Source organism: Rhodococcus sp. NPDC019050 (assembly GCF_055664235.1).
In genome coordinates this window covers 57,436-115,106 of record NZ_JBVOON010000012.1, presented here as the reverse complement: position 1 = coordinate 115,106, position 57,671 = coordinate 57,436, and the positions used below count along the sequence as shown (strand labels likewise).

General features: G+C 66.1%; 51 protein-coding genes, 1 tRNA gene and 1 pseudogene (1 of these 53 running past the window's edge). 17 read left to right on the top strand and 36 right to left on the bottom strand.

From position 1 onward, the window contains the following. Nucleotides 1-1,947 carry the 3' portion of a transglycosylase domain-containing protein gene (locus AC0B44_RS14125; protein ID WP_471903513.1) on the top strand. Its footprint begins 477 nt before the window's first position, so the window shows 1,947 of its 2,424 coding nt (coding positions 478-2,424); its start codon lies off the left edge, out of view; it ends in the stop codon at nt 1,945-1,947. Between the two features lie 71 nt (nt 1,948-2,018). Here AC0B44_RS14125 and AC0B44_RS14120 read toward each other — a convergent pair whose 3' ends face one another. After that, entirely contained in the window at nt 2,019-2,495 is a 477-nt protein-coding gene (locus tag AC0B44_RS14120; RefSeq protein ID WP_471903472.1) for a GatB/YqeY domain-containing protein, read from the bottom strand. Nucleotides 2,496-2,561: 66 nt separating this feature from the next. Here AC0B44_RS14120 and AC0B44_RS14115 point away from each other — a divergent pair, with 66 nt between their 5' ends. The 3 genes from AC0B44_RS14115 to AC0B44_RS14105 all read left to right on the top strand — a co-directional run bounded on the left by AC0B44_RS14115 (nt 2,562) and on the right by AC0B44_RS14105 (nt 4,425). Further along, nucleotides 2,562-3,515, top strand: a complete 954-nt coding sequence (locus tag AC0B44_RS14115; protein WP_471903471.1) for a metallophosphoesterase — start codon at nt 2,562-2,564, stop codon at nt 3,513-3,515. Nucleotides 3,516-3,569: 54 nt separating this feature from the next. Next, nucleotides 3,570-3,643 (top strand) — tRNA-Pro (locus AC0B44_RS14110). 143 nt (nt 3,644-3,786) lie between these two features. Further along, a complete protein-coding gene (locus tag AC0B44_RS14105) occupies nt 3,787-4,425 on the top strand; it encodes a YdcF family protein (protein ID WP_471903470.1) in 639 nt (212 codons plus the stop codon). Nucleotides 4,426-4,450: 25 nt separating this feature from the next. On the opposite strand, the gene AC0B44_RS14100 is transcribed toward AC0B44_RS14105, so the two are convergent. From AC0B44_RS14100 to AC0B44_RS14050, 11 genes are all read right to left on the bottom strand, one after another. After that, nucleotides 4,451-6,124 (bottom strand): cholesterol oxidase substrate-binding domain-containing protein, encoded by a 1,674-nt coding sequence (locus AC0B44_RS14100; protein ID WP_471903512.1) that lies wholly within the window; start codon nt 6,122-6,124, stop codon nt 4,451-4,453. Between the two features lie 236 nt (nt 6,125-6,360). Next, nucleotides 6,361-7,176, bottom strand: coding sequence for a metal-dependent hydrolase (locus AC0B44_RS14095; protein WP_471903469.1), 816 nt, complete (start codon nt 7,174-7,176; stop codon nt 6,361-6,363). Nucleotides 7,177-7,318: 142 nt separating this feature from the next. Next, entirely contained in the window at nt 7,319-8,776 is a 1,458-nt protein-coding gene (locus AC0B44_RS14090; protein WP_471903468.1) for a catalase, read from the bottom strand. Nucleotides 8,777-8,882: 106 nt separating this feature from the next. Further along, complete coding sequence (locus AC0B44_RS14085) at nt 8,883-9,320, bottom strand: Fur family transcriptional regulator (RefSeq protein WP_471903467.1); 438 nt, start codon at nt 9,318-9,320, stop codon at nt 8,883-8,885. A 53-nt stretch (nt 9,321-9,373) separates the two neighbouring features. Further along, a complete protein-coding gene (locus tag AC0B44_RS14080; RefSeq protein WP_471903466.1) occupies nt 9,374-10,003 on the bottom strand; it encodes an acetoacetate decarboxylase family protein in 630 nt (209 codons plus the stop codon). 16 nt (nt 10,004-10,019) lie between these two features. Then, nucleotides 10,020-11,699 (bottom strand): GMC family oxidoreductase N-terminal domain-containing protein, encoded by a 1,680-nt coding sequence (locus AC0B44_RS14075; RefSeq protein WP_471903465.1) that lies wholly within the window; start codon nt 11,697-11,699, stop codon nt 10,020-10,022. Next, nucleotides 11,696-13,201: a flavin-containing monooxygenase gene (locus AC0B44_RS14070; protein ID WP_471903464.1), complete on the bottom strand. Its 1,506-nt coding sequence runs from the start codon at nt 13,199-13,201 to the stop codon at nt 11,696-11,698. The genes AC0B44_RS14075 and AC0B44_RS14070 overlap by 4 nt, the downstream gene beginning before the upstream one ends. Continuing rightward, complete coding sequence (locus AC0B44_RS14065; RefSeq protein ID WP_471903463.1) at nt 13,198-13,776, bottom strand: TetR/AcrR family transcriptional regulator; 579 nt, start codon at nt 13,774-13,776, stop codon at nt 13,198-13,200. Before AC0B44_RS14065 ends, AC0B44_RS14070 begins: the two co-directional genes overlap by 4 nt. A 68-nt stretch (nt 13,777-13,844) precedes the next feature. Further along, a complete protein-coding gene (locus tag AC0B44_RS14060) occupies nt 13,845-14,282 on the bottom strand; it encodes a GNAT family N-acetyltransferase (protein ID WP_471903462.1) in 438 nt (145 codons plus the stop codon). Nucleotides 14,283-14,389: 107 nt separating this feature from the next. Continuing rightward, nucleotides 14,390-15,451: an aspartate-semialdehyde dehydrogenase gene (locus AC0B44_RS14055; protein WP_471903461.1), complete on the bottom strand. Its 1,062-nt coding sequence runs from the start codon at nt 15,449-15,451 to the stop codon at nt 14,390-14,392. Nucleotides 15,452-15,453: 2 nt separating this feature from the next. Then, on the bottom strand, nt 15,454-16,719 hold the full coding sequence (locus AC0B44_RS14050) for an aspartate kinase (RefSeq protein WP_471903460.1): 1,266 nt from the start codon (nt 16,717-16,719) through the stop codon (nt 15,454-15,456). A gap of 335 nt (nt 16,720-17,054) precedes the next feature. On the opposite strand from AC0B44_RS14050, the gene leuA reads away from it, so the two are divergent. The 4 genes from leuA (at nt 17,055) to AC0B44_RS14030 (ending at nt 21,409) form a co-directional block, all read left to right on the top strand. Then, nucleotides 17,055-18,863 (top strand): 2-isopropylmalate synthase, encoded by a 1,809-nt coding sequence (leuA, locus tag AC0B44_RS14045; protein WP_471903459.1) that lies wholly within the window; start codon nt 17,055-17,057, stop codon nt 18,861-18,863. A 152-nt stretch (nt 18,864-19,015) separates the two neighbouring features. Next, a complete protein-coding gene (locus AC0B44_RS14040; protein ID WP_471903511.1) occupies nt 19,016-19,396 on the top strand; it encodes an SHOCT domain-containing protein in 381 nt (126 codons plus the stop codon). 56 nt (nt 19,397-19,452) lie between these two features. Further along, entirely contained in the window at nt 19,453-20,706 is a 1,254-nt protein-coding gene (locus AC0B44_RS14035) for a MurT ligase domain-containing protein (RefSeq protein WP_471903458.1), read from the top strand. After that, the gene (locus AC0B44_RS14030) at nt 20,699-21,409 is read left to right on the top strand and encodes a type 1 glutamine amidotransferase (RefSeq protein WP_471903457.1); all 711 of its coding nucleotides are present in this window, start codon (nt 20,699-20,701) and stop codon (nt 21,407-21,409) included. The genes AC0B44_RS14035 and AC0B44_RS14030 overlap by 8 nt, the downstream gene beginning before the upstream one ends. A 3-nt stretch (nt 21,410-21,412) precedes the next feature. Here the strand turns inward: AC0B44_RS14030 and AC0B44_RS14025 are convergent, their stop codons facing one another. Both AC0B44_RS14025 and AC0B44_RS14020 read right to left on the bottom strand, forming a co-directional pair. Next, nucleotides 21,413-22,270: an alpha/beta fold hydrolase gene (locus tag AC0B44_RS14025; RefSeq protein WP_471903456.1), complete on the bottom strand. Its 858-nt coding sequence runs from the start codon at nt 22,268-22,270 to the stop codon at nt 21,413-21,415. Nucleotides 22,271-22,422: 152 nt separating this feature from the next. Beyond that, complete coding sequence (locus AC0B44_RS14020) at nt 22,423-23,055, bottom strand: TetR/AcrR family transcriptional regulator (RefSeq protein WP_471903455.1); 633 nt, start codon at nt 23,053-23,055, stop codon at nt 22,423-22,425. 231 nt (nt 23,056-23,286) lie between these two features. Here AC0B44_RS14020 and AC0B44_RS14015 point away from each other — a divergent pair, with 231 nt between their 5' ends. Next, nucleotides 23,287-24,225, top strand: coding sequence for a metal-dependent hydrolase (locus tag AC0B44_RS14015; RefSeq protein WP_471903454.1), 939 nt, complete (start codon nt 23,287-23,289; stop codon nt 24,223-24,225). Next, nucleotides 24,225-25,388, top strand: a complete 1,164-nt coding sequence (locus AC0B44_RS14010; RefSeq protein ID WP_471903453.1) for a hypothetical protein — start codon at nt 24,225-24,227, stop codon at nt 25,386-25,388. Before AC0B44_RS14015 ends, AC0B44_RS14010 begins: the two co-directional genes overlap by 1 nt. 88 nt (nt 25,389-25,476) lie before the next feature. On the opposite strand, the gene AC0B44_RS14005 is transcribed toward AC0B44_RS14010, so the two are convergent. From AC0B44_RS14005 to AC0B44_RS13950, 12 genes are all read right to left on the bottom strand, one after another. Further along, nucleotides 25,477-26,052: a hypothetical protein gene (locus AC0B44_RS14005; protein ID WP_471903452.1), complete on the bottom strand. Its 576-nt coding sequence runs from the start codon at nt 26,050-26,052 to the stop codon at nt 25,477-25,479. Between the two features lies 1 nt (nt 26,053). After that, nucleotides 26,054-27,265 carry an MlaD family protein gene (locus tag AC0B44_RS14000; RefSeq protein ID WP_471903451.1) on the bottom strand — a complete coding sequence of 404 codons (1,212 nt, stop codon included), beginning with the start codon at nt 27,263-27,265 and terminating at the stop codon, nt 26,054-26,056. Beyond that, complete coding sequence (locus tag AC0B44_RS13995; protein WP_471903450.1) at nt 27,262-28,320, bottom strand: MCE family protein; 1,059 nt, start codon at nt 28,318-28,320, stop codon at nt 27,262-27,264. Before AC0B44_RS13995 ends, AC0B44_RS14000 begins: the two co-directional genes overlap by 4 nt. Further along, nucleotides 28,317-29,432: an MCE family protein gene (locus AC0B44_RS13990; RefSeq protein WP_471903449.1), complete on the bottom strand. Its 1,116-nt coding sequence runs from the start codon at nt 29,430-29,432 to the stop codon at nt 28,317-28,319. The genes AC0B44_RS13995 and AC0B44_RS13990 overlap by 4 nt, the downstream gene beginning before the upstream one ends. Beyond that, nucleotides 29,429-30,466, bottom strand: coding sequence for an MCE family protein (locus AC0B44_RS13985; RefSeq protein ID WP_471903448.1), 1,038 nt, complete (start codon nt 30,464-30,466; stop codon nt 29,429-29,431). The genes AC0B44_RS13990 and AC0B44_RS13985 overlap by 4 nt, the downstream gene beginning before the upstream one ends. Further along, on the bottom strand, nt 30,463-31,485 hold the full coding sequence (locus tag AC0B44_RS13980) for an MCE family protein (protein WP_471903447.1): 1,023 nt from the start codon (nt 31,483-31,485) through the stop codon (nt 30,463-30,465). Before AC0B44_RS13980 ends, AC0B44_RS13985 begins: the two co-directional genes overlap by 4 nt. Continuing rightward, complete coding sequence (locus AC0B44_RS13975; RefSeq protein WP_471903446.1) at nt 31,482-32,768, bottom strand: MCE family protein; 1,287 nt, start codon at nt 32,766-32,768, stop codon at nt 31,482-31,484. Before AC0B44_RS13975 ends, AC0B44_RS13980 begins: the two co-directional genes overlap by 4 nt. Then, a complete protein-coding gene (locus tag AC0B44_RS13970) occupies nt 32,765-33,628 on the bottom strand; it encodes an MlaE family ABC transporter permease (protein ID WP_471903445.1) in 864 nt (287 codons plus the stop codon). Before AC0B44_RS13970 ends, AC0B44_RS13975 begins: the two co-directional genes overlap by 4 nt. Further along, nucleotides 33,628-34,437, bottom strand: coding sequence for an MlaE family ABC transporter permease (locus AC0B44_RS13965; protein ID WP_471903444.1), 810 nt, complete (start codon nt 34,435-34,437; stop codon nt 33,628-33,630). The genes AC0B44_RS13970 and AC0B44_RS13965 overlap by 1 nt, the downstream gene beginning before the upstream one ends. 68 nt (nt 34,438-34,505) lie before the next feature. Further along, entirely contained in the window at nt 34,506-36,119 is a 1,614-nt protein-coding gene (gene fadD5, locus AC0B44_RS13960) for a fatty-acid--CoA ligase FadD5 (RefSeq protein WP_471903443.1), read from the bottom strand. Between the two features lie 288 nt (nt 36,120-36,407). Continuing rightward, nucleotides 36,408-37,190 carry an enoyl-CoA hydratase gene (locus AC0B44_RS13955; RefSeq protein ID WP_471903442.1) on the bottom strand — a complete coding sequence of 261 codons (783 nt, stop codon included), beginning with the start codon at nt 37,188-37,190 and terminating at the stop codon, nt 36,408-36,410. Then, a complete protein-coding gene (locus AC0B44_RS13950; protein WP_471903441.1) occupies nt 37,187-38,176 on the bottom strand; it encodes an NAD(P)H-dependent flavin oxidoreductase in 990 nt (329 codons plus the stop codon). The genes AC0B44_RS13955 and AC0B44_RS13950 overlap by 4 nt, the downstream gene beginning before the upstream one ends. 252 nt (nt 38,177-38,428) lie before the next feature. On the opposite strand from AC0B44_RS13950, the gene AC0B44_RS13945 reads away from it, so the two are divergent. The 3 genes from AC0B44_RS13945 to AC0B44_RS13935 are packed head-to-tail and all read left to right on the top strand — an operon-like array spanning nt 38,429 to nt 41,287. Continuing rightward, complete coding sequence (locus AC0B44_RS13945; protein ID WP_471903440.1) at nt 38,429-39,691, top strand: TetR/AcrR family transcriptional regulator; 1,263 nt, start codon at nt 38,429-38,431, stop codon at nt 39,689-39,691. After that, a complete protein-coding gene (locus tag AC0B44_RS13940; protein WP_471903439.1) occupies nt 39,688-40,800 on the top strand; it encodes an NAD(P)-dependent alcohol dehydrogenase in 1,113 nt (370 codons plus the stop codon). The genes AC0B44_RS13945 and AC0B44_RS13940 overlap by 4 nt, the downstream gene beginning before the upstream one ends. 10 nt (nt 40,801-40,810) lie before the next feature. Beyond that, the gene (locus AC0B44_RS13935) at nt 40,811-41,287 is read left to right on the top strand and encodes a DUF4334 domain-containing protein (RefSeq protein WP_471903438.1); all 477 of its coding nucleotides are present in this window, start codon (nt 40,811-40,813) and stop codon (nt 41,285-41,287) included. 62 nt (nt 41,288-41,349) lie between these two features. Here the strand turns inward: AC0B44_RS13935 and AC0B44_RS13930 are convergent, their stop codons facing one another. Both AC0B44_RS13930 and AC0B44_RS13925 read right to left on the bottom strand, forming a co-directional pair. Next, a complete protein-coding gene (locus AC0B44_RS13930; RefSeq protein WP_471903437.1) occupies nt 41,350-42,192 on the bottom strand; it encodes an oxygenase MpaB family protein in 843 nt (280 codons plus the stop codon). A gap of 62 nt (nt 42,193-42,254) precedes the next feature. Continuing rightward, a complete protein-coding gene (locus tag AC0B44_RS13925; RefSeq protein ID WP_471903510.1) occupies nt 42,255-42,953 on the bottom strand; it encodes a GntR family transcriptional regulator in 699 nt (232 codons plus the stop codon). Nucleotides 42,954-43,154: 201 nt separating this feature from the next. Here AC0B44_RS13925 and AC0B44_RS13920 point away from each other — a divergent pair. Both AC0B44_RS13920 and AC0B44_RS13915 read left to right on the top strand, forming a co-directional pair. Then, nucleotides 43,155-44,695 (top strand): annotated as a pseudogene (locus AC0B44_RS13920) (aldehyde dehydrogenase family protein). 5 nt (nt 44,696-44,700) lie between these two features. Further along, entirely contained in the window at nt 44,701-45,666 is a 966-nt protein-coding gene (locus AC0B44_RS13915) for an oxygenase MpaB family protein (protein WP_471903436.1), read from the top strand. 34 nt (nt 45,667-45,700) lie between these two features. On the opposite strand, the gene AC0B44_RS13910 is transcribed toward AC0B44_RS13915, so the two are convergent. From AC0B44_RS13910 to AC0B44_RS13890, 5 genes are all read right to left on the bottom strand, one after another. Further along, complete coding sequence (locus AC0B44_RS13910) at nt 45,701-47,158, bottom strand: MFS transporter (protein ID WP_471903509.1); 1,458 nt, start codon at nt 47,156-47,158, stop codon at nt 45,701-45,703. Between the two features lie 111 nt (nt 47,159-47,269). Beyond that, complete coding sequence (locus AC0B44_RS13905) at nt 47,270-47,791, bottom strand: TetR/AcrR family transcriptional regulator (RefSeq protein WP_471903508.1); 522 nt, start codon at nt 47,789-47,791, stop codon at nt 47,270-47,272. 74 nt (nt 47,792-47,865) lie between these two features. Next, on the bottom strand, nt 47,866-48,474 hold the full coding sequence (gene recR / locus AC0B44_RS13900) for a recombination mediator RecR (RefSeq protein ID WP_471903435.1): 609 nt from the start codon (nt 48,472-48,474) through the stop codon (nt 47,866-47,868). Nucleotides 48,475-48,483: 9 nt separating this feature from the next. Beyond that, nucleotides 48,484-48,807 (bottom strand): YbaB/EbfC family nucleoid-associated protein, encoded by a 324-nt coding sequence (locus AC0B44_RS13895; RefSeq protein ID WP_471903507.1) that lies wholly within the window; start codon nt 48,805-48,807, stop codon nt 48,484-48,486. Nucleotides 48,808-48,893: 86 nt separating this feature from the next. Beyond that, nucleotides 48,894-49,328, bottom strand: coding sequence for an SRPBCC family protein (locus tag AC0B44_RS13890; protein WP_471903434.1), 435 nt, complete (start codon nt 49,326-49,328; stop codon nt 48,894-48,896). Nucleotides 49,329-49,462: 134 nt separating this feature from the next. Between AC0B44_RS13890 and AC0B44_RS13885 the strand changes: the two genes are divergently transcribed. Together AC0B44_RS13885 and AC0B44_RS13880 are read left to right on the top strand one after the other, a co-directional pair. Continuing rightward, nucleotides 49,463-50,911 carry an FAD-binding protein gene (locus tag AC0B44_RS13885; RefSeq protein ID WP_471903506.1) on the top strand — a complete coding sequence of 483 codons (1,449 nt, stop codon included), beginning with the start codon at nt 49,463-49,465 and terminating at the stop codon, nt 50,909-50,911. Beyond that, nucleotides 50,908-52,224, top strand: a complete 1,317-nt coding sequence (locus AC0B44_RS13880) for a class I SAM-dependent methyltransferase (protein WP_471903433.1) — start codon at nt 50,908-50,910, stop codon at nt 52,222-52,224. Before AC0B44_RS13885 ends, AC0B44_RS13880 begins: the two co-directional genes overlap by 4 nt. Nucleotides 52,225-52,323: 99 nt before the next feature. On the opposite strand, the gene AC0B44_RS13875 is transcribed toward AC0B44_RS13880, so the two are convergent. The 3 genes from AC0B44_RS13875 to AC0B44_RS13865 form a co-directional block, all read right to left on the bottom strand. Then, entirely contained in the window at nt 52,324-54,459 is a 2,136-nt protein-coding gene (locus AC0B44_RS13875; protein ID WP_471903505.1) for a 3-hydroxyacyl-CoA dehydrogenase NAD-binding domain-containing protein, read from the bottom strand. Between the two features lie 35 nt (nt 54,460-54,494). Continuing rightward, complete coding sequence (locus AC0B44_RS13870) at nt 54,495-55,709, bottom strand: acetyl-CoA C-acetyltransferase (RefSeq protein WP_471903432.1); 1,215 nt, start codon at nt 55,707-55,709, stop codon at nt 54,495-54,497. Between the two features lie 154 nt (nt 55,710-55,863). After that, the gene (locus AC0B44_RS13865; protein WP_471903431.1) at nt 55,864-57,495 is read right to left on the bottom strand and encodes a hypothetical protein; all 1,632 of its coding nucleotides are present in this window, start codon (nt 57,493-57,495) and stop codon (nt 55,864-55,866) included. Between the last annotated feature and the right edge of the window lie 176 nt (nt 57,496-57,671).

The following is a 57,671-nucleotide window of genomic DNA, read 5'->3' as shown; positions in this document are numbered from 1 at the left end:
GAGATCCGGATGGCGCTCACCCTCGACGAGAAGCTCACCAAGGACGAGATCCTCACCCGGTACCTCAACCTGGTGCCGTTCGGAAACGGTTCGTTCGGCATCCAGGACGCTGCGCAGACGTACTTCGGCATCGATGCGAAGGACCTGAACATCCCGCAGTCCGCGATGCTCGCCGGGATGGTGCAGTCCAGTTCCGCGCTGAACCCGTACACCAACGCCGAGGGCGTGCTCGAACGGCGCAACATCGTTCTGGACACCATGATCGACAACATCCCGGAACGCGCCGCGGAGATCCGCGAGGCCAAACAACTCCCGCTGGGCGTCCTCCCGGAACCGAACACGCTGCCTCGTGGCTGCATCTCCGCAGGTGACCGCGGCTTCTTCTGCGAATACGCGCTGCAGTACCTCGAAAAGGCCGGCATCTCCCGCGAGCAGATCGACAAGGGCGGTTACGTCATCCGCACGACACTCGATCCCGAGGTGCAGGAGTCGGTCAAGTCGTCGCTCGACAAGTTCACCAGCCCCACCGTCGACGACGTGGCCTCCGTGATGAATGTGATCGAACCCGGCCAGGACAGTCACAAGGTTCTGGCAATGGGTTCGAGCCGCACCTACGGCCTCAACGGTGACAACAAGGAAACCGTCCAGCCGCAGCCGTACTCCCTGACCGGCCACGGTGCCGGATCGGTGTTCAAGGTCTTCACCGTCGCCGCAGCAATGGAGCGGGGACTCGGCACGTCCGCTGTGCTCGACGTCCCCAGCCGCTACAACGCGCGCGGTCTCGGTGACGGTGGCGCGCGCGGTTGCCCCCCGGACTACTACTGCGTCGAGAACGTGGCGCCCTACCCTCAGAGCCTGTCGGTGAGCGATGCGCTCGCGCAGTCACCGAACACCGCGTTCGTGAAGCTGATCGAGGCCACCGGCGTCGATTCGGTCGTCGACATGTCCGTGCGACTGGGTCTGCGGTCGTACCTCGAGCCGCGCACGTCCGGGTTCAACGAACAGTCGATGGCGGAACTGCAGAAGGCTCAGCACCTCGGCTCGTACACGCTCGGCCCGACCTGGGTGAATCCGCTCGAGTTGTCGAACGTCGCCGCCACGCTCGCGTCGCACGGCAAATGGTGTCCGCCGTCGCCGATCGAAGGAGTCTTCGACCGCGAGGGTAAGCCCGTGCCGATCACGCAGGAGGCGTGCGAGCAGGTCGTCGAGCCGGGGCTGGCCGACACGCTGGCCAACGCACTGAGCAAGGACACCGCGGGCGGCGGCACCGCATCGGGTGCCGCGGGCTCCGTGGGCTGGAACCTCCCCGTCGCGGCCAAGACCGGTACCACCGAGTCGCACATGTCGTCGGCCTTCCTCGGTTTCACCAACCGGTATGCCGGCGTCGTCTACACCTACGGCGACTCCCCCACGCCGGGCGAGATCTGCTCGAATCCGATCCGGCCGTGTTGGGACGGCGACCTGTACGGCGGTACCGAACCGGCGCGGACATGGTTCTCCGCGATGCTGCCGGTGGCCACCCGCTTCGGTTCCGTCGAACTGCCCCCGGCAGATCCGCGGTACGTCCGCGGCGCCGGCAACGCCCAGGTTCCCGATGTTGCAGGGCTTCCTCGTGAACGCGCGATCCAGCAGCTTCAGGATGCGGGATTCTCGGTGTCCGAAGCCACGGTGAAGGCCGAACAACGCGCGGGCACGGTGACGAACATTTCGCCGTCGGGCTCTGCCGTCCCGGGCAGCACGGTGACACTCTTCGTCAGCGACGGGTCGGTGCGTGTCCCGCCGTCGAGCAGTGCAACGCCCGCCCGACCGGACGGACGCGAGGTCCCCGACACGACGAGTCGCTCCACCCCGGCTCCCATTCCGGGCCGGGAACCGGAACAGTCCGAGTCGTCGAACCCGGACGAGGACTCGTCGGTGACCACCACCCCGAGCAGACCCGACAACTGACCCCGAACAGATGAGTCAGGGCGCGACCTCCTGGAGGTCGCGCCCTGAGTCGTTTACGGTCCCGCGAAAACCTAGAGCCGGGAGCGGACCGCCGACGAGATCCGCTTGCCGTCTGCTTTGCCCGCGGCTATCGCCGTCGCAACCTTCATGACCTGGCCCATGTTCTTCGGGCCGGGTCGCTCACCGATCTCCTCCGCAACCTGGCCGATAGCGGTGTCGACGACGTCGACGAGTTCGGCATCGGTCAGCGGGGTCGGGAGGTACTCGTCGATGATCCGTCCCTCGGCGTGCTCCTTCGCGGCGAGTTCACCGCGACCGTTCTCCGTGTAGACCTCGGCCGCTTCGCCGCGCTTCTTCGACTCGCGCGCCAGCACCTTGAGGATGTCGTCGTCGGAGAGTTCGCGGGCTTGCTTACCCGCCACCTCTTCGGTCTGGATTGCGGACAACATCATCCGGATTGTCGCCGTGCGCAGCTTGTCCTTGTCCTTCATCGCCGCGGTGAGGTCTGCGCGCAGCGTGGATTTGAGCGAGGGAGTGGTGTCGGTCATGGAGGAAACGCTACGCGGAGACCACGAACACCGTGCACGGACGAGCGGCGGCGGTAGGCTGGATGTGTGCCTGACGTTTCTGCTCTTCGCCGCATCGCGGTCGGTGCCGCCGGAGCTTCGGCTCTCGGCCTCGGCTACGCAACTCTGATCGAACGCAACGCCTTCACGTTGCGGGAAGTGACGGTCCCGGTGCTCGCGCCCGGCGCGTCCACGCTCCGGGTTCTCCAGATCAGCGACCTGCACATGATGCCCAACCAACGGCTCAAGCAGAACTGGCTGCGCGAACTCGATTCGCTCGATCCCGACCTCGTAGTCGACACCGGCGACAACCTCGCGCACCCCAGGTCGGTTCCGGCCGTCGTGCAGGCGCTCGGTGGCCTCCTCGCCCGGCCCGGTCTGTTCGTGTTCGGGAGCAACGACTACTTCGGCCCCGTTCCGAAGAACCCGTTCGCGTACTTCGACAAGGATCACGACCGCGTGTACGGACCGCCGCTGCCCTGGGGCGATCTGCGGGCCGCCTTCACCGAACGCGGCTGGCACGACATGACGCATGTGCGGCGCGACATCGAGGTGGGCGGCGTCCGTATCGCCGTGGCCGGTGTCGACGATCCGCATCTCGAACGCGACCGGTACGAGACGATCGCCGGCCCGGCTGATCCGACCGCCGATCTGCGTCTCGGGTTGACGCACTCCCCCGAACCGCGCGTCCTCGATCGCTTCGCCGCCGACAACTACGATCTGGTGCTCGCCGGCCATACCCACGGCGGACAGCTGTGCCTGCCGTTCGTCGGCGCACTGGTCACCAACTGCGGCATCGACCGGTCGCGGGTGAAGGGCCCGTCGCGGTGGGGTTCGCACATGCAGCTCCACGTATCCGCCGGACTCGGCACATCGCCGTTCGTTCCCGCGCGGTTCTTCTGCCGTCCGGAAGCGACGTTGCTGACGCTCGTACCGGCGCCTCGGGAGACGACACGACGGACGTTCGACGCCACTGCTGAAAGCGCCCGATCTCCCCGCTGACCAGCGGATTTAACCTTCCACCGAGTCGTGCTGTAAGCTAACCGAGGTTCATCACGGGGTGTGGCGCAGCTTGGTAGCGCGCTTCGTTCGGGACGAAGAGGTCGTGGGTTCGAATCCCGCCACCCCGACTCGTAGAAGGACTCATCAGGGCGCTTTCTCCTCACGGAGAAAGCGCCCTGCTTCGTTTTCACTCGGTGTCGCCGCAGCTCGAATTCGTACTCCGGGATTGTTTGCTTCCCTTTTTCGAACCTGATCCCGGTATCCTCCGATCATGGGGCGGAGACACATCTCGGTGCGCGGGAAGTCGGCAAGCACCCCGCAGGACACCGAACCCGCGACGCCCGGCACTCAAAAACCCGGAACCCGCCGACGCCGGCTCGCGATTCTCGCGCTCGTGTTCGTCGCCCTGATCGGCGCGGGGGTGCCCGTCTACGTGGCCCCGCAGGTCGAGATCATGGATCTGCACCCGGAGCGACGCGCCGACGTCATCTTCGTCCTCGGCGGCGGCGCGTACGAGCGCTATCCCTATGCTCTCGAACTCGCGCTGCTCGACTTCGCACCCCGTGTCGTCATGTCGAACCCCCGGGGCTCGCGCGACATCTGGATGTCCGACCTGTGCGATTCCCAGCGTTACGACTTCCCCGTCACGTGCTTCGAACCCGACCCGTCGACCACACGCGGAGAGGCGCAGGAACTACGCCGGCTCGCAGATCTCTACGACTGGAAGCGGGTCATCGTGGTCACGTCCGTACCGCACATCTCGCGGGCGCGCTTCATTCTCGACCGCTGCTTCGACGGCGAACTCATCATGGCCGCCAGCCCCGAGAACATCTCCCTCTCGTACTGGGCGTGGACCTACGCGTACCAGACCGCCGGTTACGCGCGCGCGTTCTCGCACACCTGGTGCTGAACGCGCGCACGGAAGGACGCTAGCGTCAGGGCAGCAGACGATCGAGGAAGTCGTTGCTGAACACGCGGTGGGGATCGTGGCGATCGAACGCCGACAGCGCCGCGTCCCAACCCTCGTCGGACGACAATCCGTCGCGGTACATCGCGGGAATGGTGCCGCCGAGGAATTTGGCGTCGCGGTATCCGCCCTCGTCGTCGAACGCCCACCCCTTCGACCATTCGGATCGGAAGGTCGCGTAGTCACCCGAATAGCGGTCGGCCATCCACTGTTCCATCTCGCGGAAGAACGACGACAGCCCCGCGGTGCCCGGAATGGACACGACGTTCATCCAGATCGCGGTGTCCCAGTCCGGGCGGTCGGGCCGAGGGCGTACGGGTGAGAGGTTGGGCGCCCCGGCCGATTCGGTGAGCACCTCGGATTGATCGTCGATACGGCACAGCCGGACCTCGAACGGCATGTTGACCGGATACTGCCCCAGCGACGCGTAGTAGGTCATCCGCTCGTGCAGCCACGTCGTGAAGTCGTGGATGACCTGGGCGATGTTCTCGCGCCGGGTCACCACCACGCCTCCACCGGCGACGACACGCAAGGTCGTTGCCCGAAGGTAGAACATCAGGTCCTTCGACCATCCCCACAGATCGTCGGTGTCGGTGGCCACGAGCCCTGCTGCGACCGCGCCGAACTGCGAGGCGCCGAACGCGGGTGTGACGGCCTGGTTGCCGCTCGCCACTGCAGCGAGCGCATCGGTCACCGGTTCGGGGATGCTGTCGGAGAACACGTAGGGGTAGGGCCCGAACACCTCACGAGACTCTGCCGGCTTCTCCGGACTGACCGACCAGACCTTGAGCCACGGGGTCTCCGTGAAAGGAAACCAGATGGCTTCGACGCGTCCGTGTTGCTCGACGTAGCGCTCGAACGTGCGGCCCGGGGCACCCGGCGGGGCGAAGAGTTCGCGCCACGGCACGTCGGTGGAACTCTGGCAGCGCACCCGGTAGTTCGCGCCGGCCTGCAACGTGACCGAGGTGACGAAGCTCCGTCCGAGGTGCGCGAGCAGAGGCGTGATCTCGGCGTCGGAGCGACGGAACTCGCGCAGTTCGTAGGACCCCGCGGCGTCGTTCCATACGACAGCGGTGAGGGCGAGCACGAGGTTCGACAGCGACCCGAACGACTGACCGGGAACGACCGTCTCACCGGCGGCGGGGTACGTCGAGCCGTGCGCTCCGATCGACAGCGCACCGGCGATCGAGATGTCCCCGATGGCCGGGGAATTCGCCCAGCCGAGCCCCTCCTGCTGGAGGGCGCTCAGGATGGCTTCGATGCTCGCGCCGGCGTCGGCGGTGACCGTCGCCGGATAGCCGGTGGGATCGACCGATACAGAATTCAGTTGCGACATGGTGTCCACCAGGACGACCTTCTCGACGTTCTGTCCGGCTTCGAGGGTGAGGGGGCTCCAGCTGTGCATCGAGCCGCGGGGCCGGATGCGGTAACCGTGGAGTCGCGCCCAGTTGGCCAGACGCACGACGTCCTGAGCGTCGCGTGCGGTGGCGGTCCACACGGCGTCGAATCGGATCGTCTTCGCCCAGTTGACGAACTGCTGCTGGGCGAGCGGGATGTCGGCCGGGAATTCCGGAGGCGCCGCAATGGTCGCGGCGGGATCTCCGAGCGGTACGGCCCCGGCGAGGTTCCAGCCCGTCCCCATCACGAGCGCGGCGCCGGCCGCGGCACCGAGAAGACCACGGCGACTGAGGATGGGACCAGAGGCGCGAATGCTCACGGTGGCGAGCTCCGTTCTGTCGGGACGAGCCGGGACCAGGCCCTAAAAATAGAACAAGTTCTCTTTTTACGCCATAGCCCGAACCATCGACACCGACCGGCGGAACCGGCTGTGCTCGAACCGCACCGACGCGCTCACCTCGGAGCACGCGGCGGCGTTTTCTATGTCAGGAAGGCGAGACCGGATGCCTCCAGAGTCTCGATGATGTACTCGGGAGCGCCGTCGATGGACCAGACGGCGAACGCCACCGTCGCGAGGGTGAGCGCCGGCCCGAGGACCACAAGTTCGAACGGCCCTCCGGCCCTGATCGCAATCATCTTCGGGAGTTTGATCTCCCACCAGCGGGAACCGCGCCATGGAACGAACGGCGCGAAGAACGGGATCCCTTCCTTCGTGATGGCGTCACCGATGCAGTGCGTGACGCACCCGAGCGCAACCGCGACACCGAGCCCCGTCGACCCCACCTCCCCCGGGAACCACCGCCACGTGAGAATCGACAGCACCGCGGCGACGGCCGTGACGGTGAACCACCCGTTCTTCTTCGCCCAGCTACCGAACAATCCCCGCAGTGCCAGGCCCAGGGTCACGAACAGGACCGCGATGACGGCCGCCCGGTCGAACCGCGCGACCAGCAAGGACACCCCTGCTCCGAGCAGAGCGGCGAACAACGCGGTGTGGGTCATCGTGCGATGGCCACCGCGGCGCTTTCCGTCACGTCGGCCCTTGGTGATCGAGTAGTACCCCAGCGACACCTTGTCGATCCCGCGCGCCGCGACCTGACTGATCGGGCCGAACGAACGCGACACGGTGGATTGCGCCGTGTCTAGGTCGGGCAGTAGTGCTGCGCCCGAGCAGACGGCCGCGAACGCGAAGGCCTCGGCCGTCGAGGTCGGCCCGCCCCACTCCCGCGGTAGTACGTCGGCGACGATGAGGCCGACGAGCGCCCCTGACACTGCATGGGTAGGGCCCATCACCATCTCGGACAACACCTTTCGACGCACGGAATCCAGTTCGGCCCCGGTGGACGAGCCACCGGGGCCGAGCTATCAACCTAGCAATCACATCAGACCCACCCGTCACACGGATGTTCGAATGCGTCGAAGGGCAGACGACGAGTGCTTACGCTCCCGCGAGCACACCTTCCTCGACCTTCTTGCCGAGTTCGGCGTCGACGTTGCGCCAGTATTCGAAGATGCGCTCGTAGAGTGCCTCCGAGGTCCCGCCCAGCACGTGGCCGATGATGTTGCTCGCGAGTCGCTCGCGCGCCGCGTCGTCGAGAACCTCACGGACGAGGATGCCGGCCTGCACGAAGTCCCCGTCTTCCGGGTGTTCAATGTATCCGGCACGCACCGCTTCGGTTCCGAACGTCCACAGTCCGTCGTCTCCGGCACGTTCGGGATCGGCATGCGGACCACCGAAACTGTTCGGCGCATAGACCGGCGTGCTCGGGTCGTTGAACCGGTACGCCATGTTGCCGTCCTGGGAGTAGGAGTCGACCGTGTTCTTCGGTGCGTTCACCGGCAACTGCGCGTGGTTGGCACCGATGCGGTAGCGATGGGCGTCGGCGTAGGAGAACACGCGGCCGAGCAGCATCTTGTCGGGCGACAACCCGATTCCGGGAACGACGTTCGACGGCGCGAACGCCGCCTGCTCGATCTCGGCAAAGAAGTTGCGCGGGTTGCGATTCAGGGTCCAGGTACCGACCTTGACGAGCGGGTAATCCTTCTGCGACCACACCTTGGTGACGTCGAACGGATTGAACCGATAGGTCTCCGCCTCGGCGACCGGCATGATCTGCACGTGCAGCGTCCAACTGGGGAACTCGCCCCGCTCGATCGCGTTGTACAGGTCGGCGCGGTGGTAGTCCGGATCGGTTCCGGCGAGGGTGTCCGCTTCGGCCTGCGTCAGGAACTCGATGCCCTGGTCGGTCTTGAAGTGGTACTTCACCCAGAAACGCTCACCGGCGGCGTTGATCCACTGGTACGTGTGCGAACCGAAACCGTCCATGTTCCGCCACGAGCGCGGGATGCCGCGGTCGCCCATGAGCCAGGTCACCTGATGTGCCGACTCCGGTCGCAGCGTCCAGAAGTCCCACTGCATCGTGTGGTCGCGAAGGCCCGAGCCCCGCAACCGCTTCTGGGAGTGGATGAAGTCCGGGAACTTGATCGGATCCTTGATGAAGAAGACCGGGGTGTTGTTACCGACGATGTCGTAGTTGCCGTCTTCGGTGTAGAACTTCACGGCGAAACCGCGCGGATCCCGCCAGGTGTCGGGGCTGCCCTGCTCGCCCGCAACCGTTGAAAAGCGCACGAGCGACTCGGTTTTCGCACCCGGCTGGAAGAGTGCGGCCTTGGTGTACGCGGAAACGTCTTCCGTGACCACCAGTTCGCCGAATGCTCCGCCGCCCTTGGCGTGCACGACGCGCTCCGGCACCCGCTCACGGTTGAAGTGCGCGAGCTTTTCGATCAGGTAGTGATCGTGCAGGAGAATCGGCCCTTGAGGTCCCGCGGTGAGCGATTCGTTGTCGCTCGCGACGGGAATACCGACGTCGTTGGTGGTGAACCGGGTGTTCGACATTTCGATGACCTCCGAAGTAGCATCCCCGGATCTCGGGTATGCGTGATCGGCACGGGTCGCGTGAGCGAGTCCGTGCTAGTGCAAACGGTTTACGGGTGGGGGGAACTCAGGTGAGCCGGCGGCAGTCCGGGCACAGTCCCCAGAAAGTGACCTCTGCTTCGTCGATGACGAAACCGTGGTCGTCGGACGGGGCCAGGCACGGCGCCGCGCCGACGACGCAGTCGATATCGACCACGGATCCACAGTTTCTGCAGACGAGGTGGTGGTGATTGTCCCCGATGCGTGTCTCGTATCGTGCCGCAGATCCGGCAGGTTCGATCCGCCGGAGCAATCCGGCGCCCACGCATGCCTTGAGTACGTCGTACACAGCCTGGGTCGAGACGGATCCGAGCGTGTCGCGCACCTGGGCCGCGATGTGATCGGCATCCGAATGGGGATGCTCGGCAACCGTTCCCAGCACGGCAACTCGGGGAGCCGTCACTCGCAGGCCCACGGAACGCAGTTGTTCCGCGGGATCGAAGTGGTGCCCGTCCGTTCGTTGCATGAGACCTAGTATGCCCCTTTTTTGGAATTAGTCAAGAAAAGGGGCATACCGGCTTACTTCGCAGGTCCCGTGGTCATCCGTCCGGAGGTGATGACGATTCCGTGGTGCGTACCCGGGCGGAGCCAGCGGCTCAACGTCGGACCTTCGGCCTCGACTCCGACGCGGGCATATCGGAACTTGCCGCGCAGCCGGGCCGTCGCACGGGAGAGCGTGCCGTCGTCACCGGGCTGAGCGAAGGGAAGGCCACCCATGATCGGCAATTCCGGGCCACGTGGGCGGGCCGAGGTGGCAACCTTCCATCCCCCACCGGTGGCCGAGAAATCGCCGGTGACGTCCCCGGAGAACGTGGCCAGGACCTTGGGCAGGAACCAGTGCTCGCGACCCCCGTGCACCGAGGGTTCCGAGTCCACCGCGATGAACGGCACCGCCATCGCGGGGATCAGCCCACGTCGCAGCACCGGGCTCGCGAGGATCTCGCGATACGGCCCCACCGGGGAGTCGAGGTACTCGACCATCATCGCGAGCGTGATCGGAAGGGTCGGCCCGTCCGGTCCGTATTCGGCCGCGGCCGGAGTGCTGCGGTGCCACCACAGCGTGGCGCGCACCTGCGCCGGCCACGGCGGCGGGGGCGACACCGGCCAGTCGGTACGTTCGTCGGCGCTTTCAGGCACTCTCCACAACATGGGCTGCATCCTCTCGTCAGACCGGGTGAATCGGAAGGCGGAGCGCAGCGGGAGCTTCTGCGGGGACCGTCGGTTTCACGGGCGGCACCGGCGAGACCGGACGGTACTCCGCCCCCAGCGGCGGGCGGGCATCGGCCTCGCCCTTGTTGGGCCACAACGCCATCGCACGTTCCGCCTGCGCGGTGATCGTCAACGACGGGTTCACACCGAGGTTCGCACTGACGACAGAGCCGTCGACGACGTGCAGGCCTTCGTGCCCGTACACACGAAGATAGGGATCGACCACACCGCGTTCGGCGGAATCGCCGATGGCACACCCACCGAGGAAGTGCGCGGTCATCGGGATGTTGACGAGATCCACGATCGAACCGCCCGGGTCGCCGCCGATCTTCTTCGCGATCCGGCGGATCGCCTCGTGCCCCACCGGAATCCACTCGGGAGGCGGTGTGCCCGGTCCTTGCTTGCTGGTCACCCCGCGCCCGAACGGCGTGCGCCTGGTCTTCAGCTCGAGCGAGTTGTCGTCGGTCTGCATCACCAGGGCGATCACGGTGCGCTCGGACCAGTTCCGCACGGAGAGGCTCCGCAGGAGCGCCCCCGGATTCCGGGCCGCGACACCGAAGAACTTCACCAGGCGAGGGAGGCGGCCGCCACCGTCGACCAGTAGCGCCTGGATCATCCCGATGAGATTGCTGCCCTTGCCGTATCGCACCGGCTCGATATGCGTGTGGTCGTCGGGATGGAAGGACGACGTGATCGCCACACCTCCGGTGTAGTCCACGTCGAGGTTGCGGGCGGTCGCCGCGAGCACGGCTTCCGAGTTGGTGCGCACGACCGATCCGAGCGTGTCCGACAGGTTGGGCAGATCCCCGGTCTCACGGCTCGCGAGCAGCAGGCGAGCGGTTCCGTAGGTACCGGCGGCGACGACCACATGATCGGCCGTGAACACGGTGCGGCGCTTACGGATGCCGTTGGTGCTGCGGGTGTGGACCTCGTATCCGCCCCCGCTCCGGGGAACCACACGCGTCACCGTGGTGAGCGCGTGGATCGCCGCTCCGGCCTTCTCGGCGAGGTACAGATAGTTCTTGACGAGGGTGTTCTTGGCTCCCACCCGGCAACCGGTCATGCAGCTACCGCATTCGGTGCAACCGGTGCGGTCGGGCCCGGCACCACCGAAGTAGGGATCCGGCACGGTCTTGCCGGGCTCGTCGAAGAACACGCCCACGGGTGTGGTCACGAAGGTCTCGCCGGCGCCCATCTCCTCGGCGACCTCGCGCATCACCTTGTCCGCGGGAGAGGTCGTGGGGTTCGGGCGCACGCCCAGCATCCGCGCAGCCTGGTCGTAGTAGGGCGACAGTTCGGTTTCCCAGTCGTCGATGTGTCCCCACTGCGGGTCCCGGAAGAACGGTGTGGGCGGCTTGTAGAGCGTGTTCGCGTAGTTGAGCGATCCACCGCCGACACCGGCACCGGCCATGACGAGTACGTCGGGCAGCAGGTGCATGCGCTGCACTCCGTAGAGTCCCAGAGCGGGAGCCCACACGTACTTGCGCAGGCGCCAACTGGTCTTCGGCAGCTCGTCGTCCGAGAACCGGCGTCCGGCTTCGAGAACGCCGACCTTGTAGCCTTTTTCGGTCAGCCGCAACGCTGCGACGCTGCCGCCGAAGCCCGAGCCGATCACGAGGACGTCATAGTGGGTCATGCAGAGACTCCTGCCGCTGCGGTGCGCTGCGTGTAGTTTTCGGGATCGAATTGCTTCGTGCGAGCCCGGTACTGCCATGTGAAGGTCGGCCACATCACGGAGTTGCGGCCCTTCTCGTCGATGTACCAGCTGCTGCAACCGCCGGCGTTCCATACGGTGCCCTCGAGAATCGGATCGAGTTCGTCGGTGTAGCGACGCTGCGCTTCGCCGGTGACCTCGACGGCGGTGATTCCCCGGTTCCGCATGGTGCGGAGCGCGTCGACGATGTAGTTGGCCTGGGATTCGAGCATGTACACGATCGAGCTGTGCCCGAGGTTGGTGTTCGGCCCGTACATGAGGAACAGGTTGGGGAAACCGTTGACGGAGATGCCCAGGTGGGCTGCGGGGCTGCCGTCCCACGTCTCCGCCAGGGTGCGACCGTCCGTCCCGCGTATGTGGTGCGCGACAGGAGGTTCGGTGGGGGTGAATCCGGTGCCGAAGATGATGGTGTCCACCGGGTACTCGTTGCCGTCCTTGTCCACGACCCCGTTTTCCGTCACCGCGGTCAGTCCGGACGACACCACGCTCACGTCGGACCGGGTGATGGCGGGGAACCAGTCGTTGGACAGCAGGATCCGCTTGCACGTGATGGCGAAATCGGGAGTGAGCCGCTCGCGCAGTTTCGGATCTCGCACCTGCTTGCGCAGCACCTGGCGGGCCCGGCGCTCGAACAACGGCAGCAGGTATTTGCGGGCGAACGGCTTCGTCATGCCCACGACGTAGATTTCCTTCTGCCCGTACACGGCGCCCCGCATGAGCTTCTGCGCAAAGGGGAAGCGCCGGTACAGCGAACGAACCGAGCGGGCGATGGCGGGGTCGTGCTTGGGCATCACCCACGACGCAGTGCGCTGGAACAGCGTCAGATGGGCGACGCGGTCGACGATGGCGGGGACGAACTGGATGGCGGACGCCCCGGTGCCGATCACCGCGACGCGCTCACCGGAGAGGTCGTGCTCGTGGTCCCACTCCGCGGAATGGAAAGTCTTGCCCCGGAACAACTCGAGTCCGGGCACCTTCGGGTAGGTGGGCGTCGAGAGAGTGCCGGTTGCGGCGACGAGCACGTCGGCAGTGAGTTCGCCGCGGGAGGTCGACACCGACCAGACCCCGCGTCCCTCGTCCCATTGCGCTTCCCGCAGTTCGCATCCGAACATCGTGCGGTCGGTGACGCCCTCGTCGCGGGCGACGCGGCGCAGGTAGGCGTAGATCTCTTCCTGGGCGCCGTGGGCACGCGACCAATCGGGTTCGGGTGCGAAGGAGAACGAGTACAGGGCACTCGGGACGTCACACGCCGCACCGGGATAGGTGTTCACCCGCCAGGTACCCCCGACGTCGTCTCCCCGTTCGAGGACGATCACATCCGCGGACGGGTCCTCGCGCAGCAGGGAAGCGGCCATTCCGATTCCACCGAAACCGGCGCCCACGATGAGCGTGTGCACGTGGTCGGGGAGCATCGCAAGACTCATTTCGACACCAGGGCCTTCCAGACCGGGAGCAGGCGCTCCCGGAACTCTCGATCGGATTCGGGGGTACGCATCAGGGCGGAAACGGCGAAACCTCGCGCGAGTTCTATGCCCAGATCGATGATGTCGGGACTCACCCGGTCGCCCATGATTTCGAGGCAACCCGTGCGCAGGGCGTCGGATACCTTGCGTTCGAGCGGGATCATCGCCGCGTGGAGCGCCGGATCGGTTCGCGCCGCTACCCACAATTCGAGTGCAGCGTCGAACAACGGCCCGGTGAATGCGTCGAACAGTGCCTCGAAGCCGTATTCCGGGTCGGGATCGGACTCGAGGATCTCCGTGAGTCGCTTGTCCACCAGGTGCTCGACCGCCGCGACGACCAGCGTCTCCTTGGTGGGAAAGTGGTGCAACTGAGCCCCGCGCGAGACGCCGGCGCGCTTCGCGATGCCCTGCGTGCTGATTCCCGAGTAGCCCTGTTCGACGAGGGACTCCACCGCTGCGTCGAGAAGCTTCGCTCGGGTTGCCGCAGTGCGCTGCGCCTGTGTTCGTGTGGCGCCGGGCACAGTGTTCTGGATCACGCTACGGATCGTAACGTCAACTCAACAAACAGTCCAGACTGTTTGTAAGTTTTTTCAGGACGAGCGGGTCAGCGCCCGGGACGACGCATAGGCACGTGGTCGATACCGGCGTCCACACAGTTCGGGCCGGTGCGCACGAAACCGAACCGTCCGTACCACTGCTCGAGATACGCCTGCGCCAGAATCTCGATCGGCTGCGAATGGCGGTCGATCACCGACTCGATGAGCCGCGCGGCGAGCCCGCGTCCACGCGCTCGTTCGGCAGTCGCGACACGTCCGATGTGGATGACCGGTCCGTCGCTGTCGAGGACCCGCAGCGTCGCCACCACGTCGCCGTCCTCTTCGACCCAGTAGAGGGTCGTGCTCGGCTCGAGATCGAGACCGTCGAGTTCGGGTTCGGAGACGATCCCCTGCTCGAACACGAACACCTCCGTGCGCAACCGGACGATGCGGTAGAGCGTCGCAGGGGCGATGCGGTCGAGAGTTGCGGAACGAATGGACGTCACCTCGCCATCCTAGGGCGTGGCCCGCTCAGCCCCTGACGCAGAAACAAGCGAGTGGACCATCCCCTCGGGGATGATCCACTCGCTCGAGTACGGAAATGTGCAGGAAGTCAGACGAGCAGCTCCGCAATCTGAATGGTGTTGAGGGCAGCACCCTTACGGAGGTTGTCGCCCGACACGAACAGGGCGAGCCCGCGACCTTCCGGCGCGCCCGGATCCTGACGGATGCGGCCGACCAGCGAGACATCGTCACCGGCCGCCGCGAGCGGGGTCGGCACGTCGACGAGCTTGACGCCCGGGGCGCCGGCGAGGATCTGCTGCGCACGCTCGACCGACAGGGGTCGCTCGAACTCGGCGTTGATCGACAGGGAGTGGCCGGTCACGACCGGCACGCGCACGCACGTACCGGACACGAGCAGGTCCGGGAGCCCCAGAATCTTGCGCGACTCGTTGCGCAGCTTCTGGTCCTCGTCGGTTTCACCGGAGCCGTCGTCGACGATCGAGCCGGCGAGCGGCAGCACGTTGAACGCGATCGGCGCGACATACTTCACGGGCGCGGGGAACTCGACCGCACCGCCGTCGTGGACGAGCTTCTCGGCGTCGTCGATGACAGCGCGGGCCTGGCCGAGAAGTTCCTCGACGCCGGCGATACCGCTACCGGAGACAGCCTGGTAGCTCGAGACGATCAGACGCTGCAGACCCGCCTCGTCGTGCAGTGCCTTGAGCACCGGCATCGCGGCCATGGTCGTGCAGTTCGGATTCGCGATGATGCCCTTGGGCGGGTTCTTCGCCGCTTCGGGATTCACCTCGCTCACCACGAGGGGAACCTCGGGGTCCTTACGCCATGCCGACGAGTTGTCCACGACGGTCGCGCCTGCCGCGGCGAAGCGGGGAGCCTGCTCGCGCGACAGCGTCGCCCCGGCCGAGAACAGTGCGATGTCGATGCCCGCGAGGTCCTCGTCGGAGGTCGCCGCGGCATCCTCGACGACGATTTCCTCGCCGCGGAACGGGAGCTTCTTACCGGCCGAGCGGGCCGACGCGAAGAACCGGACCTTGTCGGCCGGGAAGTTCCGCTCTTCGAGGAGCGTGCGCATGACGATGCCGACCTGACCGGTCGCACCGACAACAGCAATGGTCTTCCCCGTCGCTGCGCTCGCCTGAGTGGTCGTCATGGTTACCGTCCCGTCCCTGCGTGTACGACTGCTTCCTCGGTACCGCCGAGATCGAAGGCAGCGTGCAGCGCGCGCACGGCGTCGTCGAGTTCGGTGTCGTTGACGAGAACCGAGATGCGGATCTCGGAGGTCGAAATGAGATCGATGTTGATGCCCGCGTCCGCCAGCGCCTCGCAGAACTTGGCGGTGACGCCGGGGTGGCTCTTCATGCCGGCGCCGACGAGGGAGACCTTGCCGATGTGGTCGTCGAAGAGGACCTGCGTGAAGCCGATGTCTTCCTGCCGCTTGGTGAGCAGTTCGACGGCGCGCGGAGCGTCGGAGGTGGGCAGGGTGAAGGTGATGTCGGTCTTGCCGGTCTCGACCTTCGAGATGTTCTGCAGCACCATGTCGATGTTGATGTCGGCGTCGGCGACCGCGCGGAACACCTTGGCGGCGTAGCCGGGAGTGTCCGGCAGACCGACGACGGTGATCTTCGCTTCGCCGCGATCGTGCGCGACGCCGGTGATCAGTGCCTCTTCCACAGGGATGTCCTCCATCGATCCGGACACGATGGTGCCGGGCTTGGTGGTGTACGACGAACGAACGTGCACGGGCACGTTGTAGCGGCGGGCGTATTCGACGCACCGCAGCATCAGGACCTTGGCACCGCACGCGGCGAGCTCGAGCATCTCCTCGAAGGAAACCTTCTCGAGCCGCTGCGCGTCCTTGACGATGCGCGGGTCCGCGCTGAACACGCCGTCGACGTCGGTGTAGATCTCACACACGTCGGCGTCCAGTGCAGCGGCGAGCGCGACGGCGGTGGTGTCGGAGCCGCCACGACCGAGGGTCGTGATGTCCTTGCTGTCCTGGCTCACGCCCTGGAACCCGGCGACCAGCACGATGCTGCCCTCGTCCAGGGCAGTGCGGACGCGACCGGGGGTGACGTCGATGATCTTCGCGTTGCCGTGGCTGCCCGTGGTGATCACGCCGGCCTGTGAGCCGGTGAAGGAGCGGGCCTCGGCACCGAGGGAATGAATGGCCATCGCGACCAGGGAGTTCGAGATCCGCTCACCCGAGGTGAGCAGCATGTCCATCTCTCGCGCCGGCGGCACCGGGCACACCTGATGGGCGAGGTCGAGCAGTTCGTCGGTGGTGTCGCCCATTGCGGACACCACGACGACGACGTCGTTGCCCGCCTTCTTGGTCTCGACGATCCTTTCAGCGACGCGCCGGATCCTCTCGGCCGTCGCGACCGAGGATCCTCCGTACTTTTGGACGACGAGTGCCACGCTGTCGAACCTCCGGGTTGGGAACAAGTCCAGTGGCCAAGCTTACCGATGGGGATATTGGGGCCGGTCGGCCCCATCTGGAAAGTGTCGTGCGCAACAGCACGCCGCCGTCGGCGGCGTTGTCCGTAAATGACGAACATCGGTGCCCGAGCGGACCGACCGGGGGTGATCGACGAAAGTCGGCGCCGTCGCGTTAGACTGCTCGCATGCAGCGCGCGCTTCTCCTCGGCCGCCGCGGCGGGATCTGACCAGACCGGCTTCCCGCCGCGGGGTTTCTACGCGCCGGTCGATATCCTGATTTGGACCCACCGGTCCCACCTCTTTGGAGTTACGTCATGTCACCCGCCGACGCTTTCACCTCCGGTTCGCGCACCATCACCCCGCCGAGCAAGCCCGCGCCCGCCGATCAGCCCGCGTGGAACACCCAGAAGAACTCGTCGATGCCGACGTACCGGTACCGGCCGTTCGCCGAGGAAGTCGAGCCGGTATCACTGCCCGACCGCACCTGGCCCGACAAGATCATCGAGCGCGCTCCCGGTTGGTGCGCCGTCGACCTGCGTGACGGCAATCAGGCGCTCATCGATCCGATGAGCCCGGCCCGCAAGCGCCGGATGTTCGACCTGCTGGTGCGCATGGGTTACAAGGAGATCGAGGTCGGCTTCCCGTCCGCGAGCCAGACCGACTTCGACTTCGTGCGGGAAATCATCGAGGACAACGCGATTCCCGACGACGTCACCATTCAGGTGCTGACGCAGTCTCGCCCCGAGCTGATCCGCCGCACCTTCGAAGCATGTGTCGGTGCACAGAACGTGATCGTGCACTTCTACAACTCCACGTCGATCCTGCAGCGCCGCGTCGTGTTCCGCGCCGACAAGGACGCCGTGAAGAAGATCGCGACCGACGCCGCGGAACTGGTGATCGAGACCGCGAAGGACTACCCCGACACCAACTGGCGCTGGGAGTACTCCCCCGAGTCCTACACCGGCACCGAACTCTCCTACGCCAAGGAAGTGTGCGACGCCGTCGTCGAGACTCTGGGAGCGACCCCGGAGCACCCGGTGATCATCAACCTGCCGGCGACCGTCGAGATGGCCACCCCGAACGTGTACGCCGATTCGATCGAGTGGATGCACCGCAACCTGGCCAAGCGCGACTCGATCATTCTGTCGCTGCACCCCCACAACGACCGCGGAACCGGTGTCGCGGCAGCCGAACTGGGCTACCAGGCCGGCGCCGACCGCATCGAGGGATGCCTGTTCGGCAACGGCGAACGCACCGGCAACGTGTGCCTGGTGACCCTGGGCCTGAACATGTTCAGCCGCGGCGTCGACCCGCAGATCGACTTCTCGAACATCGACGAGATCCGCCGCACCGTCGAGTACTGCAACCAGCTGCCCGTCCCCGAGCGGCACCCCTACGGCGGAGATCTGGTCTACACCGCCTTCTCCGGTAGCCACCAGGACGCCATCAACAAGGGCATGGACGTCATGAAGGCCGACGCCGATGCGGCCGGTTCCGATGTCGACGACATCACCTGGGCCGTGCCGTACCTGCCCATCGACCCGAAGGACGTCGGCCGCAGCTACGAGGCCGTGATCCGCGTGAACTCGCAGTCCGGTAAGGGCGGCATCGCGTACATCATGAAGCACGACCACGGCCTGAACCTGCCGCGTCGCCTGCAGATCGAGTTCTCGCAGTCCGTGCAGGCCGTCACCGACGGAGAAGGCGGCGAAGTCAGCCCCAAGGAGATGTGGGATATCTTCCACGAGGAGTACCTGGCTCCCGTCACCCCGCTCGAGCGGATCCGCCAGAAGGTCACGGCCGCGGAGACGGACGACGGCGAAGACACCATCACCGCGATCCTCAAGGTGAACGGTGTCGAGAAGGAGATCACCGGTACGGGCAACGGCCCGCTGGCCGCCTTCGTCGACGGCCTCGAGTCGCTGGGCTACCGCGTCGCCGTACGCGGATACTCCGAGCACGCCATGTCCGCCGGCGACGACGCGAATGCCGCCGCGTACGTCGAGGCCGACGTGACCCGTCCCGACGGCACCACGACTCTGGTGTGGGGCGTGGGAATCGCGTCGTCCATCACCGTGGCGTCGCTGCGGGCGGTCGTCTCGGCGGTCAACCGCGCGAGCTGATCGCTCGGCCGATTCGGCCCATGTCCCGACCTGCGCGGCGGTACTCTGCGGAATGTTCCCGGGGTACCGCCGCGTCGTCGGTTCGGTACGCATCCCCGGACCGCTGAGCTCGTCCAACAGGCAAGGGGATCGCCGTGGAGTTCTGGGACATCATGTGGTACATCGTCGTGTGCTTCGCGTTCATCGCATATCTGATCATGCTGTGGCTGATCATCAGCGATCTGTTCGCGAACCGCGAGCAGTCCGGCTGGGTCAAGGCGATCTGGATCGTGTTCCTCTTCATCTTCCCGCTGCTCACCGGCTTGGTGTACCTGGTGGTCCACGGTCGCGGTATGGCCGAGCGGTCGGCGCGAGAGGCCGCGCAGATCAAGTCCGCTCAGGACAACTACATCCGTGAGGTCGCGGGCAAATCCCCGGCCGACCAGATCGCCGACGCGAAGGCACTGCTCGACGCCGGCACTATCACCGAGGACGAGTTCCAGGTGCTCAAGTCGCACGCCCTGCGCGTGACGGAGCCCACCCGTAGTTCCTGACACAGTTGGCAAGCCGCCGTCGGCGGCTCCCGTACGGCTGTGGAACACTCGCCGACGTGGGAACTAGCACTGAAATCACCGCACGCGGCCGGTTGGCCCTGCGCGCCGCGAAAGCTGCAGCCTGGGCATCCCAGAAAGCCGGACGTGGCAAGGGGTCGATGATCGGCGGGCTCATCGCCCTCAAGATCGAGCCGACGCTGATGAAGCAGGTCGGCCACGGACGCCGCACGGTGCTCGTCACCGGCACCAACGGCAAGTCGACCACGACCCGGATGACCGCCGCCGCCCTGGAAACCATCGACAAGACCGTCACGCAGGCGGACGGCGCGAATATGGACGCGGGCATCGTCGCCGCGCTCGCGTCCGATCTCCACGCGCCTCTCGCCGCGATCGAGGTCGACGAACTTCATACTCCGCACGTGGCCGACGCCCTGGAGCCCGAAGCGATCGTGCTGCTCAATCTCAGCCGCGATCAACTCGATCGCGTCGGTGAGATCAACATGATCGAACGCAAACTGCGGGCGGGCCTGCAACGACACCCCGATGCCGTGATCGTCGCGAACTGTGACGACGTGCTCGTCACGTCCGCCGCGTACGACAACCCCAACGTCGTGTGGGTGGCGGCCGGCGCGGGATGGGCGAACGATTCCGTGAGCTGCCCGCGCACCGGCGAACCCATCGCTCGCGAGGGTGTGCACTGGTACAGCACGGGATCCGATTTCGCTCGGCCGCAACCGGATTGGTGGGTCGACGACGACAACCTGTACGGGCCGGACGGCCTGGTGCTGCCGTTGAAGCTGACGCTGCCCGGAAAGGCCAACCGCGGAAACGCCGCCCAGGCGGTCGCAGCGGCGGTCGCCTTGGGCGCCGACCCCGCCGACGCCGTTGCCGCAGCAGCGGTGGTCGACGAAGTCGCGGGCCGGTACAAGACCGTGCAGGTCGGTCCGCATTCCGTCCACATGCTGCTCGCCAAGAATCCGGCGGGCTGGCAGGAAGCGCTGTCGATGATCGATCCGACCGTCGACGGTCTCGTCATCGCCGTCAACGGTCAGGTACCCGATGGCGAGGATCTGTCCTGGCTGTGGGATGTGCGGTTCGAGCACTTCGAGGGAATCCAGGTGGTCGCGGCAGGTGAGCGCGGCACCGATCTCGCGGTGCGCCTCACCTACGCGGGCGTCGACCACACGCTCGTCCCGGACCCGCTGAAAGCCATCGCTTCGTGCCCGCCCGGCCGGGTAGAGGTCCTGGCCAACTACACCGCATTCCGGGACCTCAACACCGAAATCTCCAGGAGGACGGCCAATGTCTGACTCGACCGTTCGAATCGGGCTGGTCCTGCCCGACGTCATGGGCACCTACGGCGACGGCGGAAACGCCCTCGTGTTGCGTCAGCGCCTGCGCATGCGCGGTTACGACGCCGAAGTCATCGAGATCGGTTTGAGCGACCCGGTGCCCGAGTCACTCGACATCTACACCCTCGGCGGCGCCGAAGACGCCGCGCAACGACTCGCGACGCGGCACCTCCAGCGCTATCCCGGCCTGCAGCAGGCCGCGGGCCGCGGGGCACCCGTCCTCGCGATCTGCGCGGCCATCCAGGTGCTCGGCCACTGGTACGAGACGTCGTCGGGCGAACGCGTCGACGGCGTCGGCCTCCTCGACGTGACGACTGCACCGCAGGAGATCCGCTCGATCGGAGAGATCGTCACCCAGCCTGTCGCCTACGGGCTCACGCAACCCCTGACCGGTTTCGAAAACCACCGGGGTGGAACGACACTCGGCCCGGACGCCACCGGACTCGGCCGCGTCTCGCGCGGCGTGGGCAACGGCGTCGGCGACGGACTCGAAGGCGCCGTCCAGGGTTCGGTGATCGGCACCTACCTGCACGGACCGGTGCTGGCCCGCAATCCCGAACTCGCCGACCGGCTGCTCGCCCGGGCACTGGGCGTGGATTCCCTGCCGCCGCTGGATCTGCCGGAGGTCGAACTTCTCAGGCGAGAACGCCTGCGCGCCTGACGTTCACGAGCGCGCGTCGGTTGCGGCCGACGCGTGCTCGACCACGAGACGGGCCAGTTCGTCGGGTACCTCGTCGGGAATCCAGTGGCTGACACCGGCGAGCGTCTCGGAGCGATACGGACCGGAGACGTAGCGCGCCGTGGCGTCGACCCCGGCCGGCCCGACGGCAATGTCTCGGTCGCTCCACACCATCAGGGTGGGCGCGGTGACGGGGTCGAGTGTCGCCTTCCGGTCTGCCCACGGCATCGCCCGGTACCAGTGCACCCCGCCCCGAACCGATTCCCGATCGGCGAGGCGGGCGGCATCGCGCGTCGCGGCGGCGGACGGTTGCCCCGACCCGCGGAGAACGGATTCTGTGATCCGCTGGTTGCTCAGCAGGAACTCTGGGATCCACGGGAACTGGAACACCAGCATGTACCAGGATCGGAACAGTTGTGCGCTGGTGAGGAAGGCGCGGAGGAATGCGGCGGGGTGAGGTACCGACACCGCCGTGAGGGTGCGGACCAGGTCCGGGCGCCGGGACGCGACGGTCCACCCGATCACCGAACCCCAGTCGTGCCCGACGAGGTGGACGGGAGACCCGTCCGCGACCGTCTCGATGAGGTCGACGACATCGTCGGTGAGCAGCGGAATGCTGTAGTCGCGGCGCCGCGGTGGACGCGCGCGAGGTGAATAGCCTCGCTGGTCGGGCGCGATCGTGCGGAAGCCGGCGTCGTGAAGTATCGGCGCAACGCCGTCCCACGACCGCGAGTCCTGCGGAAAACCGTGGAGCAGAACGATGATCTCGCCGCCGATCGGTCCCTCGTCGCGTATGTCGAACGTCAGTCCGTCGCGGTCGACGGTCGTGATGCGTTCCCCCACCTGATTCCCCCTGTTGCACGGACCTTGCACGGACCCCACACAGGGGTTCGGCCCGGTATCGCTTGCGCGTCTGCCGGGCCGGATCTCTGCTTCACGAGCGCTTCTCTGTCGTCCGCGGACGTCTTCCGCTCGATTCGCAAAACCGATGTTACCTAGGTCACATCGGTGGGTGCAACCCGAGGGGCTTTCTGCGCGAGGATCGCGGACCCCATCCACCGCCGCAGGTATCGACGCAGTTCGTCGTCTCTGCGCGGAGGATCTCCCGGGGAGACGAAGAACGACTGCATCGTCCGCAGCACGTATTCGACCAGTTCGCCGAGCGACTCGTCGTCGTAGCCGTAGCGCTCCCAGTCGACGTCGAACCGCCGGATCATGGTCATACCGAAGGCACGCGCTTCGCCCGACGCGATCACTTCCGGATGCGGGTCCGAATAGGTACTCGAGAGCAGGATGCCGAGATGAGGGGTGCGGCGGACCTCCGCCAACGTGAAGACCACGCCTTCGACCATCGCGTCGGCCGGGTCGTCGATGCCGCTCACCCGGTCGGCCAGCCGATCGAGGAATCCTTCCACCGACTCGATCGCAGCCGCGCGCATCAAGGCGTCGGCGCTGGTGAAGTACCGGTACACCGTCTGACGAATGACACCGAGCGATTGCGCGACGTCGGCGATGCTGATTTCCGATCCGGACCGGGCAATCAACTCCACCGCTGCCGCGACTATCCGCTGCGAGGCCTCCTCGTCGTCGACGGGAGGACGCCCGCCCCACCCACGTCTCCGCGCCACAATCTGCTTCCTCGGGTACCGCGACCTGCAACAAGAACCCGACGGTAACACGGGGAGCCCCCGCGCCCACGGTCCGTCACATGTCGCCGCGACCTCTTCCGTATCGGCACCGGGATTCCTATCATACAAGTGGCGGCTCTGATGTATGGTCACGCGAACCGAGGCCTCGGCACCCGGGGCCCCACCCGTCCGGCCTCCCCGAGGGCGGGCACGAGACGAGGTAGTGCCACGATGACAAACCTGCAGGTCCGGAAGATGCGCTTCGCGTTTGCGGATTACGACGTGCCGTTTCTGTGGAACGAGGAGAACCCGGCGTTCTCGAGCATGGCCAACGCGGTGTCGTTCCTTGCCATCGGTTTCGAGAAGATGATCGTGAACATGGTCCAGGAGGTCGTGCACAAAATTGCCGACCCCGAGGTGGTCGAGGAAGCCAACGCCTTCATGTACCAGGAAGGGCAGCATTCGACCGCCCACCGGCAACACGTCAAAGGCCTGATCAGGCACTACCCGGGCCTGCAGGAGACCCTCGACGAGGTCGTCGCGGCGTTCGACCGCCTCACCGCGGAGAAGTCCCTCGAGTACCGTCTCGCCTACACCGCCGACCTGGAAGCAACCTTCACGCCGGTGTTCAAGCTGATGCTCGACAACGATTCGCATCTGTTCCGCCCCGGCGACGACCGGGTCGCGTCGCTGTTCATCTGGCACTTCGTCGAAGAGGTCGAGCACCGCAGTTCGGCGCTCATCATCTTCGACGCGGTGGTGGGCAGCGACCTGTACCGGATGCGCATGGCCCCATCGGTTTTCAAGCACGTACTCGACGTCATCGCGATCGCCTGCGAGGGTTTCAACAAGCACGTCCCGATCGAGGAACGCAAGATCGACGCGATGTCGATGTTCGCGTCGTACCGGCGGAAGCAGAACCTGCGCAAGCGCCTGCCGTTCCTGCGCGCCGAAGACCACGGGCCGATGCCGCGGGCCTTCGACGTCCTGCCCCTGCGTGAGCAACTCGTCGCACTCGCAGGTGTCGTGCGCAGCCAGTTGCCCAAGCACAACCCAGATCACGAGAAGCTTCCCGCGCTCGCCGACGTGTGGTTCGAACGGTTCGATTCCGGTTACGACGTCTCGCACTGGTACACCGCCGAGACCGTGTCCGCGCGGGAGGCCGACTGATGTCGGACCTCTGCTCCCCCACGTTCGAGGACCTCGCGACGCGGCTGGGGTTCTCGTGCGCCGAAGCCGGCGGACTTTTCGAACTGCGCAGCCCCTTCGCCCTGGAGAACTGGACCCTTCCGGTACTCGAAGCGACGATCGTGCTGGGTGCGGTTCTGGCGCTGATCTACGCGATCGTCCGACTCCGCCGCACAGGTGATCCCACCAACCTCGTCGTGTGGCTCGGAACGCTCGCATTCCTGTTCATCATCGAACCGCTGCTGTACTTCCCCGACGCCTTCGGAGTCGCGGAATACGTGGACACGATGTTCGCGCACAACGTGTTCACGGTCGAGTTCATGTGGGGTCGCCTCCCGCTGTACATCATCGCGATCTATCCGTTGATGGCGACGATCGCGTTCGAGATCGTCCGGATGCTCGGAGTGTTCCGGCAGTACGGCGCCCTGATCGGGGCGGCGTGCGTCGGCTTCGTGCACCACGCCTTCTACGAGATCTTCGATCACCTAGGTCCGCAACTGCGGTGGTGGGAGTGGTCTCTCGACAATCCGATCAACCAGCCGTTCTTCGACTCGGTGCCGCTGCCGAGCGTGGTCGTGTTCGCCGCGCTGTGGCCCATGTCCCTGGCGTTCTGCGTCCAGTTCTTCGTCGGGCGCCACGCTGATGCCGGACGCAGGTTCGGGGGACTCGAACTGGTATGGCGCACAGTGGTCGTCGGCCTCCTCGCCTCCCTGGGCACGGTGATCCTACCGGCCCCCGCGACGATCATCGGCATGGGCAGCACCACCGTCCGCGCGACGATCTACGCCGCAGAACTCGTCGTCGTCTCGGTGGTGGCGATCTACGTGCTCACGCGGCAGTGGCGACGGCTACGCGCCACCCGGACCACCGGATCGCCGGAAACAGCCGTGTACTCCAACGATTTCGTCCGGTATTACAGCATCGCGTATCTGGTTGTGATGGCGGTGCTGTGGGCGAGCGCGCTGCCCGACTACTTCGCAGCCACCGACGGGGTCACCGGCAACGGCGATCCGGTGGGCAGCCTCTGGTACACGATTGCGTGCTTCGTGGTCGCGATACTCGTCGTCGCCGCGACCTTCACGATCCCGCGCAGCCATTCGCCCAGCACCGACGACGCACGCGCGAGGACACTGTCCGACGCATAGCGACCCATCCCCGACCGGACCGGTCGCTCCGCCCCGACGACGCGAGTGTGCCGTCGTCGGGGCGGCGTGGTCCGGTGACGAGGGTCGGCTATGCGGCGTCGGCGCCGTCGAGCAGCCAGCGATCGTCCACTCGCTTCAAGGTGATGACGAAGCGAGTGGCGTCGGTGCGGCCGTCGGGCACCACCGCATTCGTGACGTCCTGATCGAGGAAGACGAGCACGGTGGCAGTCCCGCCGTCGAGGTTCTCGAGGCCGGCGTGGTCGGCGCGTGCGACGGACGTTCCCTGACCGTTCTCGACCAGTCCCCGCAGATCACCCGCGACACCTTCGTATTTGGCAGCGAACTCCGGGGTGGAATTCGCGGTGACGGCGGCAAGCGAATCGTCGAAGGAGCGGTAGTCGTACGTGCCCAGCACGACCGCGTACTCACGCGCCTTCGTCACCGCTTCGGCGCGCAGAGCGGCATCTTCCTCCGCCTGCCACCACCGGAACCCGAAGAACGCCGCGGCGGCGAGGAGCGCCGCGATCAGGACGACCACCGCCCATCGTGCCGATCCGCCCCTCCCGGATGTGCGCCGCGTGTCCGGCGACACGGCCACGGTGTCGTCTCCCGTGCCGCCATCCGTCGTGGCTGCGTCCTCCGAGGTACCGGTGGCTCGTGTCATCTCAGTTGCCCAATCCTTCCAACAGTCTCTGCCAGTAGTTCAGCGCTTCCACCCCGGTCGGAATGAGCAGCGGATCGTCGGCGATGTCGGGGCCCGTCACCCCACCCGGAGTGGTCTGGTTCTGCAGGCCGAGGCCGTTCGGCCTCGGCGCCACCCGGGCGCCGCGCTGGGCAAGGTCTTCGCCCGGAGGACAGTAGAGCGAGAGATTCGGCTGCCGGGGACCGTAGTCCGGGATCGTGCGGCGCGGGGTGTCGTAGTAACACACCGGCCCCTGCGTGGCCACGAGGGAGAAGTTGCCACGGTCGCCCACGACGACGCGGTCGAGATCCTTCAACGCGGCCGGCATCGACACGAGGCCCGCTTCCAGGGCCGGACTCCTCGGCCCCAGCACCTCGCCGACCGTCACCAGGTTGGTGAGCAGCACTCCGAAGTTGTCCTCGGTCGCCGCGAACAGTTCTTCGGTGCGTGCCAGAGCGTCCGGCGAACGGTCGAGCAGATACACCAGCGAGTCCCTGCTGCCGACCAGTTGGTCGGACACGTCTCGCACCTCCTCGACCGTGCCGGGGAAGGACTGGGAGTTGCGTGCCAGGGCGTCGACGAGATCGAGTCCCTCGTCGAGCAACGTCGCAATGGCGGGTGCGCGTTCTTCCACCATCCGCGACAAGGTGTCGGCGTTCTCGAGCAGCGCCTGCAGGTCGGGTCCGGTCCCTTCGAGGGCGGTTCCCCAGGTGTCGCCGAGGGTAACGAGCGAGTCTGCGTCCAGGCTCTCGATCAACGACGTCATCCGGATCAGCATCTGATCGAGCCGGAGGCTCTGATCCTCGACGGGCACGAGGATCTCGTCGCCGGACCCGAGGTACGGGCCGTCGTCCTTCTCCGGCTCGATGTCGAGCGTGAGGATTCCGATCGCCGTAGCGGTGACCACCCGCGCAGTGCTGCCGACGGGGATCTGTGTTCCCGGATCGAGGGAGAGCACCGCGTCGGACCCGAGGCCGCCCGGCGCCACCTCGATGGAGTCGATTTCTCCCACCGCGACGCCTCGATACGTCACGGATGTGCCCGGACCGATCCCGCGTGCGTCGGACAGGTGCGCCCGGAGTTCGATGGCACCGCCGAGGCTCTGGGGTCCCAGCACGTACCGGATTCCGAAGACCGTCGCGAGAAGCCCGACGATAACGAACAAGGTGACCTGCACCTTCACCGAGCGGTTCACCGTAGATCGCCCCGGAGAAGATCTTGCAGGCCCACCGCGACGTCGGCCTGCGGCATCGGCACAGCCGGTCCCCCGTCGAGCGGAACACCACCGGTCACCAGCAGATCGATTGCGGCGGGAATGTCGAAGGCGCCGTCGAAGATCAAGTAGTCGCCGGGCGTCGCGCGACTGAAACCGTCCATGAACAGGTTCATGTTGACGAGAGCCGCCTCCACGGTATTGTTGAAATCCCTGATGCCCGAAGTGATGTCGGCAAGGTCGTCCACCGCGCCACCGATCGTCCCGGAATCACCCATCACGGTGTCCACCGACTCCGACACCGCGGCCGTACTCGACACGAGAGTGGTCAGGTCCTGCTGCTGCTCGGCGAGCAACGTCACCATGCGTGAACTGTCGGAGATACTGCGATCGAGCAATTCCTGTTGCTGCGCAAGCCGTCCCGACACCGACTCGACCGCGACCAGCGTGCGCTCGAAGTGGTCGCTGTTCTCGTCGGCCAGCGCCGTCGTGGACTCCAGACGCGTGAGCATGTCGCGGATCTTCTCGCCGCGACCTCCGAAGGCGGCGTTGAGTTCGGCGGTGATGGTGCGGAGTTGGTCGAGTCCACTGCCGTTGACGACCTGTCCCAGCATGGCGAAGGTCGATTCGATGTCCGGCCCCACCTCCGTCCGCTCGATCGTGTCGCCGTCCGAAAGCAACTGCGCGGAAGGCTCCTCGGGCATGTCGATCTGCACGAAAGGGCTGCCCAGCGCCGACGGAAGCCGCACGGATGCACCGACGTTCGCGGGGAGTTCCGCCGACGACGACATGCTGAGATCGAGGTATGCGCGTGTGCCGTCGGTACGCAGTGTGTGGACACGGCCCACGACGGCCTGGCCGGCGCGGACCTCGGCTCCCGGGTCGAGCCGGTCGGCACTCTCGAACACCGCCGTGACCGAATAGGTGTCGCCGGATCCAGTGCGGCCGAGAGGTAGTTCGTGCAGGCTCAGCCCACACCCGGTGGACAGCACCGCAACCGACGCCAGGACCCCTGCCGCGCGAAGGGCTCTCGTCATCGTGTGCCCCCTTCGTTCAATGCCCGGTCCAGGGACTCGGGTACCAGGTCTCCGTAGGGATCGGAGAGGTCGAACGGCACGGTGATGGGGTTGGTGAATCCTGCACCGGTACACAGCGGCAACGGTTCCTGCGCGCAGAGTTCCTGCGCGCGCGGGAACTGCCCGATCTGCGTGGAGATGTTGAGCCGGATGCGCGCTCGGCCGTCGGGCCCGATGGCGTTGTCGATGTTCTGCATCGCGAGCGGCAGCACGTCGAAGATCTCGGCGAAGCCGACCTCGTGTGCGGCAAACGTATCGGTGAGAGTCTTCGCATTCGCCATGATCTGTTCGATGTCGCCGCCGCGATCGGCGAGCAGTGCGTCGAGTCGGTCGAGAACCACGGTCAGTTGATCGATCGGGGTAGCGACATCGAGATCCTGACGCTGCAATTCCTCGCCCAGGTCGCCCATTCCGTCGACGAGCGCGGCGAGGTCGCCCTCCCGGGAATTGACGGCGCCGATCGCGACCGCGAGATCGTCCACGACCCCGCCGATGTCCTCGGACTTGGCACCGATGACCGCGGTGGCCTGACTCAGAGATGTGATCGCACGGTTCATGTCCTCGCCCATGCCGGCGGTCGCGTCGGCCGCGACGTCGAGGGTGCGGCCGAGTTCACCGCCTTCGGGTCCCAGCGCCGCCGCGAGCAGGTCGACGCTCTCCAGGAGTTCATCCCAGTTGATCGGCGCATGACTGCGTTCGACCGGAATGACGTCGCCGTCCTGCAGGACCGGGCCACCTCGGTACGCCGGGCCGAGTTCGATGAACCGGTCGCTGATCACGGCGGGATTCATGACGAACGCCGAGACGTCGGCGGGCAGCGTCACCTCGCTCGGAACCGTCATCGTCACCTCGACGACGCGCCCTGCCGGCCGCACCTCCTCGACGGTCCCGAGAGGAAGTCCGAGCACGGCCACCTTGCTGCCGGGGTAGATCCCGTTCACCGACGCGAACTGCGCGACCACGGGTCTGGTGCGGTCGGGCCCCACGATGTACCAGACGCCTGCCGCGCACAGACCCAGTACGACGACGACCGCGACGCCGCGTACCAGCCATGTTCTTACGGTCCCGCTCAATTGCACCCCTCCATCACGCCGATGCTGCACAACGCGTTGTCGGGAATCGGACCGGCGGGGGCGTGCACGTCGACCCAGTTTCCGTTGCCGGACGCATCGGTCGCGGCGCGGAGCCCGGCCGGAAGCTTCGTGAGGATTTCGCGGATGTTCGCGGCGTTGGCTTCGAGCGTCGCGGTGACCGATTCGAGGTTCACGAGCAGAGCATCGATTTCACCGGAGTTGTCGGTGAGGAACCCCGCCGTGGTCTCGGTGAGTTCGCGCAGATCTTCGACGAGGACGACCAGTGCCTCCTTGCGGTCGGCGAGGATGGTCACGACCGCGGTGGCGTTCTGGACCAGGACGGAGACGTCCTCGCTCTGCGCGGACACCACCGAAGTCAGCGACTTCGCCGAGCGCAGCAGGGACGTTATGCGGGAATCGTTGCGTACCAGCATCTGTGAGGTCGCTTCGACCCCGGCGAGCGCATCAGCGATGTGCTGGGAGTCGGAAGGCATGGTGTCGGTGAGTGTCTGCATCATCGATTCGAGCGCGTCGATGTCCAGTCCCTCGCTGACGGTTTGGGCATCGGTGGTCAATTCGTCGAGGCTGTAGGGCACCGCTGTGCGGGACAGCGGGACCCGATCGTCGGCGAGTTCACCGGCGCCTGCCGGTGTGACGGAGAGATACCGCTTACCGAGGATGGTCTTGAGCTTGATCTCCGCCGTCGTGCGGTCGCCCAGATCCTGCGCCCGGTCGATCCGGAAATCCACAAGAATGCGGTCGCCCGCCATCTCGAGCCCTTCGACGCGTCCGGCAGGGACACCGGCCACATACACCGGGTCGTTCGGCGCGAGGCCCGCCGCGTTGGCGAATTCTGCTGTGTAGGAGTGCGTTCTGAGCAGGTAGGTCACCTGCGGCAGTGCCAGTGCGTCGACCATGACGACGGCAACCACGGCGATACCGACCACCCCGAGGACGATCGGATTCGCATTCCGGTCGTGGCGTCCCGAGAAGATCGTCGCGATCACGTCCCGTGCCTCACGTGCCGCTTTCATCGGCACACCTCCGAGTAACGGGTGCCGAGAAGATTCGTCTCGAAATCTCCCGACAGGACGGTAAAATTACACATGTAGAGGTTGAGCCAACCGCCGTAATCGCCGATTCGGTTGAGGCTGTCGGCGAGTGCGGGGAGGCCCGCCATCGCCTGGTCGAAGTTCTCGGTCTGCGGAATCCACGCGTCGGTCATCACCCGCAGATCCGTCACCGCGGTGTCGAGCGGGGTGACCGCGCCCGACATGAGCGCGGCCGTCGCGCGCACGGCGGAACTACCGCGGTCGACCAGCGTCGCGAGTTGCGTGGAATCGCCCGCGAGTGCCTGGCTCACCGCCGTCATACCCGAGATCAGGGAAGAGACCTCCTCGTTGCGCCGGTCCACCACGGTGACGAGTTGTTCGAGGTTGCCGATCACCTCGTTGAACACCTGCTCCTGTTCGACCATGTCTGCGCTGACGGACGCGACGTGCAGAAGCAACGACTCGAGGGTTCCGCCCTGCCCCTGGAACGCCTCCACCACCGAGACCGCGAGCGCATTGATCTGTGCGGGATCGATCGCTTCGAACAGGGGTTTGAAGCCGTTCACCAGAGCGGTGAGATCGACGGGCGGAGCGGTGCGTTCGAGGGGGATCGTCGCACCCTCTTCGAGCACCCCGCCCGTGGTGTCGTCCGGCAGGCGCAAGGCCACGTACCGGACTCCGATCATGTCTCCGTAGTTGACCTTCGCGGTCACATCCGAAGTGAGTTGCTGATCGGATTCGATATCGAATCGGACCAGCGCGCGAGAACTTCCGTCCTCCTGCGGCGCGAAAGCGACCTCCGCCACCTTGCCCACACGGACTCCTGCGAGGGTGACATCGCTTCCGGGCGTGAGCCCCTCGACGTCGGTGAACTCGGCGGAGTATTCACGGGTCGAACCGACGACGGGCTGGTCGAGGGTGTTGCCGACGACGACCGCGGCAACGACACCGACGAGGCAGAACGCTCCCAGACGCAGCGCCGGACCGGTAACCGCGCTCACGGGATGCTCACCTCCGCTCCGCGTACGAACGGCGCGAGCAGCAGCGACGCCGCCGCGGACGGGTCGATGCCGGGGGCCGCCGCGTCGGGCGCGATGCCCGCCGCGATCTGCTCGAGATAACCCAGTGGGGCACGCTCGGCCGACGCGGCCCGGATCGACGGCCCGTTCTGCGCCGACGTCCGGACGGGGTCACCGCAGTTGGCGCCGTCCATCCCCGGGTATCTCGGGCAATCGTCCGCCGTGTACGGCAGAGGGTCGGCGAAATCGGGGACGGCGGTGATGTTGAACCGGCCCGTCGAGAAGACTCGGGCACCGGCACCGCCGAAGATGGACAGGTAGCGAAGGGTCTCGTCGAGTCCGGTGGTGTTTCCTGCGAACGCGCCCATGACCGGCGCCCCGTTCCGCACCACCGAGATCATGTTGCCGGTGTTGGCGGAGAACAGGGCCGCGCCTTCCTGTCCGAGCGACGCGCCCCCGGACAGCAACCGCCGGATACCGTCCTCACGCTCGAGCACGACCTGCGACAGTTCGGAGGCGTTCGCCATGATGGTGACGACATCGTCGGTGGCCGCCGAGAGCGCTTCGTTCACGGTCGCGACCTGAGGGGCCGCTGCGATACCCGCGTCGACGAGCGGACCGAGGTCGGTGGCGAGCGTGGACATGCGGTCGATCGTCTCCCCGAGACCTGCGCCCCGGCCCTGCAACGCCTGGCTCATCGCGTCGAGCGCAACCGAAAGCTGCTCCGGACGCAGTTGTTCCATCAATGCGGCGGCACGGTAGTAGAGGTTTGCCAATTGCACGGCCTCCGAAGACGTGTCCACACTCAGCTCGGCGCCCTCGGCGAGGCGTCGACCGCGCTCGGGATCCTCCGGTGGCACCAATTCGAGGAACACGTCGCCGAATAGGGTGCGGGGCACGACACGGACCCGCACCGACGCCGGAATCTCGGAGATCTGCGCCGCGTCGATCTGCATCGTCAGGCGGGAACTGGTGACGCCGGCGTCGAGTCCGACGAGACTTCCCACGTGCACGCCCTGGTACTGGACGCCCGCGGAACCGAAGATGAGTCCGGCGTCGGCCGGAAGGGTCGCGGTGACCTTGGGGTCGCGCGACAACGAACCGGCGCCGGACGCGACGAGCAGCACTCCGGTGACGACGAGGACCACGGTCGAGACCATCCCGACCAGTGCGAGGGCCGGTCGGCTGAGACCGGCCGTCTTGTTGGTCGGGCGCGGCAAGGGCTGGCCCGGAAGCGGCCGCGGCACGAGGCGCGGGGACGTCACGAGACTCCCACTCCCGGGATGGTGGGGACCAGACCCCACAGGGCGAAGGTGAGCACGACGTCGGTGACACCGATGGCCAGGATGCTCGTGCGCAGTGCCCGTCCCGCTGCCTGTCCCACCCCTTCGGGTCCGCCGGAGGCATAGAACCCGTAGGCGCAGTGCACGATCGCGACGATCATCGCGAACACCACCGCCTTGATCAGCGAGTACCACAGGTCGGACGGCGACAGCGCGAGGTGGAAGTAGTAGTCGTAGGTGCCGGCGGAGTTGCCCTGGAAGTTGACGACCACCAGACGGGTCGCGACGAACGACGCGAGCAACCCCACCATGTAGATCGGGATCACGCAGACGGCGGCGGCGACGAGACGGGTGCTGGCAAGGAACGGAATGGATTTCACGGCCATCGCGTCGAGCGCATCGATCTCGTCGGAGATGCGCATCGCGCCGAGTTGCGCGGTGAACCCGGTCCCGACCTTCGCGGCGAGCGCGATGGAGGCCACGACGGGGGCCAGTTCCCGCGTGTTGGCGATTGCGGAGAGCATGCCCGACAGCGATGTCATGCCGATCAGTTCGAGTCCGCGCTGGGTTTCGACGCCCACCATCATCGCGGCCACCCCGGACATCGCGAACACGATGCCGATCGTGCCGCCACCGGCCAGCAGCGACGCGTACCCGAAGCTGACGTCACCGATATGGAAGAGCACGTGACGGAAATACCGGCGCAGAGCGGTGGGGATTCCGGCGACGGCTTTACCGGCGAACACGACCTGCCGGCCCATCGACGCGAAACCGTCGACGGTCGCCGCCACCGGGCGATGCGTCACGGATCGTGCGCGGATGAGAGTGGAATAGGAGAACATCAGTAGGTGCCCACTGCCGGAACGAGCACGGTGTACATCTGGGACAGAACGGTATTGACCACGAACACCATGACGAAAGCGAGCACCACACCTTCGTTGACAGCGTCGGCGACACCGCTCGGACCACCCTTGGCATGGAGGCCTTTGAAGGACGCGATCAGCGCGGACGTGATGCCGAAGCACGCGGACTTGAACATGGCGGTCGCGAAATCCGACAGCCGGCCGTACTCGCCGAGGGTGCGCAGAAACGCTCCCCCGGACCCGTCGTTGAGGTAGATCTCGTACAGATAGCACGCGGTGACGCCGACAAGGGTCACGGTGGAACAGAGCATCAGCGAGACGAGCACCGACGCGAGCAGTCGCGGCACCACCAACCGCTCGACCACGTTGAGACCCATGACCTCCATGGCCTCGATCTCTTCACGAATGGTGCGCGATCCGAGATCCGCGCAGATCGCGGACCCTCCGACCCCGGCGAGCATGAGTGCGCAGACGAGCGCGGCGGCCTGGCCCACGACCACGAACGAGACGATCGCGCCGGAGTAGGCGCCCGCACCGAGTTGGCCTGCCAGCGATCCGACCGACACCGCGATCAGCACCCCGACCGGGAGCATCAGCAACAGTGCCGGTCCGCTGCAGACCTTCGCGATGAACAACGACTGAGTGACCGTCTCGGACACCGAGAGACGACGGCGAATCAGGACGCGGACCGTGGCGACGAGAGTCTCGAGGGAGAAACCGACGAGTGCACCGACCTGGATCGCAAGGTCGTGGGCCGGGCCCTTAGGCTTGGGCAGCTCGAAAGTCATTTCCCCCCTCCCATTTTCACTGATCCACGGACCGGTCCTGATTCTCTACGGTCGGCCGGGGCGGCGAATCAGCCCTGTGCCACCGCGGACACGCCGCCGCGGAGTTCACCCTTGACGACCTTGCCGCTGGCGTTGCGAGGCAGCGCCTCGACGATCACGACTTCCTTCGGATGCTTGTACCGGGCGAGGTGATCGTTGAGGTAGGGCTGGAGTTCCTCGATGGTGAGATCGTCGGTGCCGGCCGCAAGCGCGACCACTGCCACCGGGACTTCGCCCCACTTGTTGTCCGGACGGCCGATGAGTGCGGCTTCGAGAATCTTCGGATGGCCGAAGAGGACGTTCTCGACCTCGGCGCAGTAGATGTTCTCACCGCCGGAAATGATCATGTCCTTCTTGCGGTCGACGACGTAGACGAACCCTTCGTCGTCGACGCGCACGAGGTCGCCGGAATGGAACCATCCGCCGTAGAAGGCGTCCGCCGTGGAGGTCGGGTTGTTCCAATATTCGCGCATCATGGTCGGGCCGCGGTACACGATCTCACCCACCTGACCGGGCTCCACGTCGTTCATCTCGTCGTCGACGACGCGGGCCTGGATGGTCGGGATGACCCGGCCGACGGACCCGAGCTTGCGGATCGCGTCCTCACCGTCGAGAACGCACGTGATCGGCGACATCTCGGTCTGTCCGAACACCGCGACGTTGAACGCATCGGGGAAGGTTTCGGCCATCGCTCGCAGGATGGTGTCGGAGCTCGGCGCCGCACCCCAGGAAATGTTGCGCAGCTTCAGCTTCCGCGGGTTGCCTTGTTGAGCTGCGCACACTGCCTGCCACTGCACGGGAACGAGGAACAGACTGGTGACCTGCTCCGCTTCGAGGACATCGAGGAGCACCTCGGGATCGAAGGCGCCCACGGGGTGGATGACCGTCGTGGTGCCGAGCATCAGACTCGGCGCGATCGAACCGAGCGCCGCGATGTGGAACATCGGGGACGCACAGAACCCGATGCCGCTCTCGTCGAACAGGCGGAAGGCCCGGATACACGTGAGCGACTGGGCTTCCATGTTGGAATGGGTGAGCACCGCGCCCTTGGGCCGGCCGGTGGTGCCCGACGTGTACATGATAAGAGCCGGTGTGTCGTTGGGGATCTCCACCGGGGTTCGGGTCTCGCCCTCTTCGACGACGAGTGCCTCGTAACCCACCGCGTCACCCGAGAGTTCGGCACCGAGCGTGATGAAGAGTTCGATGCCTTCGGACTGATCGCGAGCAGCAGCGGCAAGCGGAACGAGGGGGCCCTCCGCGACGATCGCCTTCGCACCGGAGTCGGCGACGAGGAATGCCACTTCCGGCGCGGTCAGGCGGAAGTTCACGGGTACGGCGATGGCGCCCAGTGCGTTGGCAGCCAGAACCGTCTCGAGGTACTCGGGGCGGTTGAGCATCAGGACGATGATCCGGTCACCGAACCCGATGCCTCGGCGGGACAGCGCATTTGCGAGCTTCTCGACTCGTGCGTCCAGCTCGGACCAGGTGATCGACTCACCGAGGAACCGCAGGGCTGTGCGGTCGGGGATCATCAGCGCGTGCCGGGAAACCTGGTTGTTCCAGTTGTTGCTACGGAAGCGCGCCGACTCGGCGAGAGTCGATCGGGAGTTCGTGGATCCGGGGGTGGCTTCGGGGGGCACCATCGATGGTCCTCTCGTGGCGGGGCAGGAAGGCGGACCCGGCAGAAGCCGAGTCTGTCGATGTGTGAGGCACGTTACAGGCCGAGCGAGGTTCAGACCAGAGCTTTGTTAACGGAGATTCTCGCCGGCCGAGCGCGTGGACGGGTCGCGATCCGCAGCGCGGCGGTGCCGCAGCCGAAGCAGAAAGACAGCTGTGAACTGTGGATTCACCGGAGGAGGGCGCAGAGGGCAACGGCGTGCCGTCCGCGGCCCTCCCCCGGGAAGTGCATGCCGTGAGGCGTGAGTGGGCGGCTACGCGAAGCGAGCGGGACGCTTCTCCAGCATTGCCATGGCACCCTCGGCGAAATCGGCCGAGGTGAGCAGTTCGACCTGACCTTCCTTCTCCCGCGCGAGCGCACCGTCGAGGATCGGGAGGGTCGCGGCGTTGAGTGCTCGTTTGGTGAGTTCCTGCGCTCGTCGCGGACCCCGCGCGGTGTGTGCGGCCACCTTGTCGATGTGTGCCGCGAATTCGCCGTCCGGCACCGTACGTGCCACCAGGCCGAACCGTTCTGCGTCCGCTGCGCCGACACGTTCACCGAGAAGAGCCATCTCGGCAGCGCGGGCGCGTCCTATTGCGGCCGGAACGAGCAGACTCGCCCCACCGTCCGGCATCAACCCGATGTTGACGAAGGACAGCAGGAAGTATGCGCTCTCGGCCGCGTACGTGAGATCGGCGACGAGGGCGATCGACACGCCGACACCGGCGGCAGGACCGTTGACCGCGGCGATGACGGGAACGGAAACCTCGGTGATCGCCCGCATCAGGACGCTGGTGGCATCCATCACGACGGTAGGGTCCTGTGGATTTGCCGCGCCTGCAACGAGATCCGCTCCGGTGCAGAACGCCCTGCCTTCGCCGGTGATGACGATGGTGCGCACCCGGGTGTCGGTGCCGGCAGCTGTGATCGCGTCGCTGAGCGCCCTCATCGTCGGCAGGTCGATCGCGTTCATTCGCTTGGGGCGGGAGAACGTGAGCCGGAGAATCCCGTCGGCGAGTTCGGATCGGAGTCCTTCGACGGTGGTCGCGGTGGTCATGCCCCGACCTCCGAAGGAGCGCCCACGAACCCTTGGAGCCGGGAGGTGATGATGTCCTCGGCCTCGCCGACGATGCGCGCGACGAGATCCGACACGGTGGGAATGTCGTCGATCAGACCTTGGCTCTGCCCCGCCGACCAGATTCCCGCGTCGAGATCTCCGTTCTCGAAGACCTGCCGGCCACGCGCACCCGCGACGAGATGCTGGATGTCCCCGAACTCCGCTCCGCGCGACTCGATCTCCACGACCTCTTGACTCACGGCGTTCTTCGCCACGCGAGCGGTATTGCGGAGCGTGCGGAAGATGAGTTTCGTGTCGAGTTCGGTGTTCCGGACGATCTGCTCCTTGACCTCCTGCGCCACCGGCGACTCGACCGTGCACATGAACCGGGTGCCCATGTTCACTCCCTCGGCACCGAGCGCGAGGGCAGCGACGAGACCCCGTGCGTCGGCGATACCGCCCGAGGCGATCACCGGAATCGTGAGCTGACGGGTTGCGGCCGGGATGAGGATCAGGCCCGGCACATCGTCCTCGCCGGGGTGCCCGGCGCATTCGAAGCCGTCGATGCTCACCGCGTCGACGCCGATCCGTTCCGCTTTCACGGCGTGGCGAACGCTGGTGCACTTGTGGATCACCTTGATGCCGGCGTCCTTGAAGAAGGGGAGGTGATCGGCGGGGTTGAATCCGGCCGTCTCGACGATCTCGATGCCCGAGTCGACGATCGCCTGCCGGTATTCGGCGTACGGGGGCGGATTGATCGACGGGAGGATGGTGAGGTTGACGCCGAACGGCTTGTCCGTCAGTTCGCGGGTCCGCTCGATCTCGCGGACAAGGTCTTCCGGGGTCGGTTGTGTCAGGGCCGTGATGAAACCGAGCGCGCCTGCATTCGCGACGGCCGCAACGAGTTCGGCGCGACCGACCCACATCATCCCGCCCTGGACGATGGGGTGGTCTACACCGAACATTTCGGTGAATCGAGTTCTCACGGGTCCCCCTCGGATCCTGGATGTGCCTGTGCGCGGCACGATTCCCTACGACAGTGCTATGAAGCGCATGGAGAATTGGTGTTAACTTTGCGGTCTCCCCCTGTGTTTGTCAATACGTTCTGTACTGCACTTTTGCGTCGATGCCGACAAACCCGCGCGTTCCGTTCGCGGGGGTGTGGCTGTTACCTTTGAGGCCGACCATCTACCCTCGGCCCGTCGTGGGCCGCGCCGAACAAACCACGAGGAGGCCCGGTGCCCGAACACGCGCAGGTCGAGGCGCGCACGCGCGCGAAGGCGGGCCCCGCCGCTCCTGCACCGCGCCGCCGGCCCAAGAACCGCAAGGCCCAGATCGCCACCGTCGCTGCCGAGGCGTTCAGCGAGCGCGGCTACCACGGAGTGAGCATCGACGAGATCGCCTCGGCTGTGGGCATCTCCGGCCCCGCCCTGTACCGGCACTTCCCGAACAAGTACGCGCTGTTCCACCATGCGGTCGCCACACTCGCCGAAGCACTCGAAGGCGCAGTGAACGAACTCGACGTGGGCCACGACTCGGATCCCGCCGACGTCCTCGATCGCCAGGTCACCTCCCTCATCCGCACCACGATCGACAATCGGCGCACCGGCGGCCTGTATCGCTGGGAGCGGCGGTATCTCACCAGCGACGACCGCAGCGAGATCCGCTCTAAGATGGTGGCCATCAACGGGCGGCTCGCACACACCCTCTCGCGGTTGCGCCCCGAACTCACCCGCGCCGACTGCGTCCTGCTCAGCACCGCGACGCTCAGCGTCGTCGGTTCGATCACCACCCACCGGGCGCCGTTGTCCACACGCCGGTTGGAGCAACTGCTTCTCGACGCATGCCGGGCGATCGCTGCGGTCCCGCTCGTACCCGATGTCCCCGAGCCCGAGACGACGTCGACGCCCAAGGGACTCACCCTCGCGAACAAGCGCGAGGTGCTGCTCCACGAGGCGGTGTTGCTCTTCGATGCCCGTGGTTACCACGAGGTGAGTATCGAGGAGATCGGCGCGACGGCAGGCATCAACGCGTCCGGCGTCTACCGGCACTTCCCGAGCAAAGCCGAACTTCTGGTCGCCGCGTTCCGCCGTGCCGCCGACCGTGTCGCGGTAGCCGTAGGCTCGGCTCTCACCGAGTCGTCGACCCCCGGGCAGGCACTCGAGACGCTGGCCGAGTTCTACGTCCGATTGTCGTTCGAGCACAGTGCGCTGATGTCGGTCTACTTCGCCGAAATAGGCAACCTGCCTGCGCACGACCGCAGCGACCTGCGGAACATCCAGCGTCTCAACATCGAAGACTGGGCGCGCCTCGTCGGTGAACTGCGCAGCGACCTCTCCCCTGTGGAATGCCGCTTCCTCGTGCACGCCGCCCTCAACGTCGTCCTCGACACCGGAACCGTGATGCGGTTCCGGTCCACCGAGTCCAATCGGCGTCGCGTCCAGCAATTGATGCTCGCGGTACTGCTCGGCGGAAGCGACGGCAACGAGGCTCGGGGATGAGCCGCACCGCGACCGCGGCAGTCCTGCGGGAGTACGGCACCCCACTGCAACTCGAGACCGTTACGGTCCCAGACCTGCGTCCCGACGAAGTTCTCGTCCGGATCGAGGGTGTGGGCATCTGCCACACGGACCTCACCGCGGCGGCCGGTGGCGTCCCCGTACCGGTGCCCATCGTTCTCGGGCACGAGGGGGCCGGAATCGTCACCGAGGTCGGATCCGCCGTGTCGCGGCTGGCGGTCGGTGACGCAGTGGTGCTGGGCTTCGATTCGTGCCGGCAGTGCCGCAATTGCACGCGGGGCCGTCCCTCGTACTGCAGCCGATTCGCACCTCTCAACTACGGTGGCACCCGGTCCGACGGCACCACCGTCTTCCGAGACTCCGAAGATGCTCCGCTGCACGGGAACTGGTTCGGGCAGTCGTCGTTCTCGTCGCTGGTGGTGGCCACCGAACGCAACGCGGTGCGCCTACCACCGGAGGTACCGACCGCTCTTGCCGGCCCTCTCGGGTGCGGGCTCGCCACGGGTGCGGGAACCGTTCTGCGCGTTCTTCGGCCGGAGCCCGATTCGTCGATCGTCGTGTTCGGTCTCGGCGCGGTCGGGATGGCCGCGATCATGGCCGCACGGATCGCAGGGTGCGCCAACGTCATCGGTATCGACCCCAACCGTCGCCGCCACGACCTCGCGCGTGAACTCGGAGCCACCGAGGTGGCATCGCCCGACGAACACGACGACCTCGGTCGTCACCTCCGTCGCCTCACCGGTGGCGGAGCCGACTTCGCGGTCGAATCCGTCGGAAGCGAATCGGTTGTCCGGCAGGCACTGTCGTCGTTGGGTAGCCCCGGCGTGTGCGCGACACTCGGTCTGCGCGCGGGCCGCAACCCGATCACGGTCGATCAGACCCATCTGCTCAGCGGCCGCACGCTGACCGGAGTCATCGAAGGCGACGCGGATCCACATCGCTTCCTTCCCGAACTCGCGGACCTGTGGCGCGACGGCCGATTCCCCGTCGAGAAACTGGTGCGCACCTTCGACTTCACGAAACTCGACGACGCCCTCGATGCCGTGCGCTCGGGCGAGGTCGTCAAGGCAGTTCTGACATTCGACAACTAGAGGAGAAGACATGGACGTGATCCGGCAAGTCGCGGACCTGCGCGCCCGCACCGAGTCGATCGATCCGCGTGAACTCGACGCGTTGTGGCCGCATCTCACCCCCGCACGGATCGACGATCTCGTCGGATATCGGTGGAAAGGGTTCAGCTTCGACACCGGGCATCGGACCCACGGACTCCTCGCCGCGTCGCGTTGGTACGGCAAGTCGTTCGTCTCCGAGACCGAGGTGCAACCCCTCGTGTGCAGCCGGGAGGACGGAGAACTGTTCTCCGACAAGGAGACCGGTCGTGGGGAGGCGAGCCTGTGGGAGATCGCATTCCGGGGCGAAGTCACCGCGACGATGGTCTACGACGGCATGCCCGTCTTCGACCACTTCAAGAAGGTCGACGACGACACCCTGATCGGCGTGATGAACGGGAAGGGAAAACTCGTGTTCGACGGCGGCGAGCATTACTGGTTCGGCCTCGAACGCGACGTGGCACTCTGACCACCTGCGCGTGAGCGCGGTGACGACGTGGCCGAGCCCAGTCGGCCACGTCGCTTCTGCCGTCAGATGAGGTGCCCTTGCGCGGCCATCCGGCGGCGCATGTCGTGCAGGTAGTACGTGGCCGACAATTGCCGGACCGGCCTCGGGACGCGGCGATAGAGCGGCGGGAAGACCTTCCAGAAGAGGTCGAACCGTCGCTGGTCACGCCGGGTCCAAGGAAGTCCGAACTCCTCGCGCAATCGTTGCGGGAGAAGCCCGATCGTCATGAACCGCTGCAGGGGCATCACCGTACGGACGGCGAACGGGGCGTCGCCGCCGGTGAGCAGGTTGCGGGTGAAGGCCCGCACCTTGCCGTCGACTTCGACCGAGGCGATCATCTCGTCCCAGTACGCCTCGAACTCGGCTCGGGTGGACGGCCACATGTCTTCCTTGACCTGGAGTGCCGTTCCGTAGACGGAGGATTGGTGGTACAGGTGCTCGAGGTCGGCTTCGCTCAGTTCGCCGAAGACCCGCGAGTACATCTCTGCACCGTTGCGGTAGAGCGTGGCCGCAACCCAGAGTTGGAGTTCGGGATCGAACGCGTTGTAGGTCTCCGAATTGACCGGGACGTGGGCCTTGTTGACCATGCGCACGATCTGCCGCTTCTCCTCGGGAGTACCGAGTGTGACTGCGTAGACGTACGTCATCGTGGTCCGCAACCGGTCGAGGGGCCGCACCAGCGTGGTGCTGTGGTCGGCGACGCCGTGTCCGACGCCTCGGAGCGCGAGTTGGAGCAGAACGGTGGCCCCCGCTCCGAGCAGCAACATGGATTCGCCGACGAAATCGGCGAGGTCGACGGAACCGGGCGGAATGGGACGGGGCTCTCCGGCGACGCGGGGCAAGCGCTCTTCGGTGCGGGTCACCATGAGGTCTCCTGACGGGAAATATGCGGGCGCAGCACGATTACCCGAATTGTGCACACGCGTGTTCAGATAGGCAAGTGCTCGTCCTGCGACACCGGACCGTCGGCCACCACCCGGCGGCGATGCTCGACCAATCTGGCCGCCGCATCGTCGAACTGCACCAGGGTCTGCGTGATCGCCTCGTTGTAATCGCGGATTCGCATCGCTTCGATGAGCTTGGTGTGAGCCGTAACCGCCTTCGTGCCCCAGCCGGCGTCACGCGCGTACAAGCGGTACGGGATGGCACGTGCGGCGTTGTTGAGGAACCACGCGAGCTTGGGGCTGTCGGCGATGCGATTGACCTCCCGATGGAAATCGAATTCCGCGTCCGCGATGCGTTCCACGTCCGGCGTACCGCCGCCGGGGAGGACGACGAGCTGGCGCAACCGCTCGTTGAATTCACCGAGCCGGACGAGATCCTCGGCCGTCACCCGGTCCACCGCGCGCAACGCCAGTTCCACGGCGATCTGCCCCTGCAACCAGAAGATGTCGTCGATGTCGGACCGGTTCAGGGGTGAGACCCGGTAGCCGCGGTTCGGCGCGGATTCGACCATCCCTTCGCCGCGAAGGGTGAGCAGAGCTTCGCGGACAGGAGTGACACTGACCCCGAGTTCGGCCGCTGTTTCGTCGAGCCGGATGAAGTCGCCGGGCCGCAGCGCGCCGGACATGATCGAGCTGCGCAGATGGCCCGCGACCTCGTCGGACAGTTGTGGCCGTCGGCGCATCGGCAACCCGGTGCGGAGTCGAATCCCGCTCCGTTCGCTGGCTTTGTCGGGGCTGGGTGTGGGTGCCGACATATCGTCTCCTGGAGTAGTCCGGACAACTGCACACAGGGGTTGTCCAATCACCGCGACAGCGCCTAATGTGATGTCCACTACAGCTATCACATCAAATATATTTGATGTGGTCCACAGGAAGCAGCGACCATGACTCAGAATCTCAGCACCTCGGAGACGTCGGACGCGGCTACCGCGAAGACTGTGTCCACCTCGGAGAACTCCGGCACCTTCGCCAGCCTCGACCCGCGCACCGGCGAGGTGATCGCCGAATACCCCATCGCCGACGCTGCCGAGGTCGCCGCCGCCGTCGACCGGGCACGCATCGCCTCGCGCTGGTGGGACGCACAGGGATTCCGCGGTCGCCGTGAGTGGCTGCTCGAGTTCAAGAAGGCCATCGCCTCCGATGCCACTTCGCTCGCCTCCGTCGTCTCGCGGGAGACCGGAAAGCCGTACGGGGACGCGTTCCTCGAAGTGATGCTCGCAGTCGAGCACCTCCATTGGGCGGCGCGGAACGCGAAGAAGGTGCTCCGTCCCCGCAAGGTTCCCTCGGGTATCGCGAGCTTCAACCAGGCAGCCACCCTCGAGTACAAGCCGCTCGGCGTCGTCGGCGCCATCGGCCCGTGGAACTACCCGGTCTACACACCGATGGGATCGATCGCCTACTCGCTCGCGGCCGGAAACGCGGTCGTCTTCAAACCGAGTGAACTGACCCCGGGCGTCGGAAAGTGGCTCGAGGACAAGTGGAATTCGATCGCGCCCAGCCAACCGGTATTCCAGGTGATCACCGGTCTCGGTGAAACCGGTTCCGCGCTGGTCCGTTCGGGCGTCGACAAGGTCGCGTTCACCGGTTCCGGACCCACTGCACGCAAGGTCATGGCCGCGTGCGCTGAAACGCTGACCCACCGCTCGTCGCCGAGTGCGGCGGCAAGGACGCCATGATCGTCGCGGCCGACGCCGACATCGACAAGGCCGTGGAATTCGCGGCATTCGGCGCGTTCGGCAACGCCGGCCAGACCTGCGCGGGTGTCGAGCGGATCTACGTCGAAGAGCCCGCGTACCGGGAGTTCCTCGACAAGCTGACCGCGACGGTCTCCCGTGCGAAGCCGGGTGGCGACTCCGATTCGACCTACGGCCCGATGACCCTCCCCCGTCAGGTCGACGTGGTGCGCGGCCACATCGAGGACGCGCTCGCGAGCGGCGGCAAGGCCGTGCTCGGCGGCCTCGACTCGATCCAGGGCCTGGTCATCGGACCGGTGATCCTCACCGACGTTCCCGAAACCTCCACTGCCGTCTGCGAAGAGACCTTCGGCCCCACCGTTGTGGTCAACAAGGTCCGCGACCTGGACGAGGCGGTCGACCGCGCCAACGGCACCGAATACGGCCTCGGCGCGTCGATCTTCATCGGCAACAAGTCCAAGGGACGCGAACTTGCCGAGCGCCTGCGCAACGGCATGGTGTCGGTCAACTCCGTCCTCGGCTTCGCGGCCATCGCATCGCTGCCGTTCGGTGGTGTCGGCGAGTCGGGCTTCGGGCGCATCCACGGTGCCGACGGCCTTCGTGAGTTCAGCCGGCCCAAGTCGGTCACGGTGGAAAGGTTCAGTTCGCCCCTGAAGTTGATGAGCCTCGAGCGGCCGGCACGCGACCTGCGGATCTCCGAACTCATGCTCAAGTACATGCACGGAAGGTGATCGCGATGACGACCACTCCTCCGCGCACCCGGAGCCGCAAGGCGGCCGTCGTCGCGAGCCCGGAAGCTCGTATCGAGAAGGCGACCACCTTCCCGCCCCCGGATCCCGACCCTCGCGCGCATCGGGGACGGATGGGCTGGGTGAAGGTCATCGAGAAGCTCGACCCGGTGACGCAGCACCAGGACATCCTCCGGATCAGCGCAGGCTACGAATTCCCCTGGGATTACCAGCGTTCCCTCGAGTTCGCGCTGTTCCGCACGTACTGCGTTCCCACCATTTCCGAACTCCTCGCCCGCACCGGCGAATTCGAGAAGCGGCCGCAGAAGCGCTACGACGACACGGCGCTGCTCATGGCCGAACTCGTCGAGCACGGCTACGACGCCGAACGTGGGCGCGAGTCGCTGCGCAACATCAACCGGATGCACGGCAAGTACTCGATCGACAACGACGACATGCTGTACGTGTTGTCGACGTTCGTCTACGACCCGATCGACTGGATCGACAGTTACGGGTGGCGGCGCCTGCACCCGAACGAGCGCCTCGCGTCTTTCTACTTCTACCGGCAGGTCGGTATCCGCATGGGTATCAAGGACATTCCGGAGACGTTCCAGGAGTTCCACCGGTTCAAGGAAGAGTACGAACGGACGAAGTTCTTCTACAGCGACGACAACCACGCGATCGGCACCTACACGCTCCGACTGTTCCAGTCGTGGTACCCCAAGCCGCTTCGTGGTGGGGTCGCGAAGGTCGTGTACTCCCTGATCGACGATCGCATGGCTGCGGCGTTCGGATTCCCCAAGGGCTCCCCGCGGATGCGCGCGGTGACCGAAGGTGCGCTGCGCGCGCGGTCAGCGTTCGTCCGCCGACTGCCCAAGCGGCGGTCGTCGCTCTCTGCGACCAACCCGTCGAACCGGACGTATCCGGGTTACCCGCTCGGCTACCGTCCGCGCGACCTCGGCGTGGAGAACTGAGAATCCCGTAGCGCGAACGCCCCGTCCGGCGAGGTCACACCTTCGCCGGGCGGGGCCGTCGTGCATCTCGTGACGGCAGTGCAAAAGCGGAGGCGAACACAACGATCGCACATCCCGCACAGACCAGGTAGGCGATGACGAATCCGGCGGTGCTCACGCCGCCCGCGAACGCGTGCGCTGCCAGGACCGAGGCGACGACTGCGCTGCACACCGTGCTGCCCACCGTGCGCAGCAGCACGTTGACACCGTTGGCCGCCGCGTTCTGTTCCAGCGGTACCGCTCCGAGGATCAGTACCGGCAGCGTGCAGTACACCAGTGACGTACCGACAGCGGCAACGAAGATCGCGGCCACGACGACCCAGAGCGGTTTGTCCGGGACCGCGTGGATGCCGTAGCCGGCGAGCAGGAACACCGCGCCGATCATGATCGTCACCTTCGGACCGAATCGTTCGGTGATCCGCGACGCCACGATCGCAAAGATCATCATGGCGAAACTCGCGGCGAGTTGGCAGGCCGCCGCCTGGAGGATGGTCAGTCCGTAGCCGGCCCCCTCACCACGCGGCGCCTGCAGCAACTGGGTGGTGATGAGGGTGTTTCCGTAGAACGCGAAACCGACGAGAAGCGCGGACAGGTGCGGGGTGAGAACCGATCGGCGAGCGGCGACGCGAAGGTCGACGAGCGGATTGCGGTTGCGCAGTTGCTGCACGCCCCAGATGCCGAACAGGAATACTGCGCACACCGCCATGGTCAGCACTGCCGGGCTCGTCCAGCCCCACGAACTGCCCTGGGTGATGGGCACCAGCAGGCAGATCAGCGCCGCCGACAACCCGGCCGCGCCCACCACGTCGAACCGTCCGCCCGCGCGGCTGTCCGATTCCGGAATGACGAACCACGCCGCGAGGGCGACACCCGCACCGATCGCCGCGGTCACCCAGAACAACAGGTGCCAGTCGGCGAATTGGACGATCGCGGCGGCGAAGGGGATTCCCACGGCGGTGCCGATTCCGAGGGTGGAACTGAGCATCGCGACCGAACGGTCGACGCGCTCACGGGGCAACACCTCGCGCAGGATCGCCATGCCGATGGGGAGCACCGCCGCGCCCGCCCCCTGCAGGCCGCGGGCGAAGATGAGGAGCCCGATATTCGAGGTCAGGGCGCAGATCAACGATCCGAGCGTCATCAAGGCGAACGCGATCAGAAGCATCCGCTTCTTGCCGATCATGTCGGCAAGACGGCCGAAGATCGGGGTCATCACCGCGCCGACCAGCAACGTCGCCGTCACCAACCACGAGACGGCAGTCGGTCCGGCCCCGGTGAAGCCCGGCATGCTGGGCAGGAGCGGAACCATCACCGTCTGCATGATCGCCTGGAAGACCGCGCCGACGGCGAGCACGGCGAAGACGAATCGGCGCAGGTCCGGACGGCGGGTCGCGGGGGCGTCTCCGCGGGTTCGGGACACAGTGCGGAAGCGGCGAGGAACGGACAGCCGCAGCGGGACCGAAACCGTCAAGTGACTACTCCTCGGCGAGGTGAATGGCTGTTCACCATATTAGGTGAACAACCATTCACCCCTCAACACGAGTGAGAGGATTCACTTTCCGGCTCAGTCCCGCCGACCGTCCAGGAGTTGCTGCACCACCGGGGCGTAGAGAGCCACGACCTCGTCCCGCGTGCCCGTGGCGTGCTCCCGCATCATCCGGCGCCGCATGATCGCAAGCCCCATCACCGCCGACATCGCGAGTTCGGCGCGCAACCTCGCATCGGCGCCCGGCAGTCTCGCGGCAAGGGCATCGATCATCTGCGTCGAGTAGTTCTCGCGGAGCAACCGGGTGCTCTCGTCGCTGGCCCCACTCATGAACAGAATGTTCATGGACAACGGCTTGTACGGCTCCAGCGGCCGGGCGAACGCCGCGACCATCCGCTCCCCGAGTGTCTCCAAGGGGCCATCGAACAACATCTGGGCACCGGCCTGGAAATCGACCAGCGCCTCGTACAACTGCTCCTTCGAGCCGAAGTACTTGATGATCAGCGGCGCACTGATGCCCGCATCCACCGCGATGTCCTTCAGGGTGATGTCGCGATACGGCCTGGTCGCGAACGCCTTGCCCGCGGCATCGAGGATCAGCTTGCGCGTCTCCTCCGAACTCCGGCGGCGCTTCTCGGGCTCCCCCGGCGAAGCTTCTTCCGCGGCCCCGCGGGTCACATCGCTCGCCGGCCCGAGAGCGCGCGTCCGAGGGTGAGTTCGTCCGCGAACTCGAGGTCTCCACCCATCGGCAGGCCGGACGCGAGCCGCGTCACGGTCAGCCCGGGGAAGTCGCGCAGCATCCGCACCAGGTAGGTCGCGGTCGCCTCCCCCTCGGTATTGGGGTCGGTCGCGATGATCACCTCGGAGACGTCGACGCCGTCCTCCTGGTTGCCGATCCGGGTGAGCAGTTCCCGGATGTGCAACTGGTCCGGCCCGATGCCGTTGAGCGGATCGAGCGCACCGCCGAGCACGTGGTAACGACCACGGAACTCGCGGGTGCGCTCGATCGCCTGGACATCCTTGGGCTCCTCGACCACACAGATCTGCGTGCGGTCGCGGCGGAGATCGGCACAGATCCTGCAGCGCTCGCGATCCGAAACGGTGCCGCACACCTCACAGAACTGCACCCCGTCGCGCACCTTCTGCAGCGCCGCCTGGAGACGGTCGATCTCCGGGGGCTCCACCGACAGAAGATGGAACGCGATGCGCTGGGCGCTCTTGGGGCCGACGCCCGGAAGCTTGCCCAGCTCGTCGATGAGGTCCTGTACCGGTCCTTCGTACAACGTGAACCTCTAGAAACCGGGCAGGCCGGGAATGCCGCCGCCGAGACCGCCGGCGAGCGGACCGAGCTTCTCGGCGGCGCTCTCCTGGGCCTTCGCAGAAGCGTCGGCGATCGCGCCGACCACCAGGTCCTGCAGGGTTTCGACATCGTCGGGATCGACGACCTTCGGGTCGATATGCACGGCGACGACTTCGCCCGTGCCCTTCACGGTCGCGGTCACCAGGCCTCCACCGGCCTGACCGGTGACCTCCTCCTGGGACATTTCGTTCTGTGCGGCCATCAGCTGCTGCTGCATCTGCTGGGCCTGGGCGAGGAGTTGCTGCATATCGGGCATTCCACCGGGTTGCACGGACACGTCCTTTCTGCACGTTTGTCTGTCAAGGGTAGTCGTCCACCGGCATCGGCGAGACGACGGCGAGCTCAGTCCAGTTCGTTCTTCAGGTTCTCGAGCACCTGCTGCTGGATCTTGCGGAGCCCGATCGGCGCGAAGGTCTTCTCGAAGAACCCGCCGATGCCTCCCGCGCCGTTCCAGCCGGTGAGGACGACGACCGTCGAACCCGTGCCGTGCGGCACCACGCTCCACGTCGTCACGAGCGAGGAGTTCGCATCCGTCTCGGTGACGGTGCTTCCGGACACGGACACGGTGGCCTGCACGTCGCGCTGACGCTTCTCGGTGGCCTGGAGGATCCAGTGCACCACGGTGCCGTCCCCCCGTCCGCCCGAGATCACCCGGTAGTCGCGGTAGTGATCCGAGAGAATGCGCGGGCGCACCGTCTCGTAATCGGCGAGCGCCGCGAGCACCTTGTCGGGCGCCGCCTCCAGCTGTATCGAACTGCTCGCACTGACCTGGGCCATGTCGGTTCCTCCGTAATTCGTCGGATGATGCTTCGTGGAGGTGTTCCCCGTCCATCGTGCCTTCGAGTACCGGGACGAGCACGCGCCACGGGTCTATTGTGGGTGTGCCATCATGCGCCGCCGCAGGGGAGTCGATGCTCATGCCGGGATCGTCACGTGTCAGGGGCCCGTACGGGCTGCCGGTTCACCGCGAAGGTGTCGACCGATTGTTGCGCTCGTATCGCAACATTCCTGCGCGGGCGCCGGTTCGGCTCGCGAAGAAGACCTCGAATCTCTTCCGCGCCCGCGCGAAAGTGGATGCGCCCGGATTGGACGTCTCGGGCCTCGGCGGTGTGATCTCCGTCGACCCGCATTCCCGGACCGCAGACGTCGCAGGAATGTGCACCTACGAGGATCTCGTCGACGCGACACTGCTGTACGGCCTGGCTCCCCTTGTGGTTCCACAGCTCAAGACCATCACGCTGGGCGGCGCCGTCACCGGTCTCGGAATCGAATCCACGTCCTTCCGGAACGGTCTCCCGCACGAGTCGGTGCTCGAGATGGACATCCTCACCGGCGCCGGTGAGATCGTCACGGCCCGGCCCGACGGCGAAAACTCCGATCTCTTCCGCGGATTCCCCAACTCGTACGGATCGCTCGGATACGCGACCCGCCTGAGGATCGAACTCGAACCCGTCAAGCGGTTCGTGGCCCTACGTCATCTGCGATTCGATTCGCTGGGCGAAATGCAGGCCGCCCTCGACCGGATCACCTCCGACCGGGTGTACGCCGGTGTCGCGGTGGACTACATCGACGGCGTCGTCTTCTCGGCCGAGGAGAGCTACCTGACGCTCGGGGCGCAGACCGACGAACCCGGCCCGGTGTCGGACTACACCGGACGCGAGATCTACTACCGGTCCATTCAGCACGCGTCGGTCAACCACCCGAAGACCGACAGGCTCACCATCCGCGATTACCTGTGGCGGTGGGACACCGACTGGTTCTGGTGTTCGAGGGCGTTCGGGGCACAGGACCCCAGAATTCGGCGGCTCTGGCCGAAGCGACTGCTACGCAGCAGTTTCTACTGGAAGCTCATCGCACTCGACCACAAGTATTCGGTCGCCGATCGCATCGAAGCGCGCAAGGGCAACCCTCCTCGTGAGCGCGTCGTGCAGGACATCGAGGTACCCGTCGAATGCACCGAGGAGTTCGTCCGGTGGTTCCTCGAGGAAATCCCCATCGAGCCGATCTGGCTGTGTCCGTTGCGATTGCGGGATCGAGACAGCTCCGGCGGCGCACCCTTCGAGGCGCAACGGCCGTGGCCGCTGTATCCGCTCGAACCCAAACGCACGTACGTCAACGTCGGATTCTGGTCGTCCGTCGCCGCCGATCCCGACGGAATCGAAGGCGCCGCCAACCGGCGCATCGAGAACAAGGTCGCCGAACTCGACGGCCACAAATCCCTGTACTCCGACTCGTACTACAGCCGCGACGAGTTCGAGAAGTTGTATTACAGCGGTGGGGATTACACCGCTCTCAAAGAGAAGTACGATCCGCGGTCCCGTCTGCTGGACCTTTTCTCGAAGGCGGTGCAAAGAAAATGACCACGTTCAAGTCCGAACCGTCTACCGGCGTGCGCCCGGCCGATGACAAACTCCCGCTCGCGAAGATCGTCGAAACCGTCACCGGCGGCGACATGCCGGTGCGTTTCACGGCGTACGACAATTCGGCCGCGGGCCCGAAGGATTCGCCCTACGCACTGCACCTGACGTCACCGAAGGGCGCTACTTACATCGCGACCGCCCCCGGCGACCTCGGGATGGCACGGGCGTACATCTCCGGTGAACTCGAGATCGAGGGCGCCCATCCGGGCAACCCCTACGCTGTGCTCGCCGCTCTCGGGGACCTGCATTTCGAGAGGCCACCGGCCCGGGTACTCGCCCAGATCGCGCGGTCGCTCGGTACGGAACTGCTCCGGCCGATCGCGCCCCCGCCCCAGGAACACCTGCCCCGGTGGCGCCGGATCGCGGAAGGTCTCCGGCATTCGAAGAATCGCGACGCCGAGGTCATCCATCACCACTACGACGTCTCCAACGCCTTCTACGAGCACGTGCTCGGCCCGTCGATGACGTACACGTGCGCTCTCTACGATTCGGAGGGACAGAGCCTCGAGGACGCACAGGAGAACAAGTACCGCCTCATCTTCGAAAAGCTCCGTCTGCAACCCGGCGACCGACTGCTCGACATCGGTTGCGGCTGGGGCGGAATGGTCCGCTTCGCCGCACGTCGCGGGGTCAAGGCACTCGGCGTGACCCTGTCACGCGAGCAGGCCGAATGGGCACAGCAGGCCATCGCCGAGGAAGGACTCGCCGATCTTGCCGAGGTCCGGCACTCCGACTACCGCGACGTCACCGAAACCGGATTCGACGCGATCTCGTCGATCGGCCTCACCGAGCACATCGGTGTCGGCAACTACCCGGCGTATTTCCAGTTGCTGCACGACAAACTGCGGGTCGGTGGGTTGCTCCTCAACCACTGCATCACCCGCCCGCACAACCGCGGTCGTGTGAAGGCCGGCGGATTCATCGACCGCTACGTGTTCCCCGACGGGGAACTCACCGGCTCCGGCCGCATCATCACCGAAGCGCAGAACGTCGGCTTCGAGGTGGTCCACGAGGAGAATCTCCGCCAGCACTACGCGTTCACTCTCGCCGGGTGGTGTGAGAACCTCGAGAAGAACTGGGATGCCTGCGTCGCGGAGGTCGGTGAAGGTACCGCGCGGCTGTGGGGCCTGTACATGGCCGGGTCCCGGCTCGGCTTCGAACGCAACATCGTCCAGTTGCACCACGTGCTCGGCGTCAAGCTCGGCGCGGACCAGCGCCCCCAGGTGCCGCTGCGTCCGTGGTGGGTCGCGTGAGCCATACCGCCTGTCACGCAGCGAGACCGTAGCCGGACAGACGGAAGGGCCCCGGAGCGATCCGGGGCCCTTCCTGTCTATCGGACGTGTACGCGCAGGTCAGGCGCGCAGCGACGCCGGCGGGGTGAAGCGCTCACCGTACTTGGCGGCGAGTTCCTCCGCCCGCTTGACGAAGCCTTCCTTGCCACCCGGGTAACCCGTGATGAACTGCGAGACACCACCGGTCCACGCCGGGAAACCGATCCCGAGGATCGAACCGATGTTGGCGTCGGCGGTGGTCTCGAGGACACCCTCGTCGAAGCACTTCTGCGTCTCGATCGCCTCGGCGAACAGCATCCGGTCGATCAGATCCTGGAGCGGCACGTCGAGGGTGGCGACGGTCTTGAACTGATCCCGCACGCCCTGCCAGATGCCCTGACGCTTGCCGTTCTCGTCGTACTCGTAGAAGCCGGCCTTCTCGAGACGGCCCGGACGACCCTGCTCGACCATGAAGTCGATCACGTCGAGCGCGGGGTGACGGGTGGCGCCCATCTTGGTGTCGCCCTGCTTGGCGGCCTCCGCGGTCTCCTTGGCGATCTTCTGCATGAGCTTCATGTTCAGCTCGTCGGTCAGCTGCAGCGGCGGAGCCGGGTAGCCCGCCTGCGAACCGGCCTGCTCGATGGTCGCGGGCTCGATGCCCTCGCCGAGCATCGCGATGGCCTCGTTGACGAACGTGCCGATGACGCGCGAGGTGAAGAACCCACGGCTGTCGTTGACGACGATCGGGGTCTTGCGGATCGCGAGCGTGTAGTCGAACACGCGGGCCAGTGCCTCGTCGGAGGTCTTCTCACCCTTGATGATCTCGACCAGCGGCATCTTGTCGACCGGCGAGAAGAAGTGGATACCGATGAAGTCCTCGGGACGCTTCACGCCGGTGGCGAGACCGGTGATCGGCAGGGTCGAGGTGTTGGAGCCGAGCAGCGCGTCGGGCTCGACGATGTCCTCGATCTCCTGGAACACCTTGTGCTTGAGCTCGGTGCTCTCGAAGACTGCCTCGATGACGAAGTCGACGCCCTTGAAGTCGGCGGCGTCGGCGGTCGGGTGGATGCGACCGAGCAGTTCCTTGGACTTCTCTTCGGTGGTCTTGCCACGCGAGAGTGCCTTGGCCTCGATCTTCTCCGAGTAGTTCTTGCCACGCTCGGCTGCTTCGATACTGACGTCCTTGAGGACGATCTCGTAGCCTGCGCGCGCCGAGACGTACGCGATGCCCGCGCCCATCATGCCGGCGCCGAGCACGCCGATCTTCTTGATCTCACGCTTGGCCACGTCCTTCGGACGCGATGCGCCGGAGTTGATCGCCTGCATGTCGAAGAAGAACGCCTGGATCATGTTCTTCGCGACCTGGCCGGTGGCCAGTTCGGTGAAGTAACGGGACTCGATGGTCGACGCGTTGTCGAAGTCGACCTGCGAACCCTCGACCGCTGCGGACATGATCGCCCGCGGAGCCGGCATCGGGGCGCCCTTGATCTGCTTGCGCAGGTTCGCGGGGAACGCCGGGAGGTTGGCGGCGAGCGAGGGGGTGGACGGGGTGCCGCCGGGGATCTTGTATCCCTTGACATCCCACGGCTGGACGCCGCCTTCGGGGTTCGCCTTGATCCACGCCTTCGCGGCGGGGACGAGTTCGTCGACACTGCCCACGACGTCGTGGACGAGGCCGATCTCCTTGGCCTTCACAGCGTTGTACTTGTTGCCCTGCAGCAGGATCGAGAGGAGCGCGGTCTGGATACCGAGCAGGCGCACGGTGCGGGTGATACCGCCGCCACCGGGCAGCAGGCCGAGGCTGGCCTCGGGCAGACCGATCTGAACGCCCTTGACGTCCGCGGCGATCCGGTGATGGGTCGCGAGCGCGATCTCGAGTCCGCCACCGAGAGCCGCGCCGTTGATGGCGGCGACGACCGGCTTGCCGAGGGTCTCGAGGCGACGCAGGTCGGACTTGATGTCCTGGACCTCGTCGAACGCGGCCTGCGCGTCGTCCGGCCCGATCGCAATGATGTTGCGGAGGTCGCCGCCGGCGAAGAAGGTCTTCTTCGCGGACGTGATCACCACACCGGTGATCGAGTCCTTCTCCTCGACCAGGCGGTCGACGGTGGCCTTCATGGAGGACTTGTAGAGCGCGTTCATGGTGTTCGCGCCCTGGTTGGGGTCGTCCAGGGTGAGCACAACGATGCCGTCGGCGTCCTGATCCCAAGAAATCATGTTGTCGGTCACTGTGTTTCGAATCCTTCCGGGTATCAGACGCGCTCGATGATGGTGGCCACGCCCATACCGCCACCGATGCACAAGGTGACGAGGGCGCGCTTGGCTCCGCGGCGCTCGAGCTCGTCGATCATGGTGCCGGTGATCATGGCGCCGGTAGCGCCGAGCGGGTGGCCCATCGCGATGGCGCCGCCGTTGACGTTGAGCTTCTCGTCCGGGATCTTCAGATCCTTCTGGAACTTCAGGACGACGGACGCGAACGCCTCGTTGATCTCGAAGAGATCGATGTCGTCGACCGTCAGACCCGCAGCGGCGAGCACCTTGTGCGCGGCCGGCGTCGGGCCGGTGAGCATGATGGTCGAGTCGGCACCGGAGGTGGCCGTCGCAACCACGCGGGCACGCGGGGTCAGACCGAGATCCTGGCCGGCCTGCTCGGAGCCGACGAGCACGAGTGCCGCGCCGTCGACGATGCCGGAGCTGTTGCCGCCGTGGTGGACGTGGTTGATCTTCTCCACGAAGTGGTACTTCTGCAGCGCGACGGCGTCGAAGCCGCCCATCTCGCCTACCGAGGCGAACGACGGCTGCAGCTTGGCGAGACCCTCGAGGGTCGTGTCGGGACGCATGTGCTCGTCCTGCTCGAGGATCGTCAGACCGTTCTGGTCCTTGACGGGAACGACCGACTTGGAGAAGTAGCCACCCGACCATGCTGCTGCGGCGAGCTGCTGCGAACGCAGGGCGTAGGCGTCGACGTCCTCGCGGGAGAAGCCCTCGATCGTCGCGATCAGGTCGGCCGAGATGCCCTGGGGCACCAGGTAGCTGTCGTAGTTCGTGGCGGGGTCGAGCATCCACGCGCCGCCGTCGGAACCCATCGGCACGCGCGACATGGACTCGACACCACCGGCGAGGACCAGCTCGTCCCAGCCGGAGCGGACCTTCTGCGCAGCCATGTTCACGGCCTCGAGGCCGGACGCGCAGAAGCGGTTGATCTGGACGCCACCGGTGGTGGCGGGCATGTTGGCGACGGTGACGGCGGTGCGGGCGATATCGGCACCCTGGTCGCCGACCGGACCCACGACACCGAGGATGAGATCCGAGATGCGGTTCTCGTCGAGGTCGGGGAAACGGACACGCAGTTCGTCGATCAGGCCGGTCACCAGCGAGATCGGCTTGACGGAGTGCAACGACCCCGTCTTCTTGCCTCGGCCGCGTGGTGTTCGGATGGCTTCATAGATGAATGCCTCGGTGGTCACAGTGCGCAGGTTCCTTCCCGTGCTTGCGGAGTAACAGCACCCACGGCCCGCGAACGGGCCGTGGGTGCCCAACTTCCCACAACCGTAGGAGATGCAGACCACAGCAGTAAGGACCGAAGCGATCGGGGTCCGTGACCGAACCGAGCGACCTTCGTCAGAACACGAGCACCGCGAATACGGTCGACAGCACCAGACCCGCCATCACCGGCAGGAAGCATTTCCGTGCGAGATCGAGGACGGGCACCCGCGCAAATCCGGCCACTGCGATGAGCGACGACCAGGCGATGATCACGCCCCCACCCGACCAGATGTTGCCCATCTGCCCGATCGCTGCCAACGTCGCGGGATCTACGTCGACTGCGGGCCCGAGCGCGCCCGCCAACGCCCCGGTGAGAGGCAGACCGCTGAATCCTGATCCGTCCAACCCGGCGACGAGACCGATGAGCAGAATCCCGAACGAAGTGACGAAGGCACTTTGAGGAAGGTGTGCCTGTACCGAGGTGACGAGGTCGAACAGGATCGCCGGTCCCGCCGCATCGGACGAGAGGCCGAGGATCGGCGCGGCGAAGTCGGGGTTGCCGATGAAGAAGAATCCGGCAATGGGAAGCACGCATCCCATGGCTTTGAAGGCGAATACGAGTCCGTCGACCAGGTGATCGGATGTGGTTTCGAGGAAGCCGCCTTTGTCCGTCGACGCTGCGGCCGCGAACAGGACGAGCGACGCGATTCCGCCGACGATCGCGGCGGCCTCGCCGCCCTTCAGAGGTGGCACGACATCGGTGAATTTGCCCAGCATCAGGTAGACGATGAAGGTGAGGTAGGCGAGCGGAACAAGCATGGCGAATGCTTTCGCGGTGCCGTGCCGCTCCTTCTCCGACTGCACGACATCGTGTGTGCCCACGTCGGTCTTCGGCGGCGCCAGCACCGCCGTCGCCGTGCCTGCAGCCTCGCGGGTGGCCGGCGGTGGTCCCATCGGTGTAGGTCGTAGCGGTGTAGGTCGTAGCGGTGTGGGTTGCAGCGGCGTGGGTTGCAGCGGACCCGTCGAGCCGGTGCCCTTCGGGCCGCCCGGATCGCCTGCCGACGGAGCCTCACCGATGCCGCTGTCGGCTTCGGCTTCCCACTCCGTCAGCAGATCGGGAGACGGTGTCCGCCACGTCCGCTTCTGCGTGAAGTACGTGATGAGGAGTGCGGTACCGCCGACGATGAGCGACAGCACGAGAGCTTTGTCGGCCACCGCATCGGCGTCCACGCCGGCGGCCGACGCCGAGATCCCGGGGGCGACCTTGATGATGTAGTCGGACGACAGCGCCATGCCCTGACCGCAGATGGCAATGACCATGCCCACGGACAGCGGAGACAGACCCGCGCGGATGGCGACAGGAATGAGCACCGCACCGACGAGCGGGACGGCAGGGGTGGGCCAGAAGAACAGGGAGATCACGTAGGTGACGGCGGCGAGCACGAGGAAACTGCTCGTTCCCGCCCGCATGACTCGCCGGAACGGCGCGACCATCATCCGGTCGGCCCCGAGCTGCCGCAGCGCTCCGAGCATCGCGGTGACCATCGCGATGATGAGGAAGATATTGAACAGTTCCTTCGCCGCCACCAGACTCGCGTTGAAGATCGACGAAAGCCCGGTGACGATACTGCCGGAGAACACCAACGCGGTGAGGAACGTTGCGACGACAGCGGGAACGACGATGTTCTTCCGCAGGGCCATGGTGGCCAGGATGACGAGTATGCCGGCGAGATAGACCCAATGGGCAGCCGTGAGTTGTACGTCCATGCATGTCCTTCAACAGGAGAGCGGAATGGAGCGGGCTTGTCTCCGTGGAACTTTCCGTGCTCTTCCAGGCACGGTCAACGCGAACCATGCACACCGGCCGGAACGCTACTTGTGCACTGTGTTCCTTTTTTACGATTCCGTGTCATCCGATCGCGCGTTTGTGAAAAAGTGCTACG

Excerpts from the sequence above, each read along its gene's own strand:
- AC0B44_RS14120 (WP_471903472.1), bottom strand. The coding sequence starts at position 2,495 with ATGACCGACACCACTCCCTCGCTCAAATCCACGCTGCGCGCAGACCTC.
- AC0B44_RS14105 (WP_471903470.1), top strand. The coding sequence starts at position 3,787 with ATGGGGCGGAGACACATCTCGGTGCGCGGGAAGTCGGCAAGCACCCCG.
- AC0B44_RS14100 (WP_471903512.1), bottom strand. The coding sequence starts at position 6,124 with ATGGGGACGGGCTGGAACCTCGCCGGGGCCGTACCGCTCGGAGATCCC.
- AC0B44_RS14095 (WP_471903469.1), bottom strand. The coding sequence starts at position 7,176 with ATGGTGATGGGCCCTACCCATGCAGTGTCAGGGGCGCTCGTCGGCCTC.
- AC0B44_RS14090 (WP_471903468.1), bottom strand. The coding sequence starts at position 8,776 with ATGTCGAACACCCGGTTCACCACCAACGACGTCGGTATTCCCGTCGCG.
- AC0B44_RS14085 (WP_471903467.1), bottom strand. The coding sequence starts at position 9,320 with ATGCAACGAACGGACGGGCACCACTTCGATCCCGCGGAACAACTGCGT.
- AC0B44_RS14080 (WP_471903466.1), bottom strand. The coding sequence starts at position 10,003 with ATGTTGTGGAGAGTGCCTGAAAGCGCCGACGAACGTACCGACTGGCCG.
- AC0B44_RS14075 (WP_471903465.1), bottom strand. The coding sequence starts at position 11,699 with ATGACCCACTATGACGTCCTCGTGATCGGCTCGGGCTTCGGCGGCAGC.
- AC0B44_RS14070 (WP_471903464.1), bottom strand. The coding sequence starts at position 13,201 with ATGAGTCTTGCGATGCTCCCCGACCACGTGCACACGCTCATCGTGGGC.
- AC0B44_RS14055 (WP_471903461.1), bottom strand. The coding sequence starts at position 15,451 with ATGACGACCACTCAGGCGAGCGCAGCGACGGGGAAGACCATTGCTGTT.
- leuA (WP_471903459.1), top strand. The coding sequence starts at position 17,055 with ATGTCACCCGCCGACGCTTTCACCTCCGGTTCGCGCACCATCACCCCG.
- AC0B44_RS14040 (WP_471903511.1), top strand. The coding sequence starts at position 19,016 with ATGTGGTACATCGTCGTGTGCTTCGCGTTCATCGCATATCTGATCATG.
- AC0B44_RS14030 (WP_471903457.1), top strand. The coding sequence starts at position 20,699 with ATGTCTGACTCGACCGTTCGAATCGGGCTGGTCCTGCCCGACGTCATG.
- AC0B44_RS14015 (WP_471903454.1), top strand. The coding sequence starts at position 23,287 with ATGACAAACCTGCAGGTCCGGAAGATGCGCTTCGCGTTTGCGGATTAC.
- AC0B44_RS14010 (WP_471903453.1), top strand. The coding sequence starts at position 24,225 with ATGTCGGACCTCTGCTCCCCCACGTTCGAGGACCTCGCGACGCGGCTG.
- AC0B44_RS14005 (WP_471903452.1), bottom strand. The coding sequence starts at position 26,052 with ATGACACGAGCCACCGGTACCTCGGAGGACGCAGCCACGACGGATGGC.
- AC0B44_RS13995 (WP_471903450.1), bottom strand. The coding sequence starts at position 28,320 with ATGACGAGAGCCCTTCGCGCGGCAGGGGTCCTGGCGTCGGTTGCGGTG.
- AC0B44_RS13985 (WP_471903448.1), bottom strand. The coding sequence starts at position 30,466 with ATGAAAGCGGCACGTGAGGCACGGGACGTGATCGCGACGATCTTCTCG.
- AC0B44_RS13970 (WP_471903445.1), bottom strand. The coding sequence starts at position 33,628 with ATGTTCTCCTATTCCACTCTCATCCGCGCACGATCCGTGACGCATCGC.
- AC0B44_RS13965 (WP_471903444.1), bottom strand. The coding sequence starts at position 34,437 with ATGACTTTCGAGCTGCCCAAGCCTAAGGGCCCGGCCCACGACCTTGCG.
- fadD5 (WP_471903443.1), bottom strand. The coding sequence starts at position 36,119 with ATGGTGCCCCCCGAAGCCACCCCCGGATCCACGAACTCCCGATCGACT.
- AC0B44_RS13955 (WP_471903442.1), bottom strand. The coding sequence starts at position 37,190 with ATGACCACCGCGACCACCGTCGAAGGACTCCGATCCGAACTCGCCGAC.
- AC0B44_RS13940 (WP_471903439.1), top strand. The coding sequence starts at position 39,688 with ATGAGCCGCACCGCGACCGCGGCAGTCCTGCGGGAGTACGGCACCCCA.
- AC0B44_RS13935 (WP_471903438.1), top strand. The coding sequence starts at position 40,811 with ATGGACGTGATCCGGCAAGTCGCGGACCTGCGCGCCCGCACCGAGTCG.
- AC0B44_RS13930 (WP_471903437.1), bottom strand. The coding sequence starts at position 42,192 with ATGGTGACCCGCACCGAAGAGCGCTTGCCCCGCGTCGCCGGAGAGCCC.
- AC0B44_RS13925 (WP_471903510.1), bottom strand. The coding sequence starts at position 42,953 with ATGCGCCGACGGCCACAACTGTCCGACGAGGTCGCGGGCCATCTGCGC.
- AC0B44_RS13915 (WP_471903436.1), top strand. The coding sequence starts at position 44,701 with ATGACGACCACTCCTCCGCGCACCCGGAGCCGCAAGGCGGCCGTCGTC.
- AC0B44_RS13895 (WP_471903507.1), bottom strand. The coding sequence starts at position 48,807 with ATGCCCGATATGCAGCAACTCCTCGCCCAGGCCCAGCAGATGCAGCAG.
- AC0B44_RS13890 (WP_471903434.1), bottom strand. The coding sequence starts at position 49,328 with ATGGCCCAGGTCAGTGCGAGCAGTTCGATACAGCTGGAGGCGGCGCCC.
- AC0B44_RS13885 (WP_471903506.1), top strand. The coding sequence starts at position 49,463 with ATGCTCATGCCGGGATCGTCACGTGTCAGGGGCCCGTACGGGCTGCCG.
- AC0B44_RS13880 (WP_471903433.1), top strand. The coding sequence starts at position 50,908 with ATGACCACGTTCAAGTCCGAACCGTCTACCGGCGTGCGCCCGGCCGAT.
- AC0B44_RS13875 (WP_471903505.1), bottom strand. The coding sequence starts at position 54,459 with ATGATTTCTTGGGATCAGGACGCCGACGGCATCGTTGTGCTCACCCTG.
- AC0B44_RS13865 (WP_471903431.1), bottom strand. The coding sequence starts at position 57,495 with ATGGACGTACAACTCACGGCTGCCCATTGGGTCTATCTCGCCGGCATA.